The following is a 57,671-nucleotide window of genomic DNA, read 5'->3' on the forward strand; positions in this document are numbered from 1 at the left end:
AGCTGTTTTTTCCAGCCAGCGCGATTTTGCAAAGGCACGACAAGCAGCTTATGATGCATTGGAGTATAATCCTCACAACGGTGAAGCGTATATACTGATAGCCCAGCTCTATGCCAGTTCGGCGCACAATATTTTCCCGGAGCCGGAAAAGGCAGGATTGGTTTATCTGGCCGCAGTGGATAAACTGCAAAAAGCAAGATCGATTGATCCCACTGTCATCAGCAAAGCGAATGATCTTATTAATCGTTATTCTGCTGCATTTATGGATTCCGAAACGGCTTTTATGATGGGTATTAAAACCGGAGAATCGATATTTATTCCAGGTTGGATCGGAGAAACAACTACCGTTCGTTTGAGATGATTCTGATAATTTAAATTATTGAACAAGTGTTGGGAGACCATCGTTATATGAAATCGTTATGGCATTTAGCTATCATTGCTTCAGTGTTCGCTATGTCTCTGTTTTCCTGTAAGGACAAGAGTGAAAATCTGGTGGCGCTGACCTATAATCCGGATTCAGTACCGACCATGATTACGACTTCAGCATCACAACTTATCTCCGATTCAGGTATTACACGGTATAAGCTGATGTATGAGGTGTGGATGGCTTATGAACATACAGAAGAACCATATTGGTATTTTCCTGAAGGAATCTATTTTGAACAATTTGGACCCAATTTTGAGATTGAAGCTACTGTTGAAGCTGATACAGCGTGGTATTACAATAAGCAGGATCTTTGGCGGTTGATAAAAAATGTTCATGTGGAAAATTGGAAAGGGGAACAGTTTGATAGTGAGGAACTTTACTGGGATGGGAAGAATGACAAAGTATTTTCCGATGCATATATTGAGATCAAGAGTGGACTTACGGAAACGAAAGGGCATGGGTTTGAATCGAACCTTACAATGACCAATTGGCACATTGTGCGGCCGTACGATGCTAAATTACCTTTCACCGAGAATGTTCCTGCGGATTCCCTGCAATCAGACTCCTTGGGTCTGAATGAAGAGGAACTTCTGACAGCGCCAAGGCAAAAACCAGAGCTTCCGGATAAGTCAATAAACAATTAAACGCTTCAACAATTAAACAACAGATAAATGTGGACTCATGCTGAAATCGTTTGGTGGATGGCATTCCTCTTTCTCTCTCTCTTCTTTTCAGGAATAGAGATGGTTTATATTGCTGCCGGCAAGTACCAGTATATTGTTGACAATAGTTTTCCACGAGGTTACAGACATATGCTGGATATCATTTACAACCGTTTCCATCGGTTTCAGGCTGTATTGATGCTGGTAAGAATTACACTCCTTGTCTTTTTTGTTCATTTTACTATCCTGATTGGGTATCATCTTTCGATCAACGCATTGTACAGCGACTTCGTGAAAGTATTACTGATTATTCTCTTTGCGTCGCTTCTACTTTTGATTACGAATGAGTTCCTGCCGCGGATCCTGTTTGGAAGGAATCCTGACTTTTGGGTGAAATTGTTCCTATTTCCTGCTTTTTTATGCTACATCTTACTTTATCCACTTGCCGGGTTATTTGTATCCCTTTCCAAAGTAATTCTCAGAATATCGGGAGTAAATCTGTCCGATTCGGAAGTGAATGAGGTGTTTTATAAAGTTGATTTTAATTCTATCAAAAGGAAAAGTATAAGCGAGATGTCGGCAGATGTGGAAATCGATTCCGAGATCAAGATCTTTCGTAACGCGCTTGATTTCTCTTCTAAAAAGGTGAGAGACTGTATGGTCCCCCGCGCCGATATAGTAGCGGTAAGTCTCGATACCGGTATGGAGAAGTTAAAAGAACTGTTCATGGAAACAGGCATATCCAGAATATTGGTCTTTAAAGAAAATCTCGACAATATTGTGGGATATATACATATGTGGGAAATCTTTAATAATCCGCAAAATTGGACAAATAATCTGGCTTCTATCTCTTTCGTGCCGGAGAGTATGCAGGCCAACCGGCTAATGAGTGACCTGATGCAACATCGAAAAAGTATTGCTGTAGTAGTGGATGAGTTTGGTAGCACTTCCGGGATTGTCACGATGGAGGATCTTGTGGAAGAGATCTTCGGAGATATAGAAGATGAATACGATGTGGAATCGAAATTCGTAAAACGGGAAAATGAAAACGAGTTTGTAATGTCGGGACGTGTGGAAATCGATCATCTCAATGAAATGTATCACCTGAATATTCCGGAATCGGACGAGTATTCTACGGTGGCCGGTTATCTGTTGCATCACATGCAGCGTTTTCCCAAAACCTATGAAACTGTTATCATTGGAAAATATACTTTCAAAATATTAAAAGTGACTGCACGAAAAATAGAGGTCGTAAGGCTTATTACCGAAGGAGAAACTGCCGAAGAGATACTACTCTGACCGTATGTACAAATAAACCTGCACTTTTCCTGAAAAAAATAACGCTGTCTGCGTTATTTTTGCTAACTTCGTGCCCTTATTTGAATTATAACAATTTATCACATTCTAAGTACATTAAAAAGATAGTTAAATGGCTACTTTACAAAAGATTAGGGATAAAGGTACGCTTCTTGTCATTGTAATCGGCGTGGCGTTGCTTGCCTTTGTGTTGGGAGATTTGCTGACCTCTGGGAGAACATTATTCGGAAGAGCGCAAGACAAAGCGTTTGTCGTAAACGGCGAAGTGATATCAACCCATGAGTTTGCCGATAAAATCACACAGTTCGAAGAATTCCAGAAAATGGTGAGCGGACAGTCGTCACTTGATGAGAACATGACGGCGCAAATTCGCGAAGCGGTATATCAGCAGATGATACGTGGTCGTTTACTCAACCATCAGACCGCAAAATTGGGAATTACCATATCCAAAGCCGAATTGAATGATCTGGTGCATGGACAATTTATTTCTCCGGTGCTGCAACAGCTTCCCTTTTTTGTCGATCCTCAGTCAGGTAGATTTGACCGTGCTGCCCTGATGGAATTTCTTACTATTGTCAACACTCCCAATCCCAATCCTCAAGAGCAGGCGGTGGTAAGTCAGTACAAAACTATGTGGCTCTTCATTGAGGAGATGATTAAAACACAAAGACTCGAAGAAAAATATATCTCTCTTCTGTCCAATGCTGTCATCGTGAACGATATGGAGGCGAAGAATGCATTCAACCTTTCACAACGGAGTGCTGATATCGCTTACGTGATGCAGAGTTATTTTACTGTACCCGACTCCACGGTAACCGTAACCGATGAAGAAGTAAAAGCATTCTACAATAAGCACAAGGGATCCTTTAAGATGGAATCCCCGCTGGTAAAGTTATCTTATTTTACCAAAGCGATTACACCCAGTGAAGAGGATTACGCGGAAGTCGAAAAAGAATCACGTAAAGCGTTTGATGAACTGAGTAATGCTGTAAATCCGGCACCCATCGTGGCCGATTATTCCCAGACTCCTTATCGTGACGTGTTCCTCGGAGAGTATCTTCTGACCCCTACCCAATTGGAGTTTGCCCGTACGGCATCTATCAACGATATGCATGGTCCTTCACGCGAAGGAGATGCATTTCATATTTACAAATTGATTGATAAAACGGTGGCCCCCGACTCCGTGCATATCAGGATGATGGCCATTCCCGATGCATCCATGGTCGGACAAGACTCCATCGTTACTCATTTCGTAGATAGTATTTACGGAGCGATAGCAAATGGTACTCCTTTCGCCCAGGTCGCCAATAGTCTTAACCCGAATTCCAATGGAGGAGATATGGGCTGGGCAAGAGAGATCGATCTTGTCTCTCTGGGTCCTGATCTGGTGAATGCTGCCTTCAACGCTCCCCTGGGACGTCCCGTTAAATTGAGTGTCCCGGGGCAACGACTCATTCTTCAGATAGAAGAAAGAACGCGTCCTGTAAATAAATACAAACTGGCCATCATTGACATGCCGGTATTGCCAAGTGAGAAGACCTCAAATAATATTGATAATGAATTGAACCAGTTCGTTTCCACGCCCGATGTGGAGAAAAAATTCAATGAATTGGCTTCTGAAAAAGGATATATGGTGATGCCAAATATCACCGTTTCAGCGAATGATTTCACTTTGGCACAAATTCCAAGTTCACGTCAGGTGATCAGTTGGGCTGCGAATGAGAAAAAGACCGGTTCCGTGAAGAAGTTCGATCTCACCAATCTGCGTGTCATCGCAAGGGTGGAAAAGGTGATACCGTCAGGCACAACCCCTTTGTCGGAAGTATCTTCCGGCATCCGTTCCCAGTTAGTAAATGAGAAAAAGGCCGAAAAGATTATTAACGATCTGAAAGCGCAGAATCTGACTTCTCTCGAGGCGTATGCAACTGCTATAAACAGCAAAACGGATACTGTCCGTTTTGTGAATTTCAATACGCAGAATATTACCGGATTGGGATTTGAACCAATATTGAATGCCGTCTCTACGTTTGCTCCGATGAACAAAGTTGTAGGGCCTGCAAAAGGTAATATGGGTGTCTATGTAGCTACTGTTACTGATCGGTCGGAAGGAGAGGACGAGTATGATGCAAAAGAACAGAAAAACCGGATGCTGAATAGCAATGCTTATCGCTTGCAGATGCAGTCGATAGAAGTATTGAAAGATAAACTGGGAGTGGAAGACAATCGTTCCAGATTCTACTAGTCAATCTCTATCCTGATCCGGGATATAAGATCATAGCCTGATAGGGCAAAAAAAGGTGACCTCAGATGAGGCCACCTTTTTTTTACGATTCATTTCAGGTGAATTATCCCTTGATTTTGCCGTTCTGCTCCAGTTGCAGTGTTTTGCTTGGCTGGTCGCATACTTCAGTAGGGCCGAAGTACTGGATCGGTCCCGGATAGATATAGTCCGTTTCCACAGCCCACTGATCACGTTGGCTTTCGAAATATTTGAACGGTGCGCCATCCAGTTCTACCAATGCTTTTTGGATTACCGGTTTCATTTCGCCGTGGCGACGTTCCATATTCATCATCATCGTGATGGGTACTCCACCTGCAATCCATTCTGCTGCAGGAGCGGTGGTATTGCGAACAGATGACATATATCCGGTTTTGCCTCCTGCTATCAACATTGATGCGGTGTAACCGAGAGAATAGCAGTAGTCGGCATCATAGTTCGACGGAGCGGCACAACGTCCTTCATATCCGAAGAAATGGGTAATGGCTGAAAATTTACCTTTATATCTACCTTCACTGGTCCAGGTGTCGAGCCGTTTCTTCACCATCTCAGCTAACAATTTCTCAGTTTCGATCAGTGATACCTGTACATTTCCGTGCGGATCACGGTCGAGTGTGAGCTGGCGTGCCACTGCTTCGGGAAGGCTGGCATAAATATCGGCATTTTCTTTTGAGAGCTTGCTGATAATGTAATCGCGTTGTCCCGAACGACGCACCAGGTTGAATTCCTCCTGGTTATGTGCCAGAAAATCGTTCAGTTCATTGATCAACTTCTTCATCGCCGGAATAAATTCGATCAGCCCTTCGGGAATAATCACCGTACCGAAATTCAACCCTTTTTCAGCCCGTTGGGTTATTACACCGGCGATGTAATCAATAATATCGTCGAGTGACTGTTCCCTGGTAGCTATCTCCTCCGATATGAGACAGATATTGGGTTGCGTTTGCAATGCACATTCCAGTGCGATATGCGAAGCCGAACGGCCCATTACTTTGATAAAGTGCCAGTATTTGCGCGCCGAGTTACAGTCGCGTTGGATATTGCCAATCAACTCTGAATATACTTTACAGGCTGTATCGAAACCGAAAGAGGTTTCAATCAGCTCATTTTTCAGGTCACCATCGATGGTCTTGGGGCAACCGATCACCTGTACGCCGGCATTGATGGATGCGTAATATTCGCCCAATACGCAGGCGTTGGTATTGGAGTCGTCTCCTCCGATGATAACCAATGCCTTGATGTCCAGTTTTTTCAATATCTCGAGTCCTTTGTCGAATTGTTCTTTGGTCTCTAACTTTGTACGTCCTGAGCCGATGATGTCGAATCCACCGGTATTACGATACTCGTCAATAATGTCGGAGGTCAGTTCTTTGTAGGTATGCTTAACAAGTCCGTCTGGTCCCAGGATAAAGCCATATAATTTGCTCTCTTTGTGTAACCGTTTGATCCCGTCAAATATTCCGGCAATCACATTATGTCCTCCGGGTGCTTGTCCACCTGAAAGGATAACCCCCACATTGATCGGTGCAGATATTCCGGCTTCTCCGGCAGCCTGCGTGAATTGAACGATCGGCATCCCATAGGTATTGGGAAAGAGCTTTTGGATCTCTTCCTGATCACGTACCGATTGCGTGGCAGTACCTTCCTGAATATTTACATTGCCCTTCAAACCTTCGGGCATCTTGGGCATATAACTTGCCCTTGCAACTTGTAAAGCACTTTTTGTCATTAGATCGATTTTTTTTATGATAAATTGTATTTGTCTCTTTTAGGATAGTTTCTTGCCGGGTTCTACCCTCAACAAACGAATGGAGGATAACTCCATGCAGCGCTACCCGGCGGGACAACGACTGCTAGTCGATGAAGTCAACCCCAAAAGTACTATTTTTTCGGGAAAAATAAATATTTTCGCTAAGTTAAATGAGCATAAGACAAGTTTACCTGGATTATGTCATAACGAGAAAATGTCTAACTTCGTGAACAATTTTACTATCTTTACCATTCATATCTAACAGGTGGAAAGGTGGAAAAGTGGGAATATTGTTAAATTTTTCATTTTTCACTTTTCATTTATATGAATATTCATAAAATTGACCGATGAATGCCAAAAATGGGATGAATGTAGTGGATCTGGAGGCCATAGAGGAGTTATATAAAAAATATAAGGCAGATCCCGAAAGTGTGGATGAGAGTTTTCGATATTTTTTTCAGGGGTTTGACTTGGGTATTACCCGTTTTCCGGTTAAACCGGAGATGAGTAATGTCCCGGTAGAAAATTCCCGGAAAGAATTGGATGTGATGAATTTGATTACGGCTTACAGGCGAAGAGGACATCTTTTCACCAAGACCAATCCGGTACGTACACGCCGGAGCTACACCCCGACACTTGCCATAGAAAATTTCAATCTTAGCGAGAGCGATCTGGACCGCGAGTTTGAAGCCGGACATGAGGTAGGTATGGGTAAAGCCACGTTGAGGAAAATAATTGCCCGTCTGGACAAGACCTATTGTAAATCGATCGGAGTAGAATACCGCTATATGACCAAACCGGAAATTGTACGATGGTTACAGGAGAAAATGGAACTATCCGAAAACCGGGAGGATCTCCCCCGGGGGGCCAGATTACGTATTCTCGACAGACTTATAGAAGCATCGGGATTCGAAGATTACCTTCACAAAAAATTTGTTGGACAAAAACGGTTTTCATTAGAAGGGTCAGAATCGATCATTCCGGCGTTGGATGCAATGATGTCGCGTGGGGGGGCTTATGATGTGAATGAGATCGTGATAGGTATGGCTCATCGTGGACGATTGAATGTACTCACCAATCTGATGAAAAAACCTTATGCGCAGGTTTTCAGGGAATTCAATGCCCAGAATTACGAGGAAGAGATCAGGTACGGTGATGTGAAATATCATCTCGGATACAATAACACTATCGAATATGAAGGACGAACTATCTCACTGCACCTCACCCCCAATCCATCCCATCTGGAAACGGTAGGCCCTGTTGTGCAGGGGATTGCCAGGTCGATGTTGGAGAATGTGCATGATTGGGATTACGATCAGATATTACCCATTCTTATTCATGGAGATGCCGCCATCGCCGGACAGGGTGTGGTATATGAAACCATCCAATTCTCCAAGCTTGAGGGGTACAAAACAGGAGGTACCATCCATATTGTGATCAACAACCAGGTGGGATTTACAACTAATTATTTGCAGGCGAGGTCAAGCACCTATTCTACCGACGTGGCCAAAGTGACCCATTCACCCGTATTCCACGTGAACGGGGATGATATAGAAGCTATGGTTTATGTCGCGAAGTTGGCACTGGAATTTCGTCAGAAATTCAATATTGATGTTTTTATCGATCTGCTCTCTTACCGTAAGTACGGTCATAATGAAGGTGACGAACCGCGTTTTACACAACCGAAATTGTATAATATTATTGCCAAACATAAAAATCCGCGTGATATTTATGCTGAGAAATTGATTGCTGAGGGAATTATTACCCGTCAGGATTTTGATGCAAGAGTTGCCGATTTTCACCGGCGATTGGAAGAATCGTACGAAGAGTCCATCAAATCAAGTAAACTGAATCTCCAGCCTTTTTTTCCTCATCGATATAAAGATATACGCTATCCGGAAGCCACCGATTTTGAGAATAGTGTCGACACATCCATCTCCAAAGAACTGTTTATAGAACTGGCAAGTAATATTACAAAACTACCGGAGGATAAAAAGTTCTTCAATAAAACCAAACGGCTGTTCGCCCAGCGGGCGGCAATGATCGATGAGGATAATTATGACTGGGCGATGGGCGAACTGATGGCATATGCCTCCCTGGCAAAAGAGAAGCACTCGGTGCGGTTGAGTGGTCAGGATTCGGAGCGGGGTACTTTCTCCCACCGCCATGCTGAGGTGATTACTGAAGACGGTGAAGAGAAATATTTTCCCCTGAAAACTCTGGGAGAGGGACAAGCTCCTGTAAGGGTATATAATTCGCCACTCAATGAATATGGAATATTGGGATTTGAGTATGGCTATTCGCTGGGTCATCCCGACGGATTAACCATTTGGGAGGCGCAGTTTGGCGACTTTTATAATGTGGGGCAGGTGATAGTAGATCAATATATATCTGCTGCTCAGGAGAAATGGGGCATTAGATCGGGATTAGTAATGTTCCTTCCACATGGTTACGAAGGACAGGGGGCAGAGCACTCAAGTGGACGGGTAGAACGCTTTTTGAGCCTTTGTGCCAACTATAACCTGCAGGTGGTGAACTGTACTACTCCTGCCAACCTGTTCCATGTTCTTCGTCGTCAGTTGCACCGTGATATCCGTATTCCGCTGATTGTCTTTACTCCTAAGAGCCTTCTCCGTCATCCGGAATGTACTTCTACCCTTGCCGATTTCACCGAAGGTTGTTTCCGGGAAGTGATGGAAGACAAATCAATTGAAAATCCTGCAAAAGTGAAAAGGGTATTACTTTGTAGTGGCAAGATATACTATGAATTGAATGCCTTAAGGAAAGAGAGGGGCATCAACGATATAGCCATCCTTCGTCTGGAACAGCTTTATCCTTTTCCGAAAAAGCAGCTCGAAGCGATATTACGTTCTTATCCGGAGAATATAGAACTTGTGTGGGTGCAGGAGGAGCCATTCAATATGGGTGCAGCTGTATATGTCAAGCAACAAATGGATGATTGCACCTTAAAGATTATCAGCCGCCCTGCCAGTGGTGTTACGGCTGAAGGTCTCTCCGCGCAACACAAAATACATCAGGCAATTATTTTGGAAAAAGCATTTAGTTAGATTTAAGAGTCAAGAACCAAGACAATTGGCATATTGGCACATTGACTCATTAGCACATTAGATATATGGCAATAATAGAAATAAAAATACCGAGTCCCGGAGAATCCATTACACAGGTAGAGCTTTCCCGCTGGCTGGTGGAAGAGGGTGCAGTCGTACAGAAAGATAGTGAGATCGCCGAACTGGAATCGGAGAAAGCTACGTTGATGCTGGTGGCCGAAGAGAGTGGGAAGATATCACTCAAAGCCGCCGAGGGGGAGTCTATAGAGGTGGGTGCTGTAGCTTGTGTTATAGATACTTCGGTGCGACCGGAGGAAACCGCAGCCTTGTCAGTAAGTGACGCTTCTGCACAATCATCTGTTCCTGCGCAAGGAGACGAAGGGCAGACCGTATCACAGACAGATCCGAAACCGTTAACCCCGCAATCAAAGGAAAAAACTATAGTTACTGCTTCTTCCGGACCGGAAAATGGTACAACTGATTACGATAAAGTGAAAATTACGCCGCTGGCTAAAAAAGTGATGACTGAAAATGGGTTGTCGGTAGAGGATGTCATCAATGGTTTGAGAAGATTAAAACGTGAGGATGTAGAAGCGGTGATGGGTGCATTGGGGGCAGTTAATACCAATGGTTTGAAAAAAACGGTCAGTCGGGAGTCGAAGAGTGAACGGATGAGTTCATTACGCCGGAAGTTAAGTGAGCGATTGGTGTCGGTGAAGAATGAGACCGCCATGCTGACCACTTTCAATGAGGTAGATATGAAACCGATCATGGAACTGAGGAAAAAATACCAGACGCAGTTTGTGGAGAGATACGGTATCAAACTGGGGATCATGTCTTTCTTCCTGAAAGCCTGTGCTATCGCCCTGCGTGAATTTCCCAACGTGAATGCCATGCTCGACGGAGAGAATATGGTTACCTACGACTACGCTGATATTTCGGTGGCAGTAAGTACGCCAAAAGGATTGATGGTTCCCGTGATCCGTAACGTGGAAAGTTTAAGCCTTGCAGAGATCGAGCGGTCACTCGAGGAACTTGCCGGAAAGGCTCGCAGTGGTAAGATATCCGTGGCTGAAATGAGCGGTGGTACGTTCACCGTGACCAATGGTGGCGTATTCGGCTCCATGATGTCCACACCGCTTATTAATCCTCCCCAATCTGCTATATTGGGAATGCATAATATTCTGGAGCGTCCTGTAGCTATCGATGGTCAGGTAGTGATCCGTCCCATGATGTATGTGGCATTGTCGTATGACCATCGGATAATTGACGGGCGGGAGTCTGTCGGTTTTCTTGTCAGGGTTAAACAATTGCTGGAGAAACCTACAGATATGTTATTCAGTGGGAGTAATGGCGAGAAAGCATTACTAGGGGTTTGATTTTATTCTACAATTATGAACTTGGCGAATTTGAGTAGCAGTTGTTTTTTACCGGTAGTTTCAAATTCCACAAAAGCACGTCGATCGTTACCGCTCATCTCGATGGAGGTCACCACCCCGCGTCCGAATCGTTCATGTTCTATCACATTTCCTACTGCCAGTTCCTGTGCCTCTTTTGATAACGGAGCGGAAGAAACAGTCCGTTCAATAGGTATTATCTTTTTCGGAGTGATGGGGATACGGCGGTAGTTGCTCTGTTCTGCTTGCTCTCTCTGTACCCTCTGTTCCCGCATCGATCCCCAGAAGTCGTCTGCCCATGCAGATGGGGTGAAAGATTCATTTTCTCCTCCCTGGATGTAGCATGAGTCAATATCTTTGAGGAAGCGGCTGGGCGCCGCAGGATTGGTCTGCCCATTCCTGAAACGGCTTTTCGCATAAGTAATCGTACAGCTCTTCTTTGCCCGGGTGATTGCCACATAGAAAAGGCGACGTTCTTCTTCCAACCCCCGATTCTCCGATTTCGCCATGGCTGATGGGAAGAGGTCTTCTTCCATTCCCACCACAAATATATGATCGAATTCCAATCCCTTGGCCGAGTGGACTGTCATCAGCGTTACCCTTTCATTATCCGTTTCTTTATCCGTATCCTGGTCGGTAAGTAAAGACACTTCCGAAAGGAAGTCCGCCAGGCGGATATTTTTTTCTCCCTGTTCCTGTTGTGTTTCTACGAATTCGTTCATCGCATTGAGGAGTTCCTGCATATTCTGGGCACGGCTCATCCCTTCGGGAGTCATATCATCATAGGCCTCTTTGGCGATTCCACTGCTTTTGATCACCTCTTTTGCCAGTTCAAAGGCATTCATCGTTTCGTTTTGATCGATAAAACCCTGTATCAGGGTATGAAAGTTTTCCAGTTTCTTTGCTGTTCCCGCGTTGACATCCAGATGATATTCGAGGGGGGTGGTTACCACCTGCCATAGGCTCACATTATGAAGTTGAGCGGTTGAAGTGATCTTGGCTACGGTCACGTCGCCGATACCCCGGGTGGGGTAGTTGATGATACGTCGGAAAGCCTCTTCGTCATTTGGGTTGACAATCAGACGGAAGTAGCTAATGATATCCTTGATCTCCTTACGTTGATAGAATGACAGTCCTCCGTATATTTTATAGGGGATATTGTTCTTTCTCAACGCCTCCTCAAATGCACGCGATTGTGCGTTGGTGCGGTAGAGAATGGCGAAGTTGCTGTAGCCTGTGTGATTTTCGAGTCTTATCCGGATAATTTTGTTGGAGACGATCACTGCTTCTTCAAAATCGGAAAAAGCGCTTCGGACCTCAACCTTTTCACCCTCTTCATTCTCAGAGAATACATTTTTGAATATCTGTTCACTGTTTTTTTTAATCAGACTATTGGCCGCATTGACAATATTTTGGGTAGAGCGGTAGTTCTGCTCTAATTTGAATATTTGCGTATTGGGAAAATTTGATTTGAATTTCAGGATATTGTCGATATTGGCACCTCTGAAAGAGTAGATACTTTGTGCATCGTCGCCTACCACGCAGACACGGTGGTGCGCATCGGCCAGTTGTTTTACAATAAGGTGTTGGGCGAAATTAGTATCCTGGTATTCATCTACGAGGATGTATTGGAACTGATTCCGGTATTTCTCCAGTATCTCTTTATGGTCGCGAAACAGGATGTTGGTGTACATCAGCAGATCGTCGAAATCCATGCTGTTGGCCGATCGAAGCCTGGTCTGATAGCGTTGGTATATTTCGAAGAGTTGCGGCCGTTTTGCCATCCGGTCGTATTGTATAATTTCATCGTTGGCGACGTACATGGCAGGTGTAATCAGGCTGTTCTTGGCCCTCGATATCTGACCATGTACCGTTCCGGGACGGTATATCTTGTCATCCAACTGCATCTCTCTGATGATCAATCGGACTAAATTATTGGAATCGGATGAGTCGAAGATTGTAAAATTGGATTGAAAACCGATTGCTTCCGCTTCAGTTCGCAGTATTCGTGCGAAGATAGAATGGAATGTTCCCATCCAGAGCCGACGTGCCCTTTTCTCTCCCACCAAATCGGCGATGCGCGATTTCATCTCACGTGCTGCCTTGTTGGTGAAGGTGAGCGAGAGGATGTAGTAAGGAGGGAGTCCCTGTTCCAGCAGGTAAGCGATCTTATAGGTAAGTACCCGTGTTTTGCCTGATCCCGCACCTGCAATCACAAGCGATGGGCCATCGCAAAATTCTACGGCCGCACGTTGTGCTTCGTTCAGGTAGCTGAGCAAGTCAGGGTCATTATTTTTTTTTGTTTTCTGCATAACTGCAAAAGTACGAATTTTCGGCGGAACAGAATAAAAAAACCACCCTCAAACGAGAGTGGTTCTGATAAGAAGATATGTTTCCTTTTTACTTGAAGATATAGCGAAAGCTAAGTGCAAAACCACTATACCAATAGTCATTGTATTTGTTTGTGAAATTGAAAGAGGGTTTCCAGTCTAGAGAGACATTAAACGGAGCGGAGGGGAAAACATATTCGACTCCACCAATCAGATCAGCTCCCAACAAAAAGGCGTTGTCATAATCAGATCTGTGCCTGTGAATTCCTCCAAGGTGTGCACCTATACCCACGTACCAATCTAATCCGGACACATCGGGAATCGGTTGTTGATATTCATACATACCTGTTAACTGGAAGTAATTGGGTGATGCTGAGAGGATAAATTCACCCGCAGAGGCAGGCGCGAAGAAATGTTTCAGTGTGATACCACTATCATAACCCAATCTCACACCCGCTGAGGTGTTGTACTGTTGTGCATTTACTGTCGTTCCTAATACGATCATTAATAGTGCTGCGAAAAATAGTCTTTTTAGTTTCATATGATTTTTAATTTAGAATAAAGAGTAAAGAGCAAAGAGTGCTCGTTACCCAAGTTTTGGTTTATATACGGAGTTAACAAATAATCAGGCATATTGTTTGCCGGTCCTTAAAAAAGTATCAATTTCACTAAATTTTTCCGTACCTTTCCACCTTCCCACTTTTTCACTTTCTCACTTTTAAATAGCATTTTCTGCAAAGGGGTTGATATTCGTCCGTTTCGCCCAGCATTACCTGTTTGTCGTTTTTTACCAACCGGTGTGAATAATTGGCAAGATTTCCGCACTTCACGCAAATGGCATGTACTTTTACCACATCATCGGCAACAGAGCATAATCCAGGCATCGGGCCAAAAGGGATACGTTTGAAATCCATGTCAAGTCCTGCCACGATCACCCTGACTCCCTGATCGGCCAGAGTCTGGCATACATCCACTAATCCCATGTCGAAAAATTGCGCCTCATCAATCCCAATCACTTCTGCTCCGGAGGATAACAGTAAGATATTGCTTGAATGTTCCACGGGAGAGGATAGGATGGTGTTTTTATCATGTGATACTACCTCTTGTTCCGAATATCGGGTATCGATTGCAGGTTTGTAAATTTCTACTGTTTGCCGGGCAAACTGGGCACGTCGTAATCTGCGAAGCAGTTCCTCGGTCTTGCCGGAGAACATTGAGCCGCAAATGACTTCGATGCGTCCGGTACGTTCAGTTTCGTTCAGTTTATTTTCGTGATACATCTTTGGTACGGATGGTTTTCCTGATCAGCCTGTGGGGCCGTTTATCAGGTGTTGGAACATATGAAGGAGCTATTTCCCCTTGACAATTTTCTTGATCTCGTTCAACTTGTTGAGCGCCTCGATGGGAGTCAGGTTGTTTACATCCAGGTTGATGATCTCGTCCCTTACCTGGCTGAGGATCGGATCATCCAACTGGAAGAAACTCAATTGGTATCCCTCACGTTTTTCCACGAAATCCTGAATGGGTTTCTTGATCATCTCTTTTCGGTTGGACGATTCCATCTGTGCCAGGATAGCATCCGCACGTTTGGTGATGCTTTGCGGTATACCGGCCATTTTGGCCACATGAATACCAAAGCTGTGTTCGCTTCCTCCCGGCACTAATTTGCGCAAAAAAATCACTTTGTTATCAATCTCTTTCACTGCCACATTGTAGTTCCTGATTCGTTTGAACGATTTCTCCATCTCGTTCAGTTCATGATAATGGGTTGCAAAGAGTGTTTTTGCCCGCGCCTTCGGGTTCTCGTGTATATATTCCACGATGGCCCAGGCAATGGATATACCGTCGTAGGTACTTGTACCTCTCCCCAGTTCATCAAAGAGTATCAGGCTACGGTCCGACAGGTTGTTCAGGATATTGGCAGCCTCGTTCATCTCTACCATAAAAGTGGATTCCCCGAGAGAGATATTGTCGGATGCTCCCACTCGGGTGAATATCTTGTCTACCAGTCCGATCTTTGCCGAGTCGGCGGGCACGAAACTGCCGATCTGTGCCATCAGGGTGATCAATGCGATTTGACGTAGGAGTGCCGACTTACCAGCCATATTGGGACCAGTGATAATGATGACTTGTTGTGTTTCGTTATCCAGATAGAGATCGTTGGCGATAAACGGTTCTCCGGGTGCCAGTTGTTTTTCAATTACCGGGTGACGCCCGTTTTTTATATCAATGATCTCTGAGTTGTTGATCTCCGGACGGATATATTTATTCTCTCGTGCCACGTTAGCGAAAGAGAGAAGGCAATCGATACGTGCAATTATATTGGCATTGGTTTGAATAAGAGGGATATATTCAAGTATATTTTCTACCAGTGACGAATAGATACTATTTTCGAGTGCGATGATTTTCTCTTCGGCACCCAGTATTTTTTCTTCGTATTCTTTCAATTCGGCAGTGATATAGCGTTCAGCACTCACCAATGTCTGTTTACGTATCCAGTCTGTGGGTACTTTGTCTTTGTGAGTGTTGCGTACTTCAATATAATAGCCGAACACATTATTGAAAGATATCTTTAATGAAGGGATTCCGGTTCTTTCACTTTCCCGTTGCTGGATTTGCTGCAGATAATCTTTTCCGGAATAAGCGATTTGACGCAATTCGTCCAGTTCTTTATCCACCCCTTTCCTGATAAAACCACCCTTGTTCATCAATGCAGGTGGCTCCGGTATGATCTCTCTTCCAATACGGTCCCGGATGGTAACACAGGGGTCAAGTTGGCTTCCCATCTCTGTAATACTTTCATTGTCCGATCCGAGAAATGCCTCCCGAATCGGCTCAATGGCGTTGAGCGCTATCCTTAATTGGGCTACTTCTCTCGGATTGATCCTGCCTGTAGCGGCCTTGGAGACGATTCTCTCAAGATCGCCTATCAGGAAGAGTTGTTGCTCGAGAACTATTTTTAATTCCGGTTCCCGGAAAAAATGTTCTACCACGTTCAGACGGGCTTCGATCGGTTTGGCCTCCTTCAGGGGGAATACTGTCCATCGACGTAACAGCCTTGAACCCATGGGTGAGATAGTCTTGTCAATTACATTGAGCAAGCTTTTGCCCCCTTCATTGAGGGGGTTAATCAGTTCCAGGTTACGGATGGTAAACCGGTCGAGTCGTACGAAACGCTCTTCCTCAATAGGTAACAAGGATGTAATATGGCCGATATTTTTGTGTTGTGTAATATCTAAATAATGGAGTATGGCACCTGAAGCAATTATACCCAGACTGAGTTGCTCTATGCCGAACCCTTTCAGGTTTTTTGTCTGGAAGTGGGAGAGTAGCCTGTCGCGGGCACTGTTTTCGGTAAAGATCCAGTCATCCAGTTCAAAGAGGAACCATTGGGATCCGAAGGATTCTTCAAATTTTTTTTTGTTACCCCGTTCGATAAGTACCTCTTTGGGTGCGAAATTAGAGAGAAGTTTGTCAATATCATCACTACTTCCTTCGGCGGTTAGAAATTCGCCTGTAGAGATATCGAGGAAAGCAACTCCTAACCGGTTTCCCTTCTCCATATGCATTGCGCAGAGAAAGTTATTCTCTTTGTGGTTCAGTATATTATCGTTAATGGATACCCCCGGAGTAACTAATTCTGTAATACCCCGTTTTACCAGTTTCTTTGTCATCTTGGGGTCTTCCAACTGGTCGCAGATAGCTACACGTTTGCCGGCCCGCACCAGCTTCGGTAGATAGGTATCCAGCGCATGGTGGGGGAAGCCCGCCAGTTCTACAAATTGAGCTGTGCCGTTTGCCCTTCTTGTAAGTGTGATCCCCAGTATTTCTGATGCTACTATGGCATCGTCTGAAAATGTCTCATAAAAATCACCTACACGAAACAACAGGATAGCGTCGGGATGTTTTGTTTTTATCTCGACGTACTGCTTCATCATAGGTGTTTCCGCTATCTTTTTTCCCACAAATTTTATTTACAATTATCAATTATCTAAATATTTCTTGAGTCTTGGCTCTTGAATCTGAAATCTGAAATCTGAGAAGCGAAATTACAAAAAAAGCACGACTATTGAACGTTTTTGTTAAGCTAAATCGATCTGTGATCTTTTTTGATGGTGTCAACCCTGTTTCGTTAACAGATCCTTTAATTCTTTAACTCCATCAGAAGCACCCTTTTGAATATGGTGGATATCATATCGGTTTGTATATACATCCTTTGGATCAATTAAATAAACCGGGATATTTTTCCTTACATCATGCAGTAACCCCGCCGCGGGATATACATTCATGGAAGTACCGATAATGACAAATATATCTGCCTGCCTACAAATTTTTTCTGCTTCGTAAATCATTGGTACTGCTTCTCCAAACCAAACAATGTGAGGACGTAACTGGAAGCCCTTCTCGCAAGTGTCTCCCAAATGTATATCGATATGCTCCGGATCGATATCATAGACAAGTGACTCATCCCCTGTGGAACGTGCTTTCATCAGTTCTCCATGCAGATGTAATACTTTTGTGCTGCCGGCCTGCTCATGCAGGTTGTCAATGTTTTGGGTGATGATGTACAGGTCGAAATCTTTCTCCATTTCGGCCAACTCCCAATGTCCGCCATTAGGTTTAACCTTTAACAGTTCACGGCGACGCATATTGTAAAATTCCAGTACCAATCCGGGGTTCACTTCGAATCCTTCCGGTGTTGCTACCTGCTCCACCGGATATTGCTCCCATAAACCGCCTGAATCACGAAAGGTTGCGATCCCGCTTTCGGCACTCATGCCTGCTCCTGTGAGTACAACCAGTTTCTTTTGCATACGACTCTGTTTTTTCTTTCAAAAATAGTTTTTTCTGCTTAAAATCAGTGTTATTTCATATTAAAATCGTATTTTTGTGCGTTTAAATCAAAAAGAAAAAGTCAGATGGACAAACTAAGTTACGCGTTGGGAATGAGTATGGCTTCTAACCTGATGAATTCAGGATTGAAACAGATAGATGTAGAGTCATTTGTAAAAGCCTTTGAGGAGATCATGAAAAATGGTACTCCCGCCATGAATCCACAGGAGGCCAATCAGGTTATTCAGAGTTATTTTAGTAAGATGCAGGATGAGATGCTGGATAATAATTTGAAAGAAGGAGCAGCATTTCTTGCGGAGAACAGTAAAAAGGACGGTATTGTTACGCTTTCCAGCGGACTGCAATACGAAATCCTCCAGGATGGGGATGGTGCCAAACCCAAAGCTACCGATAAAGTAAAATGCCATTATCATGGAACATTGCTGAATGGTCAGGTTTTTGATAGCTCAGTGCAGAGAGGCCAGCCGGCTATTTTTGGCGTAAATCAGGTGATCAAAGGATGGGTGGAAGCTCTTCAGCTGATGTCGGTAGGATCGAAGTGGAAATTATACATCCCTTCTGACCTTGCTTATGGCGAACAGGGAGCGGGAAATTCCATAGAACCCAATTCTACCCTTATTTTTGATGTTGAGTTATTAGGTATTGAATAATTTTTGGCTGGAGAATATTGCTTCCGTCATGTAGATGTAATGATATAAATACATTAATATATTAGAAAAAATGAAGAAAACAATTTTAGGCACATTCAGTGCAATGACTGTTCTGGTAGTGTTGATGGCATCCTGTAGTGGAGGAGCCGCCACTCCAAAGGCTTCCCTGAAGAATTCTGTGGATAGTGTTTCTTATGCTTATGGTGTGAGTGCGTCTGATCAGGGGTTAGTGCAATTTCTTGAACAAAACGGAATATTGCAAAATACCTCTAATATCGAGTTTGATTACCAGTCGAGAATCGTTTCGGCTGATTCGACACAAAAGGAAGCCCTACAAAAAGAGTTGAAAGCAAAACTCGATTCAGTAAGAAGAATCAATGGGCCCCGGCTCAACGAATTCATTAAAGGGTTGAAGGTTGGCATGAATCTCGATAGTGAAACTCCTTATGCTCAAGGTGTGAGTGTGGGAGTGCAGTTCTCCATGATGATGATCCCGCAGTTCAATTCACAGATGTATGGGAATGATTCTGTAAAGAAGGTAAATAACGATCAGGTAATGGCAGCTGTGATTTCCGTGTTGAAAAATCAAGAGTTGGCAATCAGTACTACTGATGCTAATGGGTTTATACAAGGAGAAATGGCGAAAGCGCAAGCAGCCCAGCAAGCCATTCAGGAAGAGATGCTTAAGGTGCAATACGCTGATGCTATTGCCGAAGGAGATACGTTTATGGTAGAAAATGCAAAGAGAGAAGGAGTGGTTACTCTTCCCAGCGGATTGCAATATGAAGTATTGCGTGAAGGTAACGGTCCTACACCTGCAGATACCGATATGGTAAGAGTGCATTATCATGGCACATTGATCAATAATGAAGTGTTCGACAGTAGTGTGACCAGAGGAGAGCCAGCCGTATTTGGTGTAACTCAGGTAATTGCCGGTTGGACCGAAGCGTTGAAACTGATGCCTGTGGGATCGAAATGGAAATTGTATGTTCCTTATAATCTCGCTTATGGCGCACAGGATCGCGGTACTATTAAACCTTTCTCTAACCTTATCTTTGAAGTAGAGTTATTGGATATAGAGAAATAAAATATTACAGAAAATTTGAACGTTTTCGATAAGTAATATGAGCAGAAGATAAACTTGTTTGGATTATGCCGTTGTGAGAAAACGCCTAATGTAATTGAACTAAAAAGGTGGCTGTTATGGTCGCCTTTTTTTGTTTTTTTAAGATTGATTGATTTTGTCTTTTTTATATTGATTCCTTCAATAACTGTCTAAAAGTAAAAAAAAATACCATTTTAATTGCATATTGTTTTTTTAAGGTGTATATTTGCACAATTATTGATTGTAGGGTTATTTTCAGTATGGGTGTTAAAATATAGTGGAAGTATTCATTCTTTTTTTACGATCATCTTACTGAAATATATTTAAAATAGGATGTAAATTTCAGTCTGGTGTTTTTTTTAAAAAAAAAGTACAAAAAACCACATAATTGAAATAAATGGTTTATATTTGCGAAGCATATATAACTGTATAAATGTTAAATTGGTGTAGGAAGTAGAATTTAGAGAGGTAGAGTTTCTATGAAAAGGATGGAGTTTAATGTTAATTGTTTTGACAATCAATCTTTTATTATTAGTTAAAACCCCTTTCAGGCTATTTATCGAGGACGCAATATAAATTTAAAATAGTGTTTAATTTAAAAGTAGAGTTTATGAAAAGAAAACTAACAATGTTTTTATCCCTGTTCTTTTTAGGGATAGGGATACTGACAGCCCAGACACAGGTACAGGTAAAAGGTATCGTGGTGGATGAAGCGGGCGAGCCGGTGATTGGGGCTACTATCCAAATCAAAGGAGGCACGCAGGGTACCATTAGTGGTGCCGACGGTGATTTCACTCTGTCTGCACCTGAGGGTGGTACGCTTATCGTATCCTTTATCGGGATGAAAACTGTAGAGGTTGCGGTTAGTACCAATATCAGGGTCGTGTTGGAAGAAGGCACCCAGTTGTTGGAAGAAGTGACGATCACTGCTTATGGCGGTGCTGTAACCCGTGAAGCAAAAACCGGTGCGGTGGGATCAGTGAAAGGAGATGCTATTTCGGATGCTCCTGTGGTATCTATGGATAAAGCGCTGGGAGGAAAAATAGCCGGTGTATCTATCACCTCTTCTTCAGGACAACCTGGATCGGCTACTTCCATCCGTATTCGTGGAACATCATCCATTAATGCAGGAAACAATCCTTTGTGGGTGGTGGATGGAATACCTGTTTTGACAGGAAACTCCAATGATTTTTTAAATACGGGTAATGCCCTTGCTTCTATCAGTCCCAACGATATTGAGAGTATCACGGTGTTGAAGGATGCAGCAGCAGCCTCTATCTATGGTAGTAGGGCTGCCAACGGTGTTATATTGGTGACTACCAAGAGCGGTAAGGACGGAAAGACCAGTTTCTCTGCCCGTGCAAGGTTTGGTACTTCATGGCTGGCAAACGACAACGGTTTTGGGATTATGAATGCAAGCCAGCTTCTTGCTTATCAGAGAGATGCTGTAATCAATGCAGGTAAAAACCCTGATGATCCCACTGAACCTTATTACCGTCCTAATGAGTTGTTGAGTCGTCCGCTTACCAACTGGATGGACCATCTTTCTCGTATGGGGACTTTACAGGAATATGAAATTAACGCTACGGGAAGTAATGCAAAAGGTAAATATTATAACTCACTTACCTATAATAAGACTGATGGTGTATTTTATGGTGTAGACATGTATAAAATTACCGGACGTGTGAATGCTGACTATAAACTGACAAATAAATTGGAAACAGGAGCACGTGTAAACCTTGCTTATATGCAAGGTCAAGATGTGCCGATGCAGAGTCTTTATTACGCGAATCCGGTATTTGCGGGAATGACGATTTTACCCTGGACCCCGGCTTACGATGCAGAGGGTAAGCACAATGTCAATATTCCGGAAAACAGCAGCACCAATCCTCGTGCTACAGCCCAGTATGATGATCAGTTTGGAAAGGCATACCAGTTATTGGGGAATATCTTTCTGCAGTATAAGCCGATCAGTCAAATCACATTGAAAACGACCAATGCTATCGAGAGTATCCATGGTGACGGACGTAGATACTGGTCTCCGGAAACAAGTAGTGGATCAGCCACTTTGCAAACTTCCATGAACAGGTATGTACGGCTTACCACATCAAATACGGCCTCATATAATGATATATTCCTTGATGACCACAGTGTCCGTGTACTGATCGGGCAGGAAGCGATGAAAAGTACCGAGTCATACCTGTTTGTTTACGCTCCGGATGTAAATCCTGATATCCCTTACGTACAAACTGCACCACAATCGGGAGTGGAAGGAGAACAAGGCTATGGAGCACAAACATTGCTCTCCTATTTTGGGATGTTGGATTATAATTATTTGGAAAAATATTACCTGCAGGCATCTTTACGTTTCGACGGAAGTTCCTTGTTCGGTTCAGAAAACAGATGGGGTACTTTCTATTCGGTAGGAGCATCGTGGAATATTCACAAAGAAGATTTTATGAGTGACCTGTCGTTCCTGAACCTTCTTAAAGTGCGTGCAAGTTATGGTCTTAATGGTAATAATAATATCGCAGCTTACCGTGCCTATGGTGTGTATGCTGTGACACAATATAACGGATCTACCGGTTTGCGTCCTTCACGTCCTGCAAATCCCTATCTGTCATGGGAAAAGAACGGAACCTGGAATATCGGTCTTGATTTCACCTTGTTTGACAAGTTAGACGGTAATATCGACGTTTATAACCGTAAGACAACCGATATGTTGCTGGATAAAAGCGTACCCCAGACAACAGGATTCTCCACCAACTTCCTGAATATTGGTTCACTCCAAAACAAAGGTGTGGAGATTCAGTTGAATTATGATATTATAAATACCAATGAATGGAAATGGGAGATAGGCGGAAATATCGCTTTCAACCGGACTAAAATCCTGGAATTGGGTGACAATACAGAAATTGCCTATTCAGAAGATGGCCGTTTGAGACACATAGTAGGCAAGTCGCTTTACACCTTCCGCTTGAGGGATTACTATGGAGTAGATCCGACAAACGGTGATGCTTTGTGGGTAGATGAAGATGGAAATCTCTCGAATGATTATACCAAATCAAGATTTATTTATCCCGCTTCTCCCGAGCCAAAATTCATCGGTGGTTTCAATACCAACGTTTCATGGAACGGTTTCAATTTGGGTGCATTCTTCGAGTTCAAGGGTGGAAACTATGTGATGCTGATTGAACGTCGTTATATGGAATCGGATGGTGCTTCGATGAACCTCAACCAGATAAATACAGCGTTGAATTACTGGAAAAAACCGGGGGATACCGGAGTGAATCCTAAACCGATAGCAGGTAACTCTACTGAAAGTAACAACTTTGGTACTACCCGTTTCTTACAGAAAGGTGATTATCTGCGTGTGAAGGATATAACCCTTTCCTATACTTTCCCCAAGAAAGTGATGGAAAAAGCCAAGATTGGCGGACTTAAGCTATATATGAGCGCTCAGAACATTTACACATTCCACGATGTGGATTGGTGGGATCCCGAACGGGGTGTAGACGGTATCGGATATGGTATCTATCCTATGACAAAAGCGATGGTGGGTGGAATTGAACTATCGTTTTAGTGACGGATAAGTTTAGTGTTACATGCATATCCGGATATTTTAATAATTTAGAAATTCTATAAAAATGATAAAGATGAAAAAAATATTTATAGTTTTTGTAGTAGCTTTACTGTTCGTCGCTTGTGGTGAGAACTTCCTTACGGAAGAGCCCATTATGCAACAAAGTACCGAACTATCTTTAGCTACTTATAAGGGATTGGATAATTCTGTGGCAGGTGCTTACGCTCCGTTGGTCTCTGTAAACTGGTACGGTGCTTCCTTTGTACTGGATGCCGAAATGCGTAGTGGTAATGGTTATCGTGATCCGGACAAGAATTCGGGTCGTTATACTGTACCCTATAACTTTACTTATACCTCTACTGCTACACCGGCATTATGGGGTACCGCTTATTATCTTATTTCGGCGGTGAACAACGTGATTGCTCAATTAGATGGTAAAGTAGGAATAGATGGTGTTACTCAGCAGGATATCGATAATATTCATGCTGAAGCACTCTTCTTGCGTGCGTTGGCTCACTTTGATCTGGTGCGTACCTATGCCAAGCAATATACGATTGATAAAACTGCACTTGGTGTTCCTTACGTAAAAGTAACCGATCCGGCAGGAAAACCCAGTAGGGATCCGGTGGAGACGGTCTACAATAATATTGTAGAGGATCTCACCACTGCTGAAAACCTGATGGCTCCAAATTACGTTCGTGACGAGATTGCCGATCCAAAATCAACAGCAGATAAACTGGCTATCCAGGCGTTGCTTTCAAGAGTATATCTATATATGGGTAATTGGCAAAAAGCGGCAGATTACGCGACTACAGTGATCAAAAGCGGTAAGTTTATCATGTGGGAAAAAGATAAATATGCTGCTGCGTTTAAAGAGGATGTGCCTGGTGAAGGTGAAGTGATATTTGAAGTGTATGGTTTGAAATCGAATGAATATGATGGATATTGGGAGGGGATTAGTAGAATGACCAGTCCGCTTACGGATGCATATTCCGATTGTGCTGCTAGTAATGATCTTATCTCTCTTTATGCGGATGATGATATCAGGGGGGAAATGTTTCTCAATAATGAGGAAAAAGCACCCACAACCTTTTGGACTACCAAATATGCAGGGAAAGACAAGGGTACGCCTGACGTGAGCAATACCATCGTGTTGCGTTTGAGTGAAATGTATCTTAACAGGGCAGAAGCAATTACCCGTGGTGCTACCATATCAGGAGTAACTGCGGTGTCAGACCTGAATACGATACGTGCAAAACGAGGTGCCTCCGAGCTGACAAGTGCCGGTATAACTGACGTAATGAACGAACGCCGTCTGGAACTGGCATGGGAAGGACATCATTGGTATGATCTTGCCCGTACGGGAGGCAGTATAACACGCACTCATTATAGTGGAGCGGAACAGAACCAAAATATCCCTGCGGATAGTAAATACTGGGTATTGCCTATCAATAAGAGAGAGTTGGATGTAAATGAAAATCTCGAGCCGAATCCGGGATACTAAATTGATTGGGATAAAGGGAATAGGTATCCATTCCTGAAATCACAAAAAATTTCTAAATTGTAATATAGAAAAATATGAAGAAAATAATATTATATCTCACTGTTTTGGCAAGCGTAGTATACTTTAGCGCCTGTAATGTAAACGATTATCCCGAGTTTGATGATGCCGATGCGTTTGTTGCTTTTTCGGCCGAAAGATTAACAGTGAATGAAAATGCCGGGAAGGTGAGAATTCCGGTACGGCTCACCTCATTGGAAGGAAAATCCTCCACTGTTACATTTGAATTGAAGGATAGCACTGCCCTGTCAGGCAGGGATTTTGCCCTTAGCGGAGGTGCCAGTGTCCTTACTTTTGACGGAACCAATCCGGTACAATATATTGAATTGGATATTTTGGGACATTTGGGCGAATTTACCGGTGACCGTTTATTCGGTATAACTATAAAGAATGCCACAAATGTAAATATTGGTAGTAAGAAAACAATCTATGTCAATATTGCGGATACAGATCACCCGTTGTCAGCTATTTTAGGGATGTACTCAGCCTCTGCCATTCATACTTTTAATGGATCAGCATTAGCATGGGACAATGTTGAGATCGCGAAAGATGAAACTGATGTAACTAAAGTTTGGATACAAGGTAATATCCTTGGAACAGGTGGTGCTGGCGCAGGTTCGAAAGTATATGGAGTCGTGAATGCAGAGAAAACAGAAATATCTGTTCCCGTCCATCAAAGTGTAGTGAACAGTTCTTATAATGCATATTTTGATGGTGTGGATGCTGACGATAACATTATGGATACTGGAGCAAAAGTAATTTTTAATATCAAAACAGGAGATAAGACGACCATTGAACTGAAAGAAAATTCGGTGGCAATATTAGCGTATGATAAAACGTCAGGGGCATATGCTGGATATTATGTAGTTGCTCAGAGCGTTGTATATACCAAGAAATAAGTGTGATAAGTTTCGTGATAAAAATTCAATAGAATATGAAAAAATTCTTACTATATTTAACAGTGTGTGTGGCAATAATTGCCACCGGCTGTACCGATTTCGGAGAAGAAACTCAGTTGACTTTTCCTGATGCTCCGCCTGTGGAAATATCAAACATTTCCTCTGAAAGTACCAGTATCACCTTTAAGGTAGTGCCCAAAGGGGAATCTGGATTCTATTCGTGGATGGTTGTTGCTGCTGATGAGGCAGACACTTCTATTCAGGCTGATCGTGTGTTGAAACTTACTGCGGGTGGACTTGCAAAGGGTATCGCCAATTATGAGAAGAAGAGTGATACAGTTGTAACCGTAACGAAACTGACTCCTTATACGGTATATCAGATTTATGCAGTAACCGCGTCTAAAGACGGGATCGTAAGCGTGGTAAAAAACGCCAGTATCCGTACCAAGGATGACGGAGGTAAACCTACTCCTACTAAATTTGCAATTGCAGATACTACTGTTACCCTTACTTTCCACGAACCGTTACAACGCGGAAACGGGAAAGTATATGTGTCGTATTTCGCAAAAAATACCCTTTCAGGTCACAAACCGTTGAAAATAGCTGCTGGATTTGAAGCATTTAATCCCCAGGATATTGTGCTGGAGGAAAGTCGATTGTCGGTCAGTGGAAGTGAGCTCGTTATCAAACTTCCGAAGGCTCCGGCAGGTGCTTATGCCAGTATAACCTATGATGAAGGTGCTGTGCTCGACCTTGAAGGAAATAAAGCTAGTGCTTATGTGAATAAAGCGGATACGCTTATAAGTGGCGCTCCTTCGCGTGGAATTACTGTGGCTGTTGCTAATAAAACATGGAAATTGCGCAGTGAATTTGCAGACATCAATCCCGATACAGTGGCTACATTTGAAGATTGGTATGAATTCTCAATAGCTGCTCTTCCCGATAGTGGAGTTGTTATCCGTAAAAAGATGGAGGAGAAACCTACCGTGACTTTCCACGAATCAAACAAATTCACGACTATAAATGTGGATGATTGGGGTATATCAAAGAATGTCCTTCTATTCTATCTTCCGGAAGAACCTGTTCGTGGTGCTACTGTTGACCTCTTTATCCCGGCCGGCGCTGTGGAGGATGTCTATGGTAACAAGAACGAAAAATTGACCGTAGAAGGTAATTATCTCTACAGCTATGGATATACCATGGCAGATATTATAGGAACCTATGAGATTAGGGGGATAAATGCATCCACGGGAGCTCCCATTGCACCGGAAACGGTAATCATCGTGGCAGATGAGGAAAGCGATGATGAGAATGCCGTGATTATTAAAAATATGGCAAAAGCTATCACAGGCGTAGACTCGGAAGTTGAAGCAATTTTTGATCCGGTATCGGGTGCATTAACTGTGGAGGATTGGCAACTTCTGGCTAAGGATTGGACACACCCGAATCCTGCGGTCGGAACGGCCGATGTATTCTTCGCTACTTATAGCTCACCTGCGATTATATTCGCGGTTACATCGCCGGGTAACATCGGTCCTTCCAATGATATATGGGGCTATTACTTAGCGAGAGGTACTACGAATGTCGGTGCGGTGAGATGGTATGATTCCAGTTCTGTCTGGGTACGTACTTCAACAGCAACAACATCGGCAGCTATTCCTACTCCATTTGGTGTGAAGGAGATGCCTTCGTTGAAGATTGAAAGTATGCGTAAGAAGTAGATTATTGCTTGAAATTTAAATAACTACATAGAAAGGGCGTTCATTCACAGAACGCCCTTTCGTGTATAAAATTTGCGGGGATTAAGAATTTATCTTATTTTTGTGAGATACAGCGATATTATTTACTGTCCGGGGATGAAAACTATTCAAACCCGAAAAAAATTTTTGCGTATGAAAAAAATAACAATTTCCCTGATTACCTTGTTATGTGTACTAACAATAAGTGCACAGGACATTACTACCATGTGGCCCTATAAATATCCCGATTTCCGTGATGGAACGGTCTATTTTAAAAGCCGGCAGACTTTGTCTGCTCCTGTTAATGTGCATTTGCTCAAAAGTTCATTGCACTATCTGGATAAAGAGGAAATAAAAGAGGTAACCACCTCCGATATCGTACTGGTACAAATTGACAACGACAGCTACTTTATGCGTAATAACCAATTGATATATGTAATCGCAGGAGATAGTCTGGCTTTTCTGGGTGAAACTATACTGGCAGATTTCGGTACCTTACGGGATATTGGTGGCGCTTATGGCTCATCGGCTAACGTACAGGCAACCAATCAACTTACCTCTATAGATATCGGTGGTATTACAATTACCAATCATATGGAATTGAAAAGTAAAAAAGATGGAGGTACGCTTCTCCCACTCGCCCGAAAATATTATATTGTAACTTCAGAGAAGATCTATCCTGCAACCCGTAAAGGTATTGAATCGGAGTTATCGGGAAGTGAAAAGGAGGCATTTAAACAATTTGTCAAACAACATAAGATTAATTGGAAACGTCAGGAATCGTTGATAACGCTGTTGGAGTTTTTTAAAAACTGAATAAATGAAAAGAAATTTCTTGTTTTTAATCCTCTTGTCGTTTGTGGCTTGTACAAACGAGATTGTGTTGCAGGATGAAAAAGAAGCGGCCGGGGAACCGCAACAGATTATAGAACAATTGTATGAAGAGGGATATGTGCGAATTCTCGTTTCTGAAGACCTTTCTGATAAAATGGAAACAACAGCCCGTAGCGGAGGATTGCGCTCGGCTGCTATGGCCGCTGATGATATAGTCTCACAAGTTAAAATCCGCTCGATGGAACGTACTTTCCCTTATGCAGGACGTTTCGAGGAACGTACCCGTAAAGCTGGCTTGCATCTCTGGTATGATGTGATATTCGATACCGAAGTGCCTATTCATGAGGCAAAACAGAATTTATCTGCTGTAAGAGGTGTCAGAAAAGTGGAGTACAGGCCGGTGGCGGCACGCTATTGGGATGATAGCGTGGTGGAATACACTAACCAGATAGCACAGGGCATAGTGGGAACCCGGGCGACAACCTTTAATGATCCCCAACTAAATAAACAATGGCATTATCAAAATGACGGATCATTGGGAGGCAATTTTCGCAAAGGAGCCGATATAAATCTGTTCAATGCATGGGATTATACTACCGGTAGTCCGGAAGTGATTGTCGCCGTGATCGATGGAGGTGTCGACTACACCCATGAGGACCTTGCCGCCAATATGTGGGTGAATTCCGCGGAGAAAAACGGCACATCGTCGCTGGATGATGACAAGAACGGATATATTGATGATATCCATGGTTACAATTTTGTGTCCAATATAGGAAAATTAGTACCACATAATCACGGTACACACGTCGCAGGTACGGTGGCAGCGGTCAGCAATAACGGCAAGGGAGTGGCCGGAATAGCAGGAGGAAATGGACAAAATAATACCGGCGTGCGTATCATGTCGTGCCAGATTTTTGTGAACGATGATGACCCTTATGCCGGTAGTACCGGGCGTAAAGGGGCGTCAGCAATTAAATACGCTGCCGATAATGGCGCCGTCGTCTGTCAGAACAGTTGGGGTTATCCCACCCTTACTGAGACACCGGCTTCTGATAAGGCCGCAATTGATTATTTTATCACTTACGCCGGGATTGACGAGAATGGACAGCAAACAGGCCCCATGCGTGGCGGTATCGTGATTTTTGCCGCGGGAAACGAAAACAGGACGGCGGCGGCACCCGGAAACTATGAAAAGGTGGTTGCGGTTTCTTCCATCGCTCCTGATTTTAGAAAAGCATACTATTCCAATTTTGGTAATTGGGTAGACCTGGCAGCACCGGGAGGTGATGTGCAGAGTTTTGGTAACACCGGGACGGTGCTCAGTACAATTGTCAATGGGTATGGCTATATGCAGGGCACTTCGATGGCTTGCCCGCATGTCTCAGGAGTAGCTGCCTTGGTCTTGTCACATTTCAAACGTTCCGGTTATAATCCTGATATGTTACGTGCACGCTTGGAGAGTAGCGCCACTAATATCGACGATTACAACTCGAGTTACCGGGGAAGGCTCGGAAAATTGGTGAATGCCCATGCAGCGCTTGCCGGAGGAAGTACAACGCCTCCAAATAGTGTAGGAACAGTCACAGGGAGTGTCAAATCGAATATCGTCACCCTCAAGTGGGCTGTGCCCCGTGATCCCGATGATACTAAAGCTTCAGGATTTAATGTCTATTATCGTAAAACGCCATTGACCGGACTGAATGTGAACAATCCGCCTGCCGATGTGATGATCAGGAGCTTCTCTACAGGAAATCATGATGTAGGAGAGACTTTTGAGGCTGAAATAAAAGGCCTTGATTTTGAGACAAGGTATTATTTCGTGGTGAATGCCTTTGACTTTTCCGGTAATTTTTCTCCTCTCTCGGCACAGGTGAGCCAGACAACTTTATCGAATAGCTTACCCTCTATTACTATAGTTGATAGTGTGGATGTAAAGATGAAACCTCATCAGAACGTGATCCTGCGTTTCTCCGGGAATGATCCGGATGGACATGAGCTATTCTGGGATTTAAAATCTTCACTCGCCGGTGTTGCCCTTGTGGATATGGGCGATAACACTGCTCAGGTTACCATTACGGGGGTACAGGCGCAAGTAGGAGAAAACAGGCTGGAACTTGTCCTGAGTGATGAATACGGAGCTTCAGTGACCCAGGAAATCAAATTCGAAGTACAACCGAACAGAGCACCGGTGATCGTGCAATCTATGGACGATTTTCATATAGGTGCCTTGAATAAGGAGATTTCATTGTCGATTGCCGATTACTTTAAGGATGAGGACAACGAACTCCTGCGGTATACCTTTACCAATACGGCTCCGCATATTGTCAACGTAAACGAGAATATGGGGCAATTATATATTGTGTCAATTGCTTACGGACTGGCTGATATAACGGTGACGGCAACCGATGCCGTGGGATTGTCAGTATCACAACAGTTCAAAGTGCTGGTGAGAGATAGCCGGCAGGAAATAGATGTTTATCCCAATCCTGTAAAGGACTTTGTCTGGCTACGAACGGGTGAGGATCAACGTTGCTCCGTAGCGGTTATCAATAACGCGGGAGTGAAAATGTTTGAGGGTGAGTTGGATATCTCTCCATTCTCCCCGGCAAAAATCGACATGTCAACATTCAGTGGGGGTGCCTATGCCGTGATTATTAAATATGGGAATAAGGAAATCAAAAAACAGATAATCAAATTATGAAAAAGCGATACTTAGGCACTGTCACACTCCTGACGTGTATGATAGGACTCTCTTACGGACAGACCGCTTCCTTTCTGAATTCCTTTTCAGATGCCCGTACGGCCGGGATGGGAAATGCCGGTTATGTCTTGTCTTCCCCTTTTGCTGTACATCATAATATAGCGGCAATGATGCCCAAAAGTGGCCCGTCGGCAGGAGTGGGACTTTCAGGAGTATTCTGGCAACCCAATGCTATAAACAGTACGATTTTTAATGTCTCCGGATACACGAAATTTAAAAATTTCGGTTTTGCAGTAGGATTTCGTAATAACTCTTTAGGTGCCATAGAAGAAATGGATGACCAGGGAAATGCAGGTGCATCATTTTCTCCCTCCGAATATGCGTTGGAGGTGGGGGTAGGTTATAACGTTAGCGCTGATATCTCTTTGGGGGCAACTATGCGACAGATCGGATCGAATATATATAAAGATAATAAGGGATCTGCTGTTGCCGCTGATATAGCATTGTTGTATCATAGTGCCGATTTGACGTTGGGATTAGGCCTTACCAATCTGGGATCAAAAATTGACTACGGTAGAGGATCATATAGTCTGCCTTCACGTTTTCGCACGGGAGCAGCTTATCAATTCCTTTCAAAAGATAAGCACGCCTTAAAAGGTGTTGCAGATGCGGCCTATCAATTCACGCCTGATCACAGTGGTGTTGCTGCCGGATTAGGAGCTGAATATAACTATAATAATATGCTCTCAATGAGGACCGGCTATCATTTCGAAGGAGAAAAGGTAGGCGACTCTTACGCCACCTTGGGTGGTGGTGTATATTTCTCCGGGTTCTCTTTTGATATAGCCTATATGATTGGTGGCAGTAACAGCTATATGGGGCAGACGATGATCTTCTCCCTCAAATGGACAAAATAAGTCGTCGTCTTGAGTCTTGAGTCTTGTGTCTAAAAATCTTATAATATGAAACGAATTATTATTTTATTGATTGCTTTTGGTTTTTTGCTGAATGGTTATTCGCAAAATTTTACCAGCTATCAGCTCGAAAATGGACTGACCATTTATCTATGGCCTGATAAGAATCAACCCGACGTTACTGGCGTGATAGCAGTGCGTGCAGGTTCTATCGACGAACCTTTGGAATATACCGGATTGGCACACTATCTGGAACATGTGCTCTTCAAAGGAACAGAAAAAATTGGTGCTCTCGATTGGGAGAAAGAAAAAACTCATTATGAGAAGATTATTCAATTCTACGATGAATATGCTGCGACAACGGATGCTGCTAAGCGGAAGGACTTAGAGAAGAAAATCAATGAAGAATCGATTGCGGCGGCACAGTATGCTTATACAAGCGAATTCTCTAATTTAGTGGAAGGTATGGGAGGCGAAGGACTCAATGCAGGCACTTCATACGATATGACTTATTATTATAACAATTTTCCTTCGTTTCAAATAGAAAAATGGTTAGACTTGTATTCCGAACGTTTTATTAATCCGGTTTTCCGTTCATTCCAGGCAGAATTGGAAAATGTATTCGAAGAGTATAATATGTATCAGGATAATAATAACACACATATCAGCCAGTTCCTGTTCTCTCATCTATATAAAGGACATCCCTATGAACGTGATATTATCGGTTCTCCCGAGCATTTGAAAAATCCGCGCTTGAGTAAACTTATCGAATTCTATAATACATGGTATGTACCGAATAATATGGCGTTGATCCTGGTGGGAAATTTTGATCCGGAGACGGCAAAACCATTGATCGAACAGAAGTTTGGGAGGTTGGTGGCTAAAACGACTCCCGAACGCCCTTCCTATCCGGAGACCAGCTTTTCGGGAAATCCGGCTTATTCCGCTAAATTGGGCTATTCTCCGATGGCTGTCTGGGGATTTAAAGGGGTCCCGGTGGGACATCCCGATGAGATAGTGCTCGAATTTTGTGCGAGCCTTCTTTCAAACTCGATGAGGACCGGATTACTTGACAAGATAACTCTCGACGGTGAAGTACAATTTGCCGGTGCAAGCCTCGACTCGAGAAGAGACCAAGGGCGCTTTATCATTCAAGCGGTACCTTACTACGACTCGAATCAGCGTAAATACGACTCGAATAAGACTGTACAAAAGAGAGTGATGCAGGAGGTCGATAAACTGAAAACGGGCGCTATCGAAGATTGGTTGATTGAGTCGGTGAGGAACAGTGAATTGAGGGAATTCGAGTTGATGCTGGAATCTCCTTCCAGTAAGGTAGGGCTTTTGCGTACTATCTTCTCCTACAACCTTCCTCAAGACTATTTTGCCAAATTTCCCGAGAGGATCAAAGCCATTACAAAAACCGATATCCAGCAGGCTATTAAAAAATATATCGATACGGACCATTTGACGATATCCATTGAAGAGGGAACACCGAAGAAGAATAAACTGAAGAAACCGGATATCAAGCCGATCGAACAACCCAAGGGTAAGGCATCTGAGTATGCCGCTTATTTGAAGAGTATTCCTGTCGACCCGGTGAAAGAGGTGTATAATAATTTTTCCGATGTGACCGTCGTCAATATGTATAATAGAGTTACATTACACCATTCTGTAAATCCCCTGAATGATTACTTTTCTCTCACATTGAAATATGGTATTGGTACAAAGCAGATGCCGAAATTGGAATACGCGGTGGATCTGATGAACTCGGCCGGTGTGATGCCCGACAAGGATGCTCAAACGGTACGTCGTGAATTCAGTGAACTGAATGCTACCTGTAACTATAGGGTAACCGACGACTATCTCTATATTAACCTGGTGGGATCGGAAGCCAATCTGGAAGATATATGCCGGTTGATGACCCTTCAGACATTAATGCCCAAACTCGATGAGAAGCAGTTGAACCGTGTGATTGGTAGTGACATTTCTACCCGGTTGATGTTCGAGAAGAAGAGCGCAGACATGCTGGGAAGTGCCTTAATGGAGTATGTATTGTATCAGGATCAATCCGATTATATCGATCGACTGAAGCTGGAAGAAATCTACTACCTTACCATCAGTGAGCTTACCGGAGAAATAGTACGTGCTACGGACTATGAATTAGATATTCACTATGTGGGTAAGAAGCCGGTCGAAGAGGTTGCAGAATTATTAAAAGCGAACCTTCCATTGAAAGAGGGGGTGAAACCAAGTCAGTCCCCCCTGGTACAGGATCGCGTAAAGTATGACCAGCAGACCATCTTCTTCCTGCCCAATTCCGATGCGCAACAGGCTAAAATCTATTTTTATGTTGAAGGATTTGATTATACGATCAATGATCAGGTGAGTATTGATGCATTCAACCAATACTTTAGCGGTGGATTTAACGGTCTGGTGATGGAGGAAATCCGGGAGAACAATGCAATGGCCTACACCTCCTACGGATATCTCTCTACGCCTCCCCTCCAGCGCAAGAATACCTATTTCCTGGGATATATAGGCACACAATCGGATAAGGTGGCAGACGCCATCGATTTATATATGAAACTATTGACTGATATGCCATTATACCCGGAACGGATAGACAATATTAAAACCTATCTGAAGCAGAGTGCCCTGACGGATAAACCTACCTTCCGCCAAAAAAGTCAACGTTTCGCCGGCTGGCGAAAACTGGGTTATCCTGTAGATCCCGCACAAATCCACATGCAGAAAATAGACAACCTCACTTTTGATCAGATTAAAAATTTCTACGAACAGAAGATTAAGGGAAAACCGATTACGATTGTCATTATGGGGGATCAAAAACTGATTAACACCAATCAAATAGAACAGAATCACGGGAAAATAACACGTTTAAGTGCGAATCGGTTATTCAGCAAAGAGCAATAAAAATTATTTTAGTGTGTTTTCATCGATGTCGATTTTGATATAAAGCGATATTCGCTTCATTTGTGAAGATTTCAGCCGGGGAACGGATAAGGTATAGCTTTGTTACGTTCTCCGGCTTTACTGTTTATTTTTGCCGGTCGAGCTTCATGGCTGCCGGGGTGAGGAAAGCGGCAATCCCGGTTATTAATATCACTGCTCCTGATAGGATAAACGATGCAGTGAGACCTAAACCATCGGCCAGAAAGCCTATGCCTATTAATCCCACCATGGCAGGGATAAGGCTCACAGTGTAAAACATGGAGAATACCCTGCCGAGAGCCGCCGGATCTATCTTGGTTTGTATAAGTCCGGTGAATGCCGAATTGTAAACTGAGCCGGAAACGCCTCCAATGGCTGTCAGTACGGCAAACCATACGAATCCGTCGGGAGACAAAAGGCCGGATAAAAGAAACGTGATTCCACATAATAAATACATCCAGTTTATCAATGCAACACGGTTGACCTTATATACCTTTGCGCCCATGATTGCACCGCCTACCAATGCTCCCACACTCCATATCGCCTCTATAATGCCAGCCTGGAATTCTGTCCCTTGGAAATAATCCAGAGTCATCAGAGGAAATAAAACGCTAATGGGAATAATAAAGAACATTACAGATACATCGTATAGGAAAACCCAACTTAACCCCCTGTTTCTGAGTATAATCATGGCTCCCTCTTTCATCTCCTTCAAGATATGCCTTTCTCTGCCCACTTCATTATCAGGATTAGGTATATGTACGAAAAACAGCGAGGTGACAGCCATCAGAGCCCCAGCTACGTCGAACAGCAATACATACTCTATATCCCATATTGTTATCAACATGGCTCCAAGCGCCGGCCCTGCGATCTGGCTGACGGAAGCGATGATCTGATTTACTCCTGCTATACGTGTCAACTGATCTGTAGGAGCCAGCAAAGGAACAGAAGCCTGCATCGCCGGCATATGGAATGCGGACCCTATAGAACGTAAGCCCAATAAACCGAATATGTGCCATATCCGGGCAATGTCAAGCCAGAAAAGAAAAGCCAATGCCAATGTGCATAATGCGATAAATGAGTCGGCAAACATCATGATCCGTTTACGATTCCAACGGTCAATCAAAGCACCTGAAAAAGGTCCTATAATCGTTTGAGGCAGCATGGCGGCAAATGCTGCCCAGGCCAGCATCTCTGCAGAACCGGTCTGAAGGCTGATCCAAATAATGATAGCGAAATTGACAAGGCTGCTGGTAAGGATGGAGAAAAACTGACCACTCCAGATTATTGCAAAGGCTCTCTTCCAATTATTATTATTCATGCTGCATGCTGCTTAAAACCATAATTTAAATGAATGGTAGTGCTATAACGGCACAAAAGTAATAACTGTTTATCGATTGACAGAATTTAGGGAAAAAATATCGGTTAATTGAGTTTTTTTACCTTTTATGTAGCTGCTTTTTCCAGAAATGAGAAGGAAAAATAATGAGACAGAAGTTATAAAATTCGGACATTACAGAAATAAATTCTTATATTTGTATTCATTATTATAGTTGAGGTTATAAATCGATGTGGCGGTTGTTTATTTTTTGGCTGTCTCTGTTCTTTCTTGTCTCCTGTATTTCGTGTAATGACAAGGATGATGAACGTGTGTACCAGAGGTTATCACAATGGGATAGTATGGTTGACAGTATGCCACAACGAGTCACAGATAGTCTTTTGAATATTGAATATGAGAATCTTAGTCGTCCCTTTAAAGCTTATTATGGACTGCTCAAAGTAATCTCGGATGATAAGACTTATGTCAATTTTACCAGCGACTCTCTGATCAATTCTGTTAGCGACTACTATCGTATCCATGATCCAAAAAACCGGAATTATATACGTGCACTGGCTTATCAGGGTATTGTGCGTACCCGTATGGGTGTGAGGGATAGTACGGTGTATGACCCTCTCAGAGAAGCTGGTAAACTGCTGCTTGCCATGCCTGATCCCGATCCCTCACTTGGATACCTGATCAATTACTTTCTCGGTAATATTAACTATAATAGCCGGAATTACACGTCGGCAGATGAGTACTTCCGCCGAACACTCAATTATGCACGCCATGAAAAGGATTCCATCCATCTGTTTGACACTTATCTGGCACTTTATTGGAATGAAATGGAACAAAAAAAGATTGAGAAGGGCCGATTATTCCTCGATACCCTTGCTACTTTTTATAACCGGCTGCCCGGGAAAGATTATTTTATACTGAACGCCCAATCCATCTATTTCGATGTGACGGGTGAACCGGAAAAAGCGCTCGAACGGGAAAAAACCAAATTACTTTTATACATAAATCAAGAGGAAAATATAGAATTATCAAGAGTCTATTATAATATATCGAACAGGTATGTAGGCCTTCAACAGTTGGATAGCGCCATGCTATACGCACAGATGGCGATAGATTGTATTCAGGATCAATCCTTCATGCAGAACTACCTTTATTATCATAATGTGGCCAATATTGCCGAAAAACAAGGTGATTTCGAACTATCTAACAAATACCTCAAAAGCGCCTTCGAATTGCATAATCAATCGATTAGTGACCGTCTGGATACACAAATTGCAGAACTGGAAAAGAGATACGATCTCACGGAAGCTGAAAATGAGGTTCTTAGGGCTCGTCAACAAAACCTGCGTATTGTTATCGCTACACTGATTCTGGTAATTGTGCTTGTCTTTATCCTGATGTATGCCTGGAAGGTGAGGAGAACTGCCAAGTTGAAACTGCTTCAAGCTGAATATACAATGCAACAACAGGAATTGCAAGCTAAAATTTTGAGGGAAGAAGCGGGTAAACGTAAATGGTTGTTACAACTCTATAGTCATATCTCGGGACGATTGGCTTTTCTGCAAGGGGAATTTGAAGCTCTTACCCAACGCTATATCTCTTCCCATCCGAAAGTCTATCGGGATATGGAACAAATTTTGAAAAATACCAATACCGATTTGAAAGATATTACCAAAGTTATCGCTACGGATGATGAAACTTTCTTCGCATATACCCAATTAAAAGATGAAGAGGGAATATTCAATGCAACCGAAAAAATGTTGCTGATGTTGCTGGCATGTGATGCCGACAACCGACAATTGGCCACTTTCATGAATACCAGTTTAGAGAGTATCAGGGTGAGAAAATCACAACTTAAGAGGAAAATGCAGGAAAAAAACCTGGATACGAACCTGTTCCATGAATAAATCGCCGTTAAACTGGATGTGTTAAATGTATTGATTTTGAGTGTTTTATGCTCTTTTTTGCCGTTAAAATACAGATGAGGTATTGTTTTTTGTGTCTTTCCTCTATTACTTTGTGTCTATAATTTACAATTATTTTATAAAGCAACTCGGTAAGAATTTATCATTTAAAAAAATAATTTTTATGAAAAAGACAGTTTGGATACTTTTAGTAGCAGTGTGCGGTACATTTCTGAATTTGAGCGTGAGTAATGCTCAAGACATGCTTCAGGATAAAATTAATTTAAGTCGTGAAGGGGGGACCACCCGTCGCCCAGCAGGAGCAGCAATGCAAACTATGAGCCGTGTATTGGCAGATCAACCAATAGAAGCAGCTGTGGAGGCTTATGTCTCACAACAGGTAGTAACCATATCGGTACAGAATTATCGCGGGGAAGCATGGATTGAGATTGTCGGGCCGAGAGGAGTATTAAAACAAACTTATACAGACGTACGTGATATGGGCTTCGAGGCAGTGAATCTTTCCGGGCTTGATTCAGGAGAATACACTATACGTGTAACGCTTGGAACGGAAGTATATACAGGAGAGTTTAAAAAGTGATCTTATGAATGTTAATGCAAGAATAAACAGAGAAGACGTACGCAAATATTTGCTGACGGATGTGTCATCGTGTACCTTTACTTTCTCCGACGGATTAAAGAGTAGGATGACTCCATCTCCCGAAAGTGAGATAGTAATGGTAAAGTTGATCCCAAGGACTTCAAAGTCGAAACATTTCGAGGATAGCGTGTTGAGGAACTACTCAGCGGCAAAGAATATGAATGAGCTGGCAAGGTCATGTAAATATGACTGCTTAAGAACGTTCACGCGCCACTTTAAGAAATGTTTCGGGCAAACACCTTATCAATGGATGCTTGACCGTAAAATGGAGGAAATACAGTCTTTGGTATTCAATTCGGATATCAGTATTACTGAGATATCAAGGATGTATGACTTCAAAAGCGTATCGCATTTAGTGAACGCCTATAGTAAGAGATTTGGTATTTCACCGCATAAAAGCAGATTATCGAATGCTATCTGACTCTACCCTTTGATAATAAATAGGCACAATCTTCGTAATTGTTTTCGATTACTATTTCTTTGTGTGACGGTGAAATTGAAAAAGCGCTACTCGTGAGAGAGCGCTTTTTATTTTTGTAATGAATGAGTCGATTAAATCCATCGCATATATGCGAAATCCATCCTGTGAGGAAGATCGGGATTCTTCGGATATACCCTCAATCCATACTGATGTGTGCCCGGATCATTCAATGCTTTGCGTGATTCGAAATAGAGCAGTGATCCTTCGGTCTTGACCAGATCGAATTCGTATGACTCAACAAACTGCGGCTCCTTGATCATCGTATCGTGATCCACAACCACACATTCCACACCCAAATCGCATGTCAACCCTTTCCTGTCAATCACAATCTGTGCATAAAGTTCTTTGTTCCCGTTGAGATTTGCCTTCTGGTTGGGATTGAACTCTAATTTAACCACTTCGAACTGATCCCACTTCGAAGCTGTATCCATCTTCCATCTCACGATCTCTCTTACTTTTGCGTAATTGTCCTTGTGAAGCAGATGAGAACGCTTAGCCAGTTTATTGTAGAAACGGTCGAAATAGTCGTCCATCATACGTTTGGTTGTAAAATGGGGAGCTATCCCGGCCATTGACTTCTTGATGTATTGGATCCATTCGTGGGAGAAACCGTTACTATTATATGCATAATAAAGGGGTACAATCTCGTTTTCAAGCAGAGAATAGATTGTGGATGCGTCCAGTTCATCCTGGTAGACATGGTTGTCGTAAGTCCGTTCGTCGGTCAACGCCCAACCCGCACCTTCTTTGTAGCCTTCATACCACCAACCGTCGAGTACAGAAAGGTTCAGTACACCGTTCATTTCCGCTTTCTCGCCGGATGTTCCCGATGCTTCCTGTGCACGGGTAGGAGTGTTCAACCAGATATCCACGCCTGAAACCAGCCGCTTTGCCAACCGCATATCGTAATTTTCAAGGAAGATGATCTTGCCGAGAAATTCAGGACGACGGGATATTTCTACAATCTGCTTGATCAGTCCCTGTCCACCTCCGTCGGCCGGATGAGCTTTCCCTGCAAAAATAAACTGTACAGGATATTTCGGGTTATTCACGATCCTTGAAAGACGGTCGAGATCGGTAAACAGCAAATGCGCGCGCTTGTAAGTGGCAAAACGACGCGAGAAACCAATCAGCAATGCATTGGGATTGACCTCTTCCAGCATATTCATGATCCTTGAAGGGGCTGCCTGGTTTTTAAGCCATCCTTCTTTGAATTCAACCTGTATATAGTCAACCAGTTTCTTTTTTAAGTGCATCCGGAGCTTCCATAATTCATCGTCACTCACGTTATAGATATTTTTCCAGATTTCCGGATTAGACTGATCATTATAAAATGTCTCACCGAAATATTTTTCATAGAGCGCCTTTACGGAAGAAGTCGCCCAACTGGGCAAATGAACGCCATTGGTCACATAACCTACATGAAGCTCTTCCGGAAAATAACCTTTCCATAGAGGCTGAAACATTTGTTGCGAGACGGTACCATGAAGTTTGCTGACTCCGTTGGCTTCCTGCGCTGTGTTGAGTGCGAATACACTCATGGAGAACTTTTCATGCGATCCGGGATTGTCTCGTCCCATATCCATGAATTGCTGCCATGGAATACCGATACTTTGTATCATAGGCATCATGTATTTGGTAATGAGCTGCTCATCGAAATAATCATGACTTGCCGGTACCGGTGTATGAACTGTATAAAGTGATGATGCACGTATAACTTCTAAAGCTTCCTGGAATGATAATCCTTCTTCCAGCACATAATCACGCAATCGTTGAATATTGATGAAGGCTGCATGTCCTTCATTCATGTGATATACATCTTTCCGGATACCCAGTTTCTTTAGTAGCAATATACCTCCTATACCCAGTAAAAACTCCTGTTTCATGCGGTTTTCCCAGTCCCCACCATATAACTGGTGGGTGATGGGGCGGTCATACCCGCTGTTATATTCCAGATCGGTATCCATCAGATAGAGGTTGATACGTCCCACGGCTACCTTCCATACATGTGAATAGATCGGGCGGTCGTGAAAAGGTACTTCCAGTATCATGGGGGAGCCATCCTCATTCATCACTTGCGTAATGGGGAGATTACCGAAGTTCTGCGCTTCGTAGTTGGCTATCTGTTGCCCATCGATAGATAGGGTCTGCGTGAAGTAACCGTAGCGGTAAAGAAATCCTACTGCGGTCATATCCACATTACTGTCACTGGCTTCCTTCAGGTAATCCCCTGCAAGGATACCCAAACCACCAGAATAAATCTTCAATACATGCGAGAGTCCGTATTCCATACTGAAGTAGGCCACGCTCGGGCGTTCACTATTGTGTGGAATACTCATATAATGATTGAAACTCTTATAGACACGTTGAATTCGTTCCATGAGCTCTTTGTTCTCCAATGCACTCTCTATGGCTTCAGAGCGGAGGTTTTGTAACAAAACAACCGGATTCTTCCCGCTTTTTTCCCACTCCTGTGGGTCTAAAATCTCTAAGATGGCTTTTGCCTCTTCATTCCATACCCACCATAAGTTATGGGCAATTTCCTCCAACGGACGTAATTGGTCAGGCAATTCTGCACGTACGTGAATATCTTTCCAGATAGGAGTGTTTGTATGACTTGATTGAATAATCATTGTTATTATTTTTTTCTTTTATATCTATTGTAATGTGTAATGAATCAATAAAAAGTGGCAAGTATAACGTTTTATTCTGCTTTAAGTTTATAAGGAAGTGATAATCGGACAAAGGAGTTGTGCAACGCTTTGCTATAGGCTTCCTGATAATAGCGGATAAAATGTGCCCAGTCTGCCCAGTCTGCCAGGGCAGATGCACTTTGCTTTAACAGCTTGATTTGTTCCTTGCTTCTCAGTGAGAGCTCGTGTATAAGAGTTGCAATTTCTTCTGCTACTTCGGTATAATTTTTATCATTGCGGTAGATAACCTCAATTCCATCGCTTATCCCTTCTTTCCTGTCACCCTCCTTTTTAGCCCATACACCAAATCCCGCCAGAGTTGTGGTGATGGTAGGGACTGAGAATGCTACGCTCTCGTGCGGAGTATATCCCCATGGTTCGTAATAGGAGGGGAAAACCGACAGATCGAAACCAATCAAAAGATCATAGTAAGGGAGATTGAATATACCGTCGTCACCATTCAGATAGGAAGGTACAAAGATAATTTTTACCCTCTCTTTTTCAGCGTTGCAAAATCCCAAATGCCTGATCTGGTTCATCACCATATCGTGTTGTGGATCTACCAGTTCGTGGGTGATAAAAGGGCATTCGGGTGAGACGTGTAAACCGGAAGAATTGCCGGAGGAGAGACTTCCACTTTCCGTGGAATTATCCTCTGCCAGCCATGCCTGAAGGTCCTTCCGCGGCCCTTTTACCCAGCCGGGTACCATGATAAAGGCAATCACATCTTTTGTCAGTTCCGGCATTTTCCGAAGAAGATGCATGGCATCGATAAAAACATCGATACCTTTGTTCTTATATTCATACCGGCCGCTGGTCGCAATCAGCAACGCATCAGGGTGAATAGCATGTCCCACCACCTTTTCTGCTACATGGAGCAGCGTCTTCCGGGCCTTTTTCCTTGCCCGGCTGTGATATGGCCCTTTGGGTATGAAATCCTTTTCGAAACCGTTGGGTGTCACTATATCGGGCTGTCGTTGTAAGAGTTGTGTACATTCCGCGGCAGTGATATCACTCACGGTAGTGAAGCAATCGACATTCAGGGCGGCTTTCTTCTCGATGGAATGTTTCGCAGCCATGTTCAATTGACGCGCCATCTGATCACCGTTATATCCCTGCAGATGATCATACAACGGGAGATTGTTCCCAGCAATCGAGCGACCAATGGAGGTGGCATGGGTAGTGAAGAGCGTGGCTATCTTAGGCACATGCTTCTTGATATAAAGTGCTGCCGCTCCTGTCATCCATTCGTTGAAATGGGCGACCACATTCTCCGCTTCCAGATGATGGAATCGGTAAAAACTCTCGATGACGATACCTGTAGCATATGCGAACAGGGTTGCTTCATGATAATCACCATAGGCGGCAATCGAATCTACACCATAATCCATCCACATTTCAGCGTAGATATCGTTCTGTTTCTCGAAAAATGCATCGAACTTCACCAGAAAGACAATCGGATCTCCGGGTATTTTCCACCGTCCAATACGAATCGGAAGGTGCTGATTGCGTGAAGCAAATTCACGCCATGACGAAAAAAGGGTTTTTTCCTCTTTGAACCAGGGACTCCCCTGTTCACCCCATATATCTGGGCCAATAAAAAATATCCGGTCCTTATAAGTTTTCTGTAGAATATTGGCCCGAGTGGATAAGACGGTATAAATACCGCCCACTTTGTTGCATACTTCCCAACTGGCCTCGAAGAGGTAATCAGGTGTATGCCTGGCATCTATCTCCATATGTGATTATTTTCTTGTCTCAGGGTGACAAAGATACTAAAAAAAATGGCTTATCTTTGTAACTTTCTTCTGAATGGTTGAAACTATTGATATTACCCAATTACAGCGGTTGATTGGAAAGCATCCCAACCTGGCGGCAGCAGGCTCACTACTGAAAGCTATACATGTTTTATCGGTAACGGGTTTGCACGGGTCGTCGAGTGCTTTGTTCGCTGGGGAATTATTCCACAAACAACCGCAAACATTCCTTTATATTTTAAATGATGCAGAAACCGCCGGTTATTTCTATCACGATCTGACACAGATGATGGGGACGGCCGATGTGCTATTTTTTCCCTCGGCTTATAAACGGGCGGCTAAGTACGGGCAATTGGACAAGGCGAACGAAGTGCTCCGTGCAGGCGTGTTGAGTCGTCTGCAGGACGGTTCCGGACCTGTGATTATTGTCAGTTATCCCGATGCACTGGCAGAAAAAACCGTTTCCCGTGAGGAATTGGCAGAGAATACCCTGAAGGTGTCGGTAGGTGACCGTATCGACAGTGCTTTTGTAAGTGAAGTGCTCGATAGTCAAGGATTTCTGATAGCCGATTATGTATATGAACCGGGACAGTATGCCGTGCGGGGAAGTATCCTCGATGTGTTCTCTTTCTCCAGCGAATATCCATACCGAATCGATTTCTTCGGTGATGAAGTGGAAACTATTCGTAATTTCGACTTGGAGACCCAGTTGTCCAAAGAGAAGTTTAATGAAATCCGTATCGTACCCGAATTCGGACAAAATGCATCTAAAGCGGCTTCCCTCTTTGGTCTGCTTCCCGGTGACTCGATCATCGGGATGGAGGATATGCGCTGGATAGTCAGCAGGGTGGAATCGATCAACGAAGATGAACTACATATCGATCCCAAAGATGAGGAATTTGTGAAAGCCGATCTGCTCTCAAGAGAGGTTTTTCTGGAAAATATCGCTTCATTCCGTCAGATACGTTTCGACACGAAGATGCTGGACACCCCTGATGCCGCTATTCACTTTTATACGTCGATGCAACCTTTATACCATAAGAATTTCGATCTTTTGAGTGAATCCCTACATCGGTTTATAGAGGAAGGATATACAATTTATATATTAAGCGACAGCGAAAAACAGCAAAAAAGGCTTTTTCATATTTTTGAAGATCGTAACGACCCTATCCCTTTTGTACCTGTAAACAAAACGTTGCATGAAGGTTTCTCGGATGAGACGCTGAAGATATGTTGCTTCACCGATCATCAGATTTTTGACCGCTTTCATAAATATAGCCTGAAGTCAGACCAGGCGCGCACTGGTAAGATTGCATTGACACTTAAGGAGATCAACCAGCTTCAACAGGGTGATTATGTGGTGCATATGGATCATGGTGTTGGCCGGTTTGCCGGATTGGTACGACTACGCATTGGGGATAAGGTGCAGGAGGTGATCAAGCTTCTTTATAAGAATAATGATGCTGTATTTGTCTCAATCCATTCCCTGCATAAGATATCGAAATACAAAGGAAAGGAAGGGGAGGAGCCGCAACTCAATAAGCTGGGTTCCGGAGCCTGGGAGAAGGTGAAGGAGCGGACCAAGAAGAAGATCAAGGATATTGCCCGCGACCTGATTAAACTCTATGCTCAACGCCAGCAGGAGAAAGGATTTGCTTTTTCGAAGGATACTTATTTGCAGACGGAACTGGAGGCATCGTTCATGTATGAAGATACACCCGACCAAGTGAAAGCGACCCGCGATGTGAAAACTGATATGCAGAATGAGCGCCCTATGGACAGGCTGGTTTGTGGTGATGTGGGTTTCGGCAAGACCGAGATCGCTATTCGTGCTGCCTTTAAAGCGGCTACCGATGGGAAACAGACGGCTGTATTAGTACCTACCACTGTATTAGCCACGCAACACTACCACACTTTCAGCGAGAGGCTCGCCGATTTCCCGGTAAAGGTAGATTACCTGAGTCGTGCACGTACGACTATAGAACAGAAAGAGATACTGCTCCGGCTGAAAGAAGGTAAAATCGATATCCTTATCGGTACCCATCGGTTAGTGGGAAAAGATGTGGAATTTAAAGATCTGGGCCTGTTGATTATTGATGAAGAGCAAAAATTCGGTGTATCAGTCAAGGAGAAGCTCAAACAGCTGAAAGTGAACGTGGACACTCTTACCATGACAGCTACGCCGATACCACGCACATTACAATTCTCGCTGATGGGATCGCGCGACCTCTCCACAATAGGCACACCGCCCCCCAACCGTTATCCGATACAGACAGAGGTGCATACCTTCGATATAGAACTTATTCGCGATGCCATTAATTTTGAGTTGAACCGGAACGGGCAGTTGTTCATAGTAAACAACCGTATCAAGAATATCTATGAACTGGAAGCTCTTATCAAAAGAGAGATGCCTGGAGTGCGTATGGCAGTAGGACACGGGCAGATGGATCCGAAGAATTTAGAAAGTATAATTGCCGATTTTATCAACCATGAACAGGATGTACTGATTGCCACTACCATCATCGAATCAGGTATTGATATGCCCAACGTGAATACCATTATCGTGATGGATGCCCAGAACTTTGGATTGAGCGATCTGCACCAGCTGCGGGGCAGGGTAGGAAGAAGCAATCGCAAGGCTTTCTGCTACCTGCTTGCTCCTCCATTTTATATGCTGAGTAGTGACTCACGCCGGAGATTGCAGGCGATTGAAAACTTTGCAGAACTGGGGAGTGGACTCCATATTGCCATGCAGGATTTGGATATCCGTGGGGCGGGAAATCTGTTGGGGGCAGAACAGAGTGGTTTTATCGCCGACCTGGGGTATGAGACCTACCAGAAAATATTGGCCGAAGCGGTACAGGAACTGCGCAAAGACGAGTTTGCAGAATTATATGATACACAGCAGGCGGAAAGGGTTTTGACTCGGAATTTTGTGGATGATGTACTGGTGGAGAGCGATCTGGAACTGATGTTCCCCGTAAATTATATTCCGAATGATGCAGAACGGGTGGGGATTTACCGGGAGATGGATAATATGGAGTCGGAGACGGAGATCATGGACTTTATGAAACGTCTGGAGGATCGCTTTGGTAAGATCCCTCCGCAGGGTAGGGAACTTATCCGGATCGTGAGACTCCGTCGTATTGCCAAATCGTTGGGTATAGAGAAGGTAGTGCTCAAGAACGGACAGATGACACTCTTCCTGATTTCAGATCCGGAATCACCCTATTATAGCTCGCCGGCATTCGACCAGTTACTGGATTTTGTGCAGAAGCAACCACGTCGCTGCCGCTTACAGGAAAAAGGTAAAAAACGGTCTGTAGTGATAAGCCAGATTGAAACTGTAGAAACGGCGGTCGCCTTGCTGGAAGAGATGGGAAGGCAGGAATGAGTTTACGTACTAATCTACTGTTACACTTTAAAAAAGGTGTAATAATCGATAGGATCAAATGAAGAGGTATACCCGGGAAGAATTCAGATCACAAAATCGTATGGACTGGAAAAATCTTTCACTGTGCGTATTTTTACATCTATCGAGTTAGAAACAAGAGAGTAGGGAATTACACTCCGAGTGAGCCATGCTCCGCCACCGATGACGGAATCGTGTCCTACTACCGTTTTACCACCCAGAATAGTGGCATTGGCATATATCACCACGTTATCTTCCACGGTGGGATGTCGTTTTATATCGGATAATTTCTTTTCCACATATAATGCTCCAAGAGTTACACCTTGATATATCTTTACATTATTGCCGATTTCGGCAGTTTCGCCAATTACGATTCCCGTTCCGTGGTCCATAAACAGGTTCTTGCCTATCTTGGCGGCAGGATGGATGTCGATACCGACCTTTGAATGGGCGTATTCCGAAAATAATCTGGCAATCAGAGGTATTCCCAAACAATGCAGTTCATGTGCTACACGGTGCACACAAAGTGCGTAAAACCCGGGGTAGGTGAGGATTACTTCTTCCAGACTTTTAGCTGCAGGATCGGCTCTCAGATAACACGCCGCATCCTTATAGAGTCGTTCCCGGAGTGAAAGGAATTGCTGAAAAAAAGATTCTGTGATCTCATCAGCCTTCTCCTCACCGATAAGAGAAGTGATGTTGGAGTGTAGTTTTTTGGCTACTATTCTCAGCCCTTCATGCACATTGACCCCTTCCTGACAGTCGCAGATAGGGAACATCAGCGAAATAAGTGCTTCAATGACCTCTTCCAACTCGCACTTGTTGATGGGAATGCGTATGGGTTGCGGATTGAACTGTTGGATGAGCTCCTCAATCTTATCTGTCATAAAGTAGAGTATTTATTGAATATTTCTTATTCTGTCTATCAATTCGTCTCCCAATGCCTTTTTATCTTCGATATGCTGTAATGTGGCTATCACGAAAGGATTTTGATCGAATGCACCACGTACATATTCAAAATCCATGGTCCGATCCTGTATATTTCCATCAGCACCAAAACCCGTTTTAAAAGAGAGGGAGAACTCTTTTTTTGCATCACAGTAAATCATCTCGTCGAGCCCGACCACCGCTTCTTTCCATTTTTTTACAATCGAGATCACATCCGATGTGGTAATCTCATTTCCCTGAATGCCATAAAACGATTGAATCTTATCCCAGGCCCAGGTCCATTCGTTTTCGTAATAGTCTTGATGCAACTTCCTGAATACATGATTGATCTCTTTCAGTCTGGTGATCTCTCCCGATTCTATTTTGCAAAGCAGATCGTCAATCTCTGATTTAGGAGCGATCAATCCAGAGATATCTACCCATTCACCTAACCCCGGTGTTCCTTTGGGATCGAGTCGCTGTCTGATCTCCTCATTATTCTTAAAGTTAATCTTTTCCAGACGCTTGATAATAGAATTCCCAAGAAACTTATGAATAATGATCTCGTAGAGTTGTAATCCTCTTCGCAGTGAAGAATTGGAGATGATACAACTTTGGAAAGTATAGAATTCAGATGTTTCTCCGGCTACAGCCTGGAGGTTTTTCAGAATCTCTATGGCTGCAAATACTTTCTGGATCGTGTAGGGACTGAGGAGATTGAAATTGATACAGTCGAGTTGGTCGGGATCCTTACGGCGGTCTCTCTCCGGCCATTTCTTAGCATCACGGATGGTCCCTACACTCCGCAAATTTACTCCCGGGGCAATATGGGTGCCGTTGTCTTTTTCTACCAGATAGGAAAAAGGGAGATTTGATGTGTCGGCATGTTGATAATGACGTCCCAGGATCAGTGAGAATGGCCCCACTTTAGCAGGCCATAATACGTAGGAGTTACTGGTTGTCTTAGCACCTCGTTCAATAATCCCCTGATGGATAGGTCCCAGTTTGTACATATGATTACTCTGGTTGGATCCTGATCCGGCATTCATAAAAGAGAACATCCCGGCGATGAGCAGGGTTGATTTATGGTGGGTAACAGTATAGGGGCCGGCAAAAAGTGCGCAAGCTTCCCCATTCTCTCCCTGGCAATTGCTAAAAAAGAGAGAATCTGAAGCCGAATAGCCATGATCGATATGGCATGCCTGACCGATAAAGCAGCGAGAAATAATAGAACCTCCGTCGATGGTGGAACCGGAGCAGACAATGAAATCTTCTGCGATTACATTGCGCCCAATATAGATCGGATCATGCTCATTGCTATTGATGCTTCCGTTCTTTAACTTCATTGCGCCGGTTATCTTACAGAAAGCACCTATCCGCACATTCTTGATATAACCGACATTTACGATTTTGCAGTCATGCTCGATAATTCCACGCTCGGATGCATGTTTTTTGCAATAATGATCGATGATTGCCCTCATTCGCTCAATCAGTTTTGGTCGATGGCGATAGAGAGAGTAAATATAGGCAAAATGGGCAGATAACTTGTCGTTGATATGTACTTCTCGTCCCCCGGTTTCGTTCAATACGTTGACCTGAACTCCGTTTCCAAAGGTAGTAAGCCCGTCAACCAGGATCACATCTATATTCTGAATGAAACAGTTGTCTTCAATGGTATAATTGGCAATGTAGTTCTGCACATTTTCGATCATTACATTATCGCCGATGGTGCAGTTATGGATAACGGCACGATTAATACCGGCATGCTTCTTTAGCCCGCCGGGCAACAGGAATACCTTTTCAAATATGCCGAGTTCGACGTTACCTGAAAAATGACTATCCCTTACATAGCCGGGATTAAAACCTTCCTTTACGCTAACCAGTCCCCAGTCATTGCTACTACATCCATTTCCTGTCAACTGATCAATTTCTGACGGGGTTAAATTTCTATGATTATGCATTGTTCAATGTGCCAATAAGCCAATGAGAAAAATCTGAGACAAAAGAAAAAAACGAGCCCCCTAAGAAAGAGGTCTCGCTTTTCATGTTACTTATTATTCTCTTTGAGTGCGTCAAAAATGAGCTTTTCAAGTTCTTCCGCCAATTCGGGATTGTCTTTGATGGCCGCTTTTGCCGCATCACGTCCCTGACCCAGTTTTGTGTCGTTATAGCTGTACCATGAGCCGCTTTTCTTGATGATTCCAAGATCGGACCCGAGATCAATGATTTCACCTGTACGCGAGATCCCTTCTCCATACATGATGTCGAATTCGGCTTTGCGGAAGGGAGGAGCCAGTTTGTTTTTGACAACCCTTACGCGTGTGGGTTTCCCAATCTGTTCTTCTCCATCCTTGATGGCCGTACCACTACCACGAATATCAAGACGTACCGAGGCGTAGAACTTCAAGGCATTTCCCCCTGTTGTTGTTTCCGGATTGCCGAACATTACCCCGATCTTCTCACGTAATTGATTGATGAAGACGCAGGTGGTGTTGGTCTTACTGATAGCCGAGGTGAGTTTCCTGAGTGCCTGCGACATTAAGCGTGCTTGCAGGCCTACGTTGGAATCGCCCATCTCTCCTTCTATCTCCTTTTTGGGAGTAAGTGCTGCCACCGAGTCGATAACGATAATATCTACCGCTGAGGAACGGATCAACTGCTCTGCAATCTCTAACGCCTCTTCACCACTACTCGGCTGCGAAATAAGTAATTCGTCGGTATTTACACCCAACTTTTCGGCATAAAAACGGTCGAAAGCATGTTCAGCATCTATGAAAGCAGCCACGCCACCCGCTTTTTGTGCTTCGGCAATCGCATGAATGGCAAGAGTGGTCTTTCCCGATGATTCCGGTCCGTAGATCTCGATCACACGTCCACGGGGGTAGCCACCCACTCCCAACGCCACATTCAGGGCAATAGAGCCGGAAGAGATAACAGGCACCTCTTCCACTTTCTCGTCACCCATCATCATGATAGAGCCTTTACCGTAGGTCTTTTCAATCTTGTCCATTGCTGCACGCAGCGCTTTCAATTTTTCACTGTTCTTGTTATCTTTTTCTTCCGCCATATTTTTAGCTATGTTTAATTTTTCTTGTTACTTGTAATATCCGGTTTGTTAGTCCCAGCTGATTCTCATTTTCTCCAATATTTGCCCTGCATGGTTCTTCGTATCCACTTTCTTTCCCTCTATCTTATCCCGGATAATCCCATTTTCATCTATAAGGAATGTTGTGCGTACGATACCCATGTACTTTTTTCCCATCATCGATTTCTGCCGCCACACTCCAAATTCTTCAACCAGTTTTTTATCGCTATCGGCAATCAATGGAAAGGGTAACGAAAACTTATCGATAAATTTTTGGTGTGACTTCTCACTGTCGACATTGACGCCTACGATTTCATATCCCGCTATTCGTAGATCATCGTATCCGTCACGCAGGCTGCATGCCTGGGCCGTACACCCGGGCGTATTGTCTTTCGGATAGAAGTAGAGCGCCAGTTTCCTGCCGCTGAATTGTGCTGCCCTCACCGGTTCCCCATTTTGATCTGTTCCCAATATTTCGGGTATATTATCACCAATTTGTAATGCCATGAATCTTTTGTCAAATTTGATTATTTCTTCAAAGATATAAAAAATAAAGAGATGGTATGGTGGGAAAAGCGTCAAATTTTACACTAAACAGTACATTCCACCGGGAAGTGATGTTACAATATTTTTCACTTCTAACTCCAGTAAAGTCATAAACAGCTCTGATACGGGGATATTAAGCTCGATGGTCAATGTGTTTACATGCATGGAACCTACTTTACGTAGTTTTTCAACGACCAACACCTCCTCTTCCGATAGATTGGTGAAAAGTTTTTGCTGTGCGGTGATAGGTTGTTTTTCTTCTGGCTCCCATCCCATGTGTGAAACAAACTCGTTAAAGCTCTGAAAAAGAATTGCTTTGTTGCCCGATATAAGCCTGTTACATCCGATCGACATCTTATCCCGGATCCGGCCTGGCAGAGCGAAGACCTCTCTGTAATAGGAATTGGCTATGTCGGCGGTAGTAAGTGATCCCCCCTTTTCGCCCGATTCGATGACTATGACCGCATCAGCCATTCCGGCAACAATACGGTTACGCTTTATGAAGTTGTGTTTATCGGGATTGGTATTGCTGGAAAATTCAGTGAGAAGTGCTCCATGTTGCAGCATATCTATGGCTGTCTGCCTGTGCGTTTGTGGATAAATGCGATCCAGTCCGTGTGCCAATACGGCTACGGTGGAGAGGTTATGTTTCAGCGATGCCCGATGGGCACAGATATCGATACCATATGCCAATCCACTGATAACCTGTATGCCGGGGATTCTCTCTGACAACTCTTGAATGAACTCCTTACAGAAATCTTCACCATATCTCGTAGAGTTACGCGTTCCAATAACACTGATGGTTTTCTGATGATTGAAATCGGCATTGCCTTTGGCATAGAGCAGAAGAGGGGCGTCAATACACTGGGTAAGCCTTTGGGGATAACCTTCATCGGTGAAGAAAAGGAGCCGTAGTTTATTCTCCTCCACGAATTCCAACTCTTTCTCCGCTCTTTTCAGTACGGCCGGATCGCGAATTTCATTGATTAACCGCCTTGAAATGCGGGGTATGGCTTCAAGCTTTCTGACATCCTCTTTGAAGATTGTTTCCTCATCGCCGATCACCTGCATCAGCGTACGGGCGTGCATCACTCCTACGCCTTTGATCTGCGTGATCGCTATCCGATATAGGGATTTGTCTGTTTTCATAGAGCCAAGACAAAACTAATGTGATAATTAGTTAATGTGCCAATATGCCAATGTGCCTTGTCCTGATCACCAATCCACCTGTCCACCTCAAATATAGGCTGCGAATGCTTCGTCGAACAGTTCCGGTTGGGACAGTCTGCCGTTCACCAGGTTCACCACTTCAATTTTTGCCTTGGCACACACGGTATTGTCTGACAGACGTATGATTTTCTGATGAAAAATATACTTCACGCCTGATCTTTCTATACGGTGTACCGTGCAATTGAATTCATCCATGCCGAGTAGAGGTGACTTGTAGCGGATTTCCACCTGAGAGACTACCGCATCGATACCCTGAAGATGTAACTCATAAAAGTTGAGTCCCACTTTCTCCAGAAACTCATGTCGTGTTACCTCAAAATAATGCTGATAATTAGCATTGTTTACATGTCCTTGCGCGTCACACTCGTAGTCGCGCACCTTCATCTTGTATGCAAAAACCGGATCCATTATTATTTTTCTCTTGCCAATGTTGAGACCTCTTTCATTATCTGGCTTTTAACCATTCTCTTGCGTTGGCGAAGGCTTCCATCCACGGTGTTATCTCATGCTTGCGATAAGTGTGCGGGTACCAGGCGTTTTGCCATGGGAAGATGGAACGTTCCGGGTGGGGCATCATCGCCAGATGGCGTCCGTCGCGTGAGCATACGGCGGCCGTGGCAAAGTCGGATCCATTGGGATTACCTGGATATTCATCGTAAGAATATTTTGCTGCAATATGCCAATCCGATTCTGATCCTGGCAGGCTGAAACGGCCTTCTCCATGGGCTACCCATACTCCTAGTTTCGTGCCTTCGAGCGCCTTGAGCATCACCGACTCATTCTTGGGTATCTCCAGGCTTACGAAAGTAGATTCAAATTTGTGGGACAGGTTGTGATGCATTTTAGGATGTTTGTCTCCCATTTCAGGGTAAATCAACCCCAATTCCATCAACACCTGACAACCATTACAGATACCGAGACTGAGCGTGTCTTCGCGAGCGAAGAAATTATCCAATGCTCTTTTTGCTTTCTCGTTATATCGGAAACCACCCGCCCATCCTTTGGCGGAACCTAAGACGTCGGAATTAGAGAACCCACCGCAGAAAACGGCAAACTGTATATCCTCCAATGTTTCACGGCCGGAAGTGAGGTCGGTCATATGTACATCCTTTACATCAAAACCGGCCAACCAAAGTGAATAGGCCATCTCCCGTTCACCGTTGGTTCCCTTCTCGCGGATAATGGCAGCAGTAAGCCCCGATCTCCCTTTCCGCTGGGGATTCAGTCCCAAGTCTTCCATCTTTCCGGTGAAAGAGGGATTGAAGTCGAATTGAAGCGGCTGATTTTTGTAGTTCTCAAACCGTTGTGCGGCACAAGTCTCTCCACTCTGTTTCCGGTCGAGCAGATAGGATGTTTTATACCAAACATCACGTAGTTGGTCGATGTCGAACTCCTTGTGGAAGATATCTTTCGAGATCACTAATTTGCGCTCTTCTATCGGGCGAGCGATAATGGCGGCTCCTACACCATAATCCTGCAGGATCTTTTCTACCAGGTGATGATGTTTCACCTGGATAATCACTCCCGGATTTTCGGAGAAGAGTATTTTTATAAGGTCCGCGTGCCGGATCTTGTCGAAACGTGCTTCCAATCCTCCTTGCGGGTTGGCAAAACACATCTCGAGCATCGCAGTAATCATTCCTCCTGCCGAGATATCGTGTCCGGCAAGGATCAATCCTCGGTTCAACAACTCCTGTACGGCGGTGAACGTGTTTTTGAAATATTCGGCATCGGTCACCGTGGGAGCTTCATCTCCGATCTTGCTCATTGTCTGAGCGAAGGTCGATCCTCCCAACTTGAAGGTGTCGAACGAGAAGTCGATATAATAAAGATAAGTACCTCTTATGTAGGCCAGTACGGGTGATACGATTTTGCGGATATTTTTTACTTCAGCGGCGGCGGAGATAATCACTGTGCCGGGTGAATAGACTTTATCATCTCCATATTTCTGGGTCATGGAAAGCGAATCTTTTCCCGTTGGGATATTGATGCCCAGATCGCAAGCAAAGTCGGAGCAGGCTTCTACTGCTTTATAAAGCCGGGTGTCCTCTCCCGGATTGCGGCACGGCCACATCCAGTTGGCGCTCAGGGAGACGGATGCCAACCCATCGGCAAGCGGTGCAAAGACAATATTAGTGAGTGCTTCGGCGACAGCCATCACCGATCCGGCGGCAGGATCTATCATCGCTACCTGTGGCGCATGACCCAGTGATGTAGCCATACCTGCATAACCGTTATAGTCGAGTGCAATCGCTCCACAGTCGCTCAGCGGAAGTTGAATCTCACCCTGACACTGCTGACGGGCGATTTTTCCGGTCACCGAACGGTCTACTTTGTTGGTAAGCCAGTCCTTGCAGGCAACACTCTCCAATTTGAGTACGTTTTCAATATAGGTACTCAATAACTCCTGATCATATTCGGGAGCGCTGTATTCTTCCGTAACAGTATTGTCTTCCATAATCGTGACCGGCGGCTTGCCGAAGAAATCCTCCAACTCCATATCGATGGGACAGGCGCCGTCCGGCTGGCGGAAGGTGAACTTCATATCACCCGTGGTCTCACCTACCACATACATGGGCGATCGTTCGCGGGAAGCGATGCGCTCAATGCGTCCTATATCCTGTTGGCCTACCAGTAAACCCATCCTCTCCTGGCTTTCGTTTCCTATAATTTCCCTTGCGGAGAGCGTTTCATCTCCTACAGGCAGTTTATCCATCTCGATAACGCCTCCGGTTTTTTCTACCAATTCCGACAGACAGTTCAGATGACCACCTGCACCATGGTCGTGGATAGAAACGATAGGATTTTCGTCCGATTCTGCGAGCGAGCGGATCACGTTGGCAACGCGTTTCTGCATCTCCGGGTTGGCTCGCTGTACGGCGTTGAGCTCAATCCCTGCAGAGTATTCCCCTGTGTTGACCGACGAAACAGCACCACCTCCCATACCAATACGGTAATTATCACCGCCCAGCACTACTACTTTCTCACCATTCTCCGGTTCTCCTTTTTTTGCGTCACGTTTGTTGGCATACCCCACACCACCGGCGAGCATGATCACTTTGTCATAACCGAATTTCTTGTTATTTTCAATATGTTCCAGAGTGAGTACTGATCCACAGATCAGCGGTTGTCCGAATTTGTTCCCGAAGTCGGATGCTCCGTTGGAGGCTTTGATAAGAATCTGTTCAGGTGTCTGGTAGAGCCACTTGCGGGGTGCAAGAGTTTGCTCCCATGCACGCCCCTCTTCGAGGCGGGGATAGGAGGTCATATAAATCGCTGTTCCGGCTACCGGAAGCGATCCCTTTCCCCCTGCCAACCGGTCGCGGATCTCACCACCCGTACCGGTAGAGGCGCCATTAAATGGCTCTACGGTAGTGGGAAAGTTATGTGTTTCGGCTTTGAGCGAGAGCACGCTTTCTACCTCTTTGATCTGGAAAAAATCGGGCTTATCGCCGCTTGCGGGTGCGAATTGTTGTATAGTGGGGCCTTGTACAAAAGCAACATTATCCTTGTAAGCCGAGATAAGGCTGTTTGGATTGATAGTGGAAGTCTTCTTGATCAGTTGGAAGAGTGTCATCTCTTTCTCTTCACCGTCAATCACGAATTTACCGTTAAATATCTTGTGGCGGCAGTGTTCCGAGTTGACCTGTGAAAAGCCGAACACTTCACTGTCGGTCAGCTTACGTCCCATCTTCTGACTGACCACATTGAGATAATCGATCTCCTCATAGCTTAGTGCAAGCCCCTCAGCCTGATTATATACGGCAATATCATCGATATATACAATGGGCTCGGGTTGCTTGTCGATAGTGAAAACAGATTGATCCAGTCTGTTGTACCTTCGCTGCAACATGGGGTCAAATTCCGTTGAATCGTTGTCGTTATATGGTGTATATTCCTCTATACGTGCGATACCTTCAATACCCATATTCTGAGTAATCTCAACGGCACAGGTGCTCCAAGGGGTGATCATCTCCCTGCGTGGACCGATAAAATATTGGTCGACACTCTCTGTAGGAAGCATCTCAGCCTCACCGAACAACCATGTCAGTTTTTGGATCTCTCCAGTGGAGAATTTTACATTGGATTGTACGGCAATCACGCTCTGGGAAGGGGTCTTGAAAAATGTAATCATATCTCTTTTTTTAGATTGGAGTAGATTGAACCAGATTGGATTTTTGGGAATATTTCCAATCTCTGTGGACGCTCAATCTTCTATCATACTTCTATTAATTTGAATTGAGTGACAAAGTTAATGAAAAAGAGTGAAACGAATAAGTAAAACTTATTTTGTCTGTTTTAATAATGAATGTACCTTTGTACCGGTAAAATTGGAGTCATATCTGTAAACAACAGTACATGATTGAAACGATAGTCAAAGGGTTTCTTATTGGATTGTTGGTCTCTGCACCTATGGGACCCATCAATATGCTGGTCATTCAACGAACACTCAACCGGGGGTGGACGCATGGTTTTGTAACAGGCCTTGGCGCCATGTTATCGGATTTGACATATGCTGTGATTACTTTAGTCGGGCTGAGTTTTGTTGCAGATTTTTTTGATGAATATGAGCAGATCATACAAATTGTAGGGAGTATTATCCTTTTTTTCTTCGGTC

37 protein-coding genes (2 of these 37 cut by a window edge) are annotated in these 57,671 nt (G+C 43.9%); 21 read left to right on the top strand and 16 right to left on the bottom strand.

Going from position 1 to position 57,671, the window contains the following annotated elements; translation table 11 throughout:
• From VB073_RS01645 to VB073_RS01660, 4 genes are all read left to right on the top strand, one after another.
• A protein-coding gene (locus tag VB073_RS01645; RefSeq protein WP_323402400.1) for a hypothetical protein crosses the window boundary here: on the top strand, positions 1 to 361 show its final stretch. 1,004 nt of this gene lie to the left of the window's left edge; the window shows 361 of its 1,365 coding nt (coding positions 1,005–1,365); the start codon falls outside the window, past its left edge; its stop codon occupies positions 359 to 361.
• 47 nt (positions 362 to 408) lie between these two features.
• Positions 409 to 1,071, top strand: coding sequence for an LPS export ABC transporter periplasmic protein LptC (gene lptC / locus VB073_RS01650; protein ID WP_323402401.1), 663 nt, complete (start codon positions 409 to 411; stop codon positions 1,069 to 1,071).
• 27 nt (positions 1,072 to 1,098) lie between these two features.
• Positions 1,099 to 2,388, top strand: a complete 1,290-nt coding sequence (locus VB073_RS01655) for a hemolysin family protein (protein WP_323402402.1) — start codon at positions 1,099 to 1,101, stop codon at positions 2,386 to 2,388.
• A gap of 130 nt (positions 2,389 to 2,518) precedes the next feature.
• The gene (locus tag VB073_RS01660) at positions 2,519 to 4,648 is read left to right on the top strand and encodes a peptidylprolyl isomerase (protein ID WP_323402403.1); all 2,130 of its coding nucleotides are present in this window, start codon (positions 2,519 to 2,521) and stop codon (positions 4,646 to 4,648) included.
• Positions 4,649 to 4,751: 103 nt separating this feature from the next.
• Here the strand turns inward: VB073_RS01660 and VB073_RS01665 are convergent, their stop codons facing one another.
• The gene (locus VB073_RS01665) at positions 4,752 to 6,413 is read right to left on the bottom strand and encodes a diphosphate--fructose-6-phosphate 1-phosphotransferase (protein WP_323402404.1); all 1,662 of its coding nucleotides are present in this window, start codon (positions 6,411 to 6,413) and stop codon (positions 4,752 to 4,754) included.
• 368 nt (positions 6,414 to 6,781) lie between these two features.
• Between VB073_RS01665 and VB073_RS01670 the strand changes: the two genes are divergently transcribed.
• Both VB073_RS01670 and odhB read left to right on the top strand, forming a co-directional pair.
• On the top strand, positions 6,782 to 9,502 hold the full coding sequence (locus VB073_RS01670; protein WP_323402405.1) for a 2-oxoglutarate dehydrogenase E1 component: 2,721 nt from the start codon (positions 6,782 to 6,784) through the stop codon (positions 9,500 to 9,502).
• A 65-nt stretch (positions 9,503 to 9,567) separates the two neighbouring features.
• On the top strand, positions 9,568 to 10,881 hold the full coding sequence (gene odhB / locus VB073_RS01675) for a 2-oxoglutarate dehydrogenase complex dihydrolipoyllysine-residue succinyltransferase (RefSeq protein WP_323402406.1): 1,314 nt from the start codon (positions 9,568 to 9,570) through the stop codon (positions 10,879 to 10,881).
• A 2-nt stretch (positions 10,882 to 10,883) separates the two neighbouring features.
• Here odhB and VB073_RS01680 read toward each other — a convergent pair whose 3' ends face one another.
• The 5 genes from VB073_RS01680 to VB073_RS01700 form a co-directional block, all read right to left on the bottom strand.
• A complete protein-coding gene (locus VB073_RS01680; RefSeq protein WP_323402407.1) occupies positions 10,884 to 13,211 on the bottom strand; it encodes an ATP-dependent helicase in 2,328 nt (775 codons plus the stop codon).
• Between the two features lie 88 nt (positions 13,212 to 13,299).
• Positions 13,300 to 13,770 (bottom strand): hypothetical protein, encoded by a 471-nt coding sequence (locus VB073_RS01685; protein WP_323402408.1) that lies wholly within the window; start codon positions 13,768 to 13,770, stop codon positions 13,300 to 13,302.
• A gap of 163 nt (positions 13,771 to 13,933) precedes the next feature.
• Positions 13,934 to 14,509, bottom strand: a complete 576-nt coding sequence (locus VB073_RS01690) for a thymidine kinase (RefSeq protein ID WP_323402409.1) — start codon at positions 14,507 to 14,509, stop codon at positions 13,934 to 13,936.
• Between the two features lie 69 nt (positions 14,510 to 14,578).
• Complete coding sequence (mutS, locus tag VB073_RS01695; protein WP_323402452.1) at positions 14,579 to 17,167, bottom strand: DNA mismatch repair protein MutS; 2,589 nt, start codon at positions 17,165 to 17,167, stop codon at positions 14,579 to 14,581.
• A gap of 180 nt (positions 17,168 to 17,347) precedes the next feature.
• Positions 17,348 to 18,043, bottom strand: coding sequence for an NAD-dependent deacylase (locus tag VB073_RS01700; protein WP_323402410.1), 696 nt, complete (start codon positions 18,041 to 18,043; stop codon positions 17,348 to 17,350).
• 105 nt (positions 18,044 to 18,148) lie between these two features.
• On the opposite strand from VB073_RS01700, the gene VB073_RS01705 reads away from it, so the two are divergent.
• The 10 genes from VB073_RS01705 (at position 18,149) to VB073_RS01750 (ending at position 35,003) form a co-directional block, all read left to right on the top strand.
• On the top strand, positions 18,149 to 18,733 hold the full coding sequence (locus VB073_RS01705; protein ID WP_323402411.1) for an FKBP-type peptidyl-prolyl cis-trans isomerase: 585 nt from the start codon (positions 18,149 to 18,151) through the stop codon (positions 18,731 to 18,733).
• 70 nt (positions 18,734 to 18,803) lie between these two features.
• Complete coding sequence (locus tag VB073_RS01710; protein WP_323402412.1) at positions 18,804 to 19,820, top strand: FKBP-type peptidyl-prolyl cis-trans isomerase; 1,017 nt, start codon at positions 18,804 to 18,806, stop codon at positions 19,818 to 19,820.
• Between the two features lie 628 nt (positions 19,821 to 20,448).
• Complete coding sequence (locus tag VB073_RS01715) at positions 20,449 to 23,421, top strand: TonB-dependent receptor (RefSeq protein WP_323402413.1); 2,973 nt, start codon at positions 20,449 to 20,451, stop codon at positions 23,419 to 23,421.
• A 73-nt stretch (positions 23,422 to 23,494) separates the two neighbouring features.
• A complete protein-coding gene (locus tag VB073_RS01720; protein WP_323402414.1) occupies positions 23,495 to 24,925 on the top strand; it encodes a RagB/SusD family nutrient uptake outer membrane protein in 1,431 nt (476 codons plus the stop codon).
• 74 nt (positions 24,926 to 24,999) lie between these two features.
• Positions 25,000 to 25,881: a Calx-beta domain-containing protein gene (locus tag VB073_RS01725; protein WP_323402415.1), complete on the top strand. Its 882-nt coding sequence runs from the start codon at positions 25,000 to 25,002 to the stop codon at positions 25,879 to 25,881.
• A 35-nt stretch (positions 25,882 to 25,916) separates the two neighbouring features.
• A complete protein-coding gene (locus tag VB073_RS01730; RefSeq protein ID WP_323402416.1) occupies positions 25,917 to 27,602 on the top strand; it encodes a hypothetical protein in 1,686 nt (561 codons plus the stop codon).
• A gap of 171 nt (positions 27,603 to 27,773) precedes the next feature.
• Positions 27,774 to 28,436, top strand: coding sequence for a hypothetical protein (locus tag VB073_RS01735; protein WP_323402417.1), 663 nt, complete (start codon positions 27,774 to 27,776; stop codon positions 28,434 to 28,436).
• A 4-nt stretch (positions 28,437 to 28,440) separates the two neighbouring features.
• Positions 28,441 to 31,155, top strand: coding sequence for a S8 family serine peptidase (locus VB073_RS01740; RefSeq protein ID WP_323402418.1), 2,715 nt, complete (start codon positions 28,441 to 28,443; stop codon positions 31,153 to 31,155).
• Complete coding sequence (locus VB073_RS01745; RefSeq protein ID WP_323402419.1) at positions 31,152 to 32,072, top strand: PorV/PorQ family protein; 921 nt, start codon at positions 31,152 to 31,154, stop codon at positions 32,070 to 32,072. Before VB073_RS01740 ends, VB073_RS01745 begins: the two co-directional genes overlap by 4 nt.
• Before the next feature lie 45 nt (positions 32,073 to 32,117).
• A complete protein-coding gene (locus VB073_RS01750) occupies positions 32,118 to 35,003 on the top strand; it encodes a M16 family metallopeptidase (protein WP_323402420.1) in 2,886 nt (961 codons plus the stop codon).
• A 124-nt stretch (positions 35,004 to 35,127) separates the two neighbouring features.
• Here the strand turns inward: VB073_RS01750 and VB073_RS01755 are convergent, their stop codons facing one another.
• On the bottom strand, positions 35,128 to 36,342 hold the full coding sequence (locus VB073_RS01755; RefSeq protein ID WP_323402421.1) for an MFS transporter: 1,215 nt from the start codon (positions 36,340 to 36,342) through the stop codon (positions 35,128 to 35,130).
• 248 nt (positions 36,343 to 36,590) lie between these two features.
• On the opposite strand from VB073_RS01755, the gene VB073_RS01760 reads away from it, so the two are divergent.
• The 3 genes from VB073_RS01760 to VB073_RS01770 all read left to right on the top strand — a co-directional run bounded on the left by VB073_RS01760 (position 36,591) and on the right by VB073_RS01770 (position 39,343).
• On the top strand, positions 36,591 to 38,264 hold the full coding sequence (locus VB073_RS01760; protein ID WP_323402422.1) for a hypothetical protein: 1,674 nt from the start codon (positions 36,591 to 36,593) through the stop codon (positions 38,262 to 38,264).
• A gap of 181 nt (positions 38,265 to 38,445) precedes the next feature.
• A complete protein-coding gene (locus VB073_RS01765) occupies positions 38,446 to 38,862 on the top strand; it encodes a DUF3244 domain-containing protein (protein WP_323402423.1) in 417 nt (138 codons plus the stop codon).
• A gap of 4 nt (positions 38,863 to 38,866) precedes the next feature.
• A complete protein-coding gene (locus tag VB073_RS01770; protein ID WP_323402424.1) occupies positions 38,867 to 39,343 on the top strand; it encodes a helix-turn-helix domain-containing protein in 477 nt (158 codons plus the stop codon).
• A 131-nt stretch (positions 39,344 to 39,474) separates the two neighbouring features.
• Here VB073_RS01770 and glgP read toward each other — a convergent pair whose 3' ends face one another.
• Together glgP and VB073_RS01780 are read right to left on the bottom strand one after the other, a co-directional pair.
• On the bottom strand, positions 39,475 to 42,036 hold the full coding sequence (gene glgP, locus VB073_RS01775) for an alpha-glucan family phosphorylase (protein WP_323402425.1): 2,562 nt from the start codon (positions 42,034 to 42,036) through the stop codon (positions 39,475 to 39,477).
• Positions 42,037 to 42,107: 71 nt separating this feature from the next.
• Positions 42,108 to 43,835 carry a glycogen/starch synthase gene (locus tag VB073_RS01780; RefSeq protein ID WP_323402426.1) on the bottom strand — a complete coding sequence of 576 codons (1,728 nt, stop codon included), beginning with the start codon at positions 43,833 to 43,835 and terminating at the stop codon, positions 42,108 to 42,110.
• A gap of 73 nt (positions 43,836 to 43,908) precedes the next feature.
• Here VB073_RS01780 and mfd point away from each other — a divergent pair, with 73 nt between their 5' ends.
• Positions 43,909 to 47,247 carry a transcription-repair coupling factor gene (mfd, locus tag VB073_RS01785; protein ID WP_323402427.1) on the top strand — a complete coding sequence of 1,113 codons (3,339 nt, stop codon included), beginning with the start codon at positions 43,909 to 43,911 and terminating at the stop codon, positions 47,245 to 47,247.
• 83 nt (positions 47,248 to 47,330) lie between these two features.
• Here mfd and epsC read toward each other — a convergent pair whose 3' ends face one another.
• The 7 genes from epsC to purL form a co-directional block, all read right to left on the bottom strand.
• On the bottom strand, positions 47,331 to 48,152 hold the full coding sequence (gene epsC, locus VB073_RS01790; protein WP_323402428.1) for a serine O-acetyltransferase EpsC: 822 nt from the start codon (positions 48,150 to 48,152) through the stop codon (positions 47,331 to 47,333).
• 12 nt (positions 48,153 to 48,164) lie between these two features.
• The gene (locus tag VB073_RS01795; RefSeq protein WP_323402429.1) at positions 48,165 to 50,153 is read right to left on the bottom strand and encodes a DUF4954 family protein; all 1,989 of its coding nucleotides are present in this window, start codon (positions 50,151 to 50,153) and stop codon (positions 48,165 to 48,167) included.
• Between the two features lie 86 nt (positions 50,154 to 50,239).
• The gene (gene recA, locus VB073_RS01800) at positions 50,240 to 51,259 is read right to left on the bottom strand and encodes a recombinase RecA (RefSeq protein ID WP_323402430.1); all 1,020 of its coding nucleotides are present in this window, start codon (positions 51,257 to 51,259) and stop codon (positions 50,240 to 50,242) included.
• A gap of 48 nt (positions 51,260 to 51,307) precedes the next feature.
• Positions 51,308 to 51,784 carry a thioredoxin-dependent thiol peroxidase gene (gene bcp / locus VB073_RS01805; RefSeq protein ID WP_323402431.1) on the bottom strand — a complete coding sequence of 159 codons (477 nt, stop codon included), beginning with the start codon at positions 51,782 to 51,784 and terminating at the stop codon, positions 51,308 to 51,310.
• Between the two features lie 78 nt (positions 51,785 to 51,862).
• A complete protein-coding gene (gene dprA / locus VB073_RS01810) occupies positions 51,863 to 52,972 on the bottom strand; it encodes a DNA-processing protein DprA (protein WP_323402432.1) in 1,110 nt (369 codons plus the stop codon).
• 87 nt (positions 52,973 to 53,059) lie between these two features.
• A complete protein-coding gene (locus tag VB073_RS01815; protein ID WP_323402433.1) occupies positions 53,060 to 53,461 on the bottom strand; it encodes an acyl-CoA thioesterase in 402 nt (133 codons plus the stop codon).
• Between the two features lie 37 nt (positions 53,462 to 53,498).
• On the bottom strand, positions 53,499 to 57,188 hold the full coding sequence (gene purL / locus VB073_RS01820; protein ID WP_323402434.1) for a phosphoribosylformylglycinamidine synthase: 3,690 nt from the start codon (positions 57,186 to 57,188) through the stop codon (positions 53,499 to 53,501).
• 224 nt (positions 57,189 to 57,412) lie between these two features.
• Between purL and VB073_RS01825 the strand changes: the two genes are divergently transcribed.
• Positions 57,413 to 57,671: the 5' end (the start) of a LysE family translocator gene (locus VB073_RS01825; RefSeq protein WP_323402435.1), read on the top strand. 377 nt of this gene lie beyond the right edge of the window; only the first 259 of its 636 coding nucleotides appear in the window; it begins with the start codon at positions 57,413 to 57,415; its stop codon lies beyond the right edge, outside the window.

This window comes from Proteiniphilum sp., assembly GCF_034927365.1.
Classification (GTDB): Bacteria; Bacteroidota; Bacteroidia; order Bacteroidales; family Dysgonomonadaceae; genus Proteiniphilum.

What these genes read in the sequence shown, in the direction of transcription:
- VB073_RS01660 (WP_323402403.1), top strand. Translation starts at nt 2,519, where the DNA reads ATGGCTACTTTACAAAAGATTAGGGATAAAGGTACGCTTCTTGTCATT.
- VB073_RS01705 (WP_323402411.1), top strand. Translation starts at nt 18,149, where the DNA reads ATGGACAAACTAAGTTACGCGTTGGGAATGAGTATGGCTTCTAACCTG.
- odhB (WP_323402406.1), top strand. Translation starts at nt 9,568, where the DNA reads ATGGCAATAATAGAAATAAAAATACCGAGTCCCGGAGAATCCATTACA.
- VB073_RS01690 (WP_323402409.1), bottom strand. Translation starts at nt 14,509, where the DNA reads ATGTATCACGAAAATAAACTGAACGAAACTGAACGTACCGGACGCATC.
- VB073_RS01730 (WP_323402416.1), top strand. Translation starts at nt 25,917, where the DNA reads ATGAAAAAATTCTTACTATATTTAACAGTGTGTGTGGCAATAATTGCC.
- VB073_RS01760 (WP_323402422.1), top strand. Translation starts at nt 36,591, where the DNA reads ATGTGGCGGTTGTTTATTTTTTGGCTGTCTCTGTTCTTTCTTGTCTCC.
- purL (WP_323402434.1), bottom strand. Translation starts at nt 57,188, where the DNA reads ATGATTACATTTTTCAAGACCCCTTCCCAGAGCGTGATTGCCGTACAA.
- VB073_RS01665 (WP_323402404.1), bottom strand. Translation starts at nt 6,413, where the DNA reads ATGACAAAAAGTGCTTTACAAGTTGCAAGGGCAAGTTATATGCCCAAG.
- mutS (WP_323402452.1), bottom strand. Translation starts at nt 17,167, where the DNA reads ATGATGAAGCAGTACGTCGAGATAAAAACAAAACATCCCGACGCTATC.
- bcp (WP_323402431.1), bottom strand. Translation starts at nt 51,784, where the DNA reads ATGGCATTACAAATTGGTGATAATATACCCGAAATATTGGGAACAGAT.
- VB073_RS01700 (WP_323402410.1), bottom strand. Translation starts at nt 18,043, where the DNA reads ATGCAAAAGAAACTGGTTGTACTCACAGGAGCAGGCATGAGTGCCGAA.
- dprA (WP_323402432.1), bottom strand. Translation starts at nt 52,972, where the DNA reads ATGAAAACAGACAAATCCCTATATCGGATAGCGATCACGCAGATCAAA.
- glgP (WP_323402425.1), bottom strand. Translation starts at nt 42,036, where the DNA reads ATGATTATTCAATCAAGTCATACAAACACTCCTATCTGGAAAGATATT.
- VB073_RS01720 (WP_323402414.1), top strand. Translation starts at nt 23,495, where the DNA reads ATGAAAAAAATATTTATAGTTTTTGTAGTAGCTTTACTGTTCGTCGCT.
- lptC (WP_323402401.1), top strand. Translation starts at nt 409, where the DNA reads ATGAAATCGTTATGGCATTTAGCTATCATTGCTTCAGTGTTCGCTATG.
- VB073_RS01765 (WP_323402423.1), top strand. Translation starts at nt 38,446, where the DNA reads ATGAAAAAGACAGTTTGGATACTTTTAGTAGCAGTGTGCGGTACATTT.
- mfd (WP_323402427.1), top strand. Translation starts at nt 43,909, where the DNA reads ATGGTTGAAACTATTGATATTACCCAATTACAGCGGTTGATTGGAAAG.
- VB073_RS01715 (WP_323402413.1), top strand. Translation starts at nt 20,449, where the DNA reads ATGAAAAGAAAACTAACAATGTTTTTATCCCTGTTCTTTTTAGGGATA.
- epsC (WP_323402428.1), bottom strand. Translation starts at nt 48,152, where the DNA reads ATGACAGATAAGATTGAGGAGCTCATCCAACAGTTCAATCCGCAACCC.
- VB073_RS01780 (WP_323402426.1), bottom strand. Translation starts at nt 43,835, where the DNA reads ATGGAGATAGATGCCAGGCATACACCTGATTACCTCTTCGAGGCCAGT.
- VB073_RS01710 (WP_323402412.1), top strand. Translation starts at nt 18,804, where the DNA reads ATGAAGAAAACAATTTTAGGCACATTCAGTGCAATGACTGTTCTGGTA.
- VB073_RS01725 (WP_323402415.1), top strand. Translation starts at nt 25,000, where the DNA reads ATGAAGAAAATAATATTATATCTCACTGTTTTGGCAAGCGTAGTATAC.
- VB073_RS01755 (WP_323402421.1), bottom strand. Translation starts at nt 36,342, where the DNA reads ATGAATAATAATAATTGGAAGAGAGCCTTTGCAATAATCTGGAGTGGT.
- VB073_RS01735 (WP_323402417.1), top strand. Translation starts at nt 27,774, where the DNA reads ATGAAAAAAATAACAATTTCCCTGATTACCTTGTTATGTGTACTAACA.
- VB073_RS01655 (WP_323402402.1), top strand. Translation starts at nt 1,099, where the DNA reads ATGTGGACTCATGCTGAAATCGTTTGGTGGATGGCATTCCTCTTTCTC.
- VB073_RS01745 (WP_323402419.1), top strand. Translation starts at nt 31,152, where the DNA reads ATGAAAAAGCGATACTTAGGCACTGTCACACTCCTGACGTGTATGATA.
- VB073_RS01670 (WP_323402405.1), top strand. Translation starts at nt 6,782, where the DNA reads ATGAATGCCAAAAATGGGATGAATGTAGTGGATCTGGAGGCCATAGAG.
- VB073_RS01770 (WP_323402424.1), top strand. Translation starts at nt 38,867, where the DNA reads ATGAATGTTAATGCAAGAATAAACAGAGAAGACGTACGCAAATATTTG.
- VB073_RS01795 (WP_323402429.1), bottom strand. Translation starts at nt 50,153, where the DNA reads ATGCATAATCATAGAAATTTAACCCCGTCAGAAATTGATCAGTTGACA.
- VB073_RS01815 (WP_323402433.1), bottom strand. Translation starts at nt 53,461, where the DNA reads ATGGATCCGGTTTTTGCATACAAGATGAAGGTGCGCGACTACGAGTGT.
- VB073_RS01740 (WP_323402418.1), top strand. Translation starts at nt 28,441, where the DNA reads ATGAAAAGAAATTTCTTGTTTTTAATCCTCTTGTCGTTTGTGGCTTGT.
- VB073_RS01685 (WP_323402408.1), bottom strand. Translation starts at nt 13,770, where the DNA reads ATGAAACTAAAAAGACTATTTTTCGCAGCACTATTAATGATCGTATTA.
- VB073_RS01750 (WP_323402420.1), top strand. Translation starts at nt 32,118, where the DNA reads ATGAAACGAATTATTATTTTATTGATTGCTTTTGGTTTTTTGCTGAAT.
- VB073_RS01680 (WP_323402407.1), bottom strand. Translation starts at nt 13,211, where the DNA reads ATGCAGAAAACAAAAAAAAATAATGACCCTGACTTGCTCAGCTACCTG.
- recA (WP_323402430.1), bottom strand. Translation starts at nt 51,259, where the DNA reads ATGGCGGAAGAAAAAGATAACAAGAACAGTGAAAAATTGAAAGCGCTG.